At 61.3% G+C, this 57,671-nt stretch carries 26 protein-coding genes (2 of these 26 cut by a window edge); 10 read left to right on the top strand and 16 right to left on the bottom strand.

What is annotated here, in order from left to right; genetic code table 11:
• Both CLV45_RS18145 and CLV45_RS18140 read left to right on the top strand, forming a co-directional pair.
• A protein-coding gene (locus CLV45_RS18145) for an FdhF/YdeP family oxidoreductase (RefSeq protein ID WP_100337891.1) crosses the window boundary here: on the top strand, nucleotides 1-1,351 show its 3' portion. 1,214 nt of this gene lie to the left of the window's left edge; the window shows 1,351 of its 2,565 coding nt (coding positions 1,215-2,565); its start codon lies off the left edge, out of view; it ends in the stop codon at nucleotides 1,349-1,351.
• A gap of 636 nt (nucleotides 1,352-1,987) precedes the next feature.
• Nucleotides 1,988-2,539, top strand: a complete 552-nt coding sequence (locus CLV45_RS18140; protein WP_100337890.1) for a hypothetical protein — start codon at nucleotides 1,988-1,990, stop codon at nucleotides 2,537-2,539.
• A 205-nt stretch (nucleotides 2,540-2,744) separates the two neighbouring features.
• On the opposite strand, the gene tamL is transcribed toward CLV45_RS18140, so the two are convergent.
• The gene (gene tamL / locus CLV45_RS18135) at nucleotides 2,745-5,021 is read right to left on the bottom strand and encodes a translocation and assembly module lipoprotein TamL (RefSeq protein ID WP_245882924.1); all 2,277 of its coding nucleotides are present in this window, start codon (nucleotides 5,019-5,021) and stop codon (nucleotides 2,745-2,747) included.
• A 93-nt stretch (nucleotides 5,022-5,114) separates the two neighbouring features.
• Nucleotides 5,115-10,256: a translocation/assembly module TamB domain-containing protein gene (locus CLV45_RS18130; protein WP_100337888.1), complete on the bottom strand. Its 5,142-nt coding sequence runs from the start codon at nucleotides 10,254-10,256 to the stop codon at nucleotides 5,115-5,117.
• Nucleotides 10,257-10,636: 380 nt separating this feature from the next.
• Between CLV45_RS18130 and CLV45_RS18125 the strand changes: the two genes are divergently transcribed.
• The 4 genes from CLV45_RS18125 (at nucleotide 10,637) to CLV45_RS18110 (ending at nucleotide 25,229) form a co-directional block, all read left to right on the top strand.
• A complete protein-coding gene (locus CLV45_RS18125) occupies nucleotides 10,637-13,372 on the top strand; it encodes a 4-alpha-glucanotransferase (RefSeq protein ID WP_100337887.1) in 2,736 nt (911 codons plus the stop codon).
• Nucleotides 13,373-13,781: 409 nt separating this feature from the next.
• Complete coding sequence (locus tag CLV45_RS18120; protein WP_170061890.1) at nucleotides 13,782-19,643, top strand: T9SS type A sorting domain-containing protein; 5,862 nt, start codon at nucleotides 13,782-13,784, stop codon at nucleotides 19,641-19,643.
• Nucleotides 19,644-20,147: 504 nt separating this feature from the next.
• Nucleotides 20,148-24,119: a beta strand repeat-containing protein gene (locus CLV45_RS18115; protein WP_170061889.1), complete on the top strand. Its 3,972-nt coding sequence runs from the start codon at nucleotides 20,148-20,150 to the stop codon at nucleotides 24,117-24,119.
• Nucleotides 24,120-24,257: 138 nt separating this feature from the next.
• Nucleotides 24,258-25,229: an NAD(P)/FAD-dependent oxidoreductase gene (locus CLV45_RS18110; protein WP_100337884.1), complete on the top strand. Its 972-nt coding sequence runs from the start codon at nucleotides 24,258-24,260 to the stop codon at nucleotides 25,227-25,229.
• Nucleotides 25,230-25,323: 94 nt separating this feature from the next.
• Here CLV45_RS18110 and CLV45_RS18105 read toward each other — a convergent pair whose 3' ends face one another.
• The 3 genes from CLV45_RS18105 to CLV45_RS18095 all read right to left on the bottom strand — a co-directional run bounded on the left by CLV45_RS18105 (nucleotide 25,324) and on the right by CLV45_RS18095 (nucleotide 27,189).
• On the bottom strand, nucleotides 25,324-25,686 hold the full coding sequence (locus CLV45_RS18105; protein WP_100337883.1) for a hypothetical protein: 363 nt from the start codon (nucleotides 25,684-25,686) through the stop codon (nucleotides 25,324-25,326).
• A 49-nt stretch (nucleotides 25,687-25,735) separates the two neighbouring features.
• Nucleotides 25,736-26,035 (bottom strand): hypothetical protein, encoded by a 300-nt coding sequence (locus CLV45_RS18100; RefSeq protein WP_157807631.1) that lies wholly within the window; start codon nucleotides 26,033-26,035, stop codon nucleotides 25,736-25,738.
• Between the two features lie 455 nt (nucleotides 26,036-26,490).
• Nucleotides 26,491-27,189 carry a carboxypeptidase-like regulatory domain-containing protein gene (locus CLV45_RS18095; RefSeq protein WP_100337881.1) on the bottom strand — a complete coding sequence of 233 codons (699 nt, stop codon included), beginning with the start codon at nucleotides 27,187-27,189 and terminating at the stop codon, nucleotides 26,491-26,493.
• A gap of 493 nt (nucleotides 27,190-27,682) precedes the next feature.
• Between CLV45_RS18095 and CLV45_RS18090 the strand changes: the two genes are divergently transcribed.
• Nucleotides 27,683-30,190, top strand: a complete 2,508-nt coding sequence (locus CLV45_RS18090; protein WP_100337880.1) for a DUF5686 and carboxypeptidase-like regulatory domain-containing protein — start codon at nucleotides 27,683-27,685, stop codon at nucleotides 30,188-30,190.
• Nucleotides 30,191-30,268: 78 nt separating this feature from the next.
• On the opposite strand, the gene CLV45_RS18085 is transcribed toward CLV45_RS18090, so the two are convergent.
• The gene (locus CLV45_RS18085; RefSeq protein ID WP_245882911.1) at nucleotides 30,269-31,870 is read right to left on the bottom strand and encodes a family 43 glycosylhydrolase; all 1,602 of its coding nucleotides are present in this window, start codon (nucleotides 31,868-31,870) and stop codon (nucleotides 30,269-30,271) included.
• A 636-nt stretch (nucleotides 31,871-32,506) separates the two neighbouring features.
• On the opposite strand from CLV45_RS18085, the gene galK reads away from it, so the two are divergent.
• A complete protein-coding gene (galK, locus tag CLV45_RS18080; RefSeq protein ID WP_100337879.1) occupies nucleotides 32,507-33,664 on the top strand; it encodes a galactokinase in 1,158 nt (385 codons plus the stop codon).
• A gap of 77 nt (nucleotides 33,665-33,741) precedes the next feature.
• On the opposite strand, the gene CLV45_RS18075 is transcribed toward galK, so the two are convergent.
• The 10 genes from CLV45_RS18075 to CLV45_RS18030 form a co-directional block, all read right to left on the bottom strand.
• Nucleotides 33,742-35,046 (bottom strand): sugar MFS transporter, encoded by a 1,305-nt coding sequence (locus CLV45_RS18075; protein ID WP_100337878.1) that lies wholly within the window; start codon nucleotides 35,044-35,046, stop codon nucleotides 33,742-33,744.
• Between the two features lie 150 nt (nucleotides 35,047-35,196).
• Entirely contained in the window at nucleotides 35,197-36,615 is a 1,419-nt protein-coding gene (locus CLV45_RS18070) for a T9SS type A sorting domain-containing protein (protein WP_157807630.1), read from the bottom strand.
• Between the two features lie 171 nt (nucleotides 36,616-36,786).
• The gene (locus CLV45_RS18065; protein ID WP_100337876.1) at nucleotides 36,787-37,677 is read right to left on the bottom strand and encodes a glycoside hydrolase family 16 protein; all 891 of its coding nucleotides are present in this window, start codon (nucleotides 37,675-37,677) and stop codon (nucleotides 36,787-36,789) included.
• A 287-nt stretch (nucleotides 37,678-37,964) separates the two neighbouring features.
• Nucleotides 37,965-39,221, bottom strand: coding sequence for a PKD domain-containing protein (locus CLV45_RS18060; RefSeq protein WP_100337875.1), 1,257 nt, complete (start codon nucleotides 39,219-39,221; stop codon nucleotides 37,965-37,967).
• An 81-nt stretch (nucleotides 39,222-39,302) separates the two neighbouring features.
• Complete coding sequence (locus CLV45_RS18055) at nucleotides 39,303-40,781, bottom strand: RagB/SusD family nutrient uptake outer membrane protein (RefSeq protein WP_100337874.1); 1,479 nt, start codon at nucleotides 40,779-40,781, stop codon at nucleotides 39,303-39,305.
• Nucleotides 40,782-40,802: 21 nt separating this feature from the next.
• Nucleotides 40,803-43,988, bottom strand: coding sequence for a SusC/RagA family TonB-linked outer membrane protein (locus CLV45_RS18050; protein WP_100337873.1), 3,186 nt, complete (start codon nucleotides 43,986-43,988; stop codon nucleotides 40,803-40,805).
• 78 nt (nucleotides 43,989-44,066) lie between these two features.
• Entirely contained in the window at nucleotides 44,067-46,544 is a 2,478-nt protein-coding gene (locus tag CLV45_RS18045; RefSeq protein WP_157807629.1) for a glycoside hydrolase family 3 N-terminal domain-containing protein, read from the bottom strand.
• A gap of 288 nt (nucleotides 46,545-46,832) precedes the next feature.
• Nucleotides 46,833-48,758, bottom strand: a complete 1,926-nt coding sequence (locus tag CLV45_RS18040) for a 7TM diverse intracellular signaling domain-containing protein (protein WP_170061888.1) — start codon at nucleotides 48,756-48,758, stop codon at nucleotides 46,833-46,835.
• A gap of 223 nt (nucleotides 48,759-48,981) precedes the next feature.
• Complete coding sequence (locus CLV45_RS18035) at nucleotides 48,982-50,868, bottom strand: cellulase family glycosylhydrolase (protein WP_170061887.1); 1,887 nt, start codon at nucleotides 50,866-50,868, stop codon at nucleotides 48,982-48,984.
• A 148-nt stretch (nucleotides 50,869-51,016) separates the two neighbouring features.
• Nucleotides 51,017-55,303 (bottom strand): Ig-like domain-containing protein, encoded by a 4,287-nt coding sequence (locus CLV45_RS18030; protein ID WP_100337869.1) that lies wholly within the window; start codon nucleotides 55,301-55,303, stop codon nucleotides 51,017-51,019.
• A gap of 593 nt (nucleotides 55,304-55,896) precedes the next feature.
• Between CLV45_RS18030 and CLV45_RS18025 the strand changes: the two genes are divergently transcribed.
• Entirely contained in the window at nucleotides 55,897-56,574 is a 678-nt protein-coding gene (locus CLV45_RS18025) for a response regulator transcription factor (protein WP_100337868.1), read from the top strand.
• A gap of 269 nt (nucleotides 56,575-56,843) precedes the next feature.
• Nucleotides 56,844-57,671 carry the 5' portion of a sensor histidine kinase gene (locus tag CLV45_RS18020; protein WP_157807628.1) on the top strand. Its footprint extends 531 nt past the window's final position, so only the first 828 of its 1,359 coding nucleotides appear in the window; its start codon is at nucleotides 56,844-56,846; the stop codon falls past the right edge of the window.

Genomic DNA, 57,671 nt, shown 5'->3' with positions numbered 1-57,671 from the left:
TGAGCAGAACATCCGCAACACCACTTGGGAGGATATCGAGGAAGTAAGCGGCATTTCCCGGGCCCAGCTGCTGGAAGCGGCTAACATTATTGCCACCAAGCAGAAGATTATTACCTGCTGGGCGATGGGCGTTACCCAGCAGCGCCAGGGCGTGCAAACCATCCAGGAAATCGTGAACCTGCACCTGCTCAAGGGCGCCATCGGCAAGGCCGGGGCCGGTACCTGCCCGGTGCGGGGCCACTCCAACGTGCAGGGCGACCGGACGATGGGCGTCTGGGAGCAGCCCACCAAGGAGTTCCAGGACAAGCTGGGCCAGGAGTTCAACTTCCAGCCGCCCTACGAGCACGGCTACGACACGGTGGAGGCCATCAAGGCCATGTACAAGGGCAAAACCAAGGTCTTCTTCAGCCTCGGCGGCAACCTACTTTCCGCCGGCCCCGACACCGAAGTCATTGCCGAGGGCATGCGCCAGCAGAAGCTCACGGTATTCGTGGGCACCAAGCTCAACCGCGGCCACCTCACGACCGGCGAAACCAGCCTGCTGCTGCCCTGCTTCACCCACCTCGACGTGGACATGCAGAAGTCGGGCCACCAGATGACGAGCTGCGAAAATTCGATGGGCGTCGTGAGTCAGAACAAGGGCGTGCTCGTGCCCCTGGAAGGCCAGATGATGAGCGAGGTGGCCATCCTCTGCGGCGTGGCCATTGCCACGCTGGGCACCAAAATCGACATTGCCGACTGGGTGGCCATGACCGAGAACTACGACGTCATCCGGGACCATATCAGCCGCGTGATTCCCGGCTTCGAGAACTTCAACGAGAAGCTGCGCCGCCCCGGGGGGTTCTATCTGCCCAACGGCCCGCGCGAACGGAAATTCACCACCAAGAACGGCAAGGCCAACTTCTCGACCACCGACTTCGAGAAGTACCCCCTGGAGCCCGACCAGCTGGTACTGATGACCATCCGCAGCCACGACCAGTTCAACACCACCATTTACGAGTACAACGACCGGTACCGGGGCGTGTACGGCGAGCGGCGGGTGCTGTTTATGAACGTGCAGGACATGGCCACCCGCGGCATCAAGGCCAAGGACCTGATTGACATTACCAGCCACTTCAAGGGCGAAAAGCGCACCGTGGAGAAGTTCGTGGCCGTGCCCTACGATATTCCCAAAGGCAACGTGGCCGCCTACTTCCCCGAAGCCAACCCCCTGGTGCCGGTGGGCTCGGTAGCCAAAGTCAGCAACACGCCCACTTCCAAGTACGTGGTAGTAACCGTGGTGCCCACCCTGGCCCTCGACAGCACCAAAGAATACCTCGAAGCCCGCGTAGCCGCCACCCAGGAGGCGTAATACCTGCTCGGTACTTGCCAGGCGGCACGCATGTGTTATTGCGAGCATTCTGCGCATGAAGCAGAGACGAAGCAATCCGTCTTCTGCGAAGTAACACATGACCTTTTACCAGAAAGCCCTTAATCGTTGCCAACGGTTAAGGGCTTTTCCTTTTAGGGCCCCACGGCTTCCACGCTCACCTCCGCAGCTCTGGCCCGAGCCTTCTACGCCCCACCCTGCCCCTTCTACACGGTAGCGCGAGCCTCCGATGCCTTGCCGTTTGTCTTCCACACCATAGCGCGAGCCTTCAACACAACAGCGCGAGCCTCCGACACGTCAGCGCGAGCGTCCGACACGTCAGCGCGTGCATTTATCGCCCTTTTGAAAGCGCCAGAGCACATTTTGAATTTGACCAGTTTGCCCGCGGACGAGGTAGTGCGCGGCCAGAAAGGGTGGAACCAGGTGGCGGGGCTTGGGCGAAAGCCAGCTACAACCGCAAGAAGGGCTTTCCGGGGGAAGGGCGTGGCTACCTTCGCAGGAACCGGAATTAGCTGCGCTGTCCAGAGGGTGCTTCGGTCTGCCTCCTCGCAATGGCAGTCGTTATTTCACCCAATTGCCCTTCTCTTCGTAATCTTGTTTCCGCTACTTCCTGCCGCTATGTCCTCCGATTCGGAAATCTCCCTCTTCACCCACCACTTCGGCCGCCCCGAGCCTGCCGTGCCGCCCGGCGACTTCTTCGCCGATAAGTTTGACAAGAGCCTGTGGCGCATGATGTACGACGAAGTAGGCGCGGGCTGGTACCAGGACCGGTTTCTCTACCTCTTCGGCGCCGAGCTGCCCCAGCTGAACCCCCTTCTGGAGCTGTGGACCGGCCTGCTGGAGCCAGGCGTGGAGCGGGTCGTCATTGGCCGCAACGCCTACGGAGCCCTGCTGGTAGCCGAGCGCACCACCGAGGAAGGTACCGACGCCCCCATCGGCCTGCTCGACCCCGCCGCGGGCACCTACACCAAGCACGAGGGGCTGGATTTTGCCACCCTGATTACCGACTGGCTGCCGGAGCACCGCCTGCCCGCCTTCGTGGATGCGGCGGCCTACGCGGCATTTCGGCAGAGTGGCGGGCAGTTGCAGCCCCAGCAGGTACTGGCCGGCTCGGCCCCCGAAGACCTGCTGGCCTATCATCAGCGGATGGCCGCCCAGCACCGGGCGTAATTGCCCCAGGGCCACCGCCCGCAGAGCCCCAGCGGGGCGACATATCGGTAGCCAGCGTGAAATAGATGAACGAAGCCCCAGCGGGGCGACACCAGACGTTGAACGAAGGTGCCGCCCCACTGGGGCTTGGCTCTGTTTTGAGCCTGTTGCTTTACCGCCCTGCCGCCATGCTGGGGCTAACAACTAACAACTAACAACTAACAACTCAAAACGGGTAGCCGATGGCAATGTTGTAGGTGGGCGTGGTGCCGGGCTTTTCGCCGCTGGGCAGGCGCACGGGCATGGCCACGTCGAAGCGGATGACGAAGAACTGCACGTCGATGCGGATACCGGCGCCGGCGCCCACGGCCAGCTCGTTGAGGAAGGTCCCGGGGTTAAACTTGCCGCCCAGCCGGGTCGGGTCCTCGTTGACGAGCCAGATGTTGCCCGCATCCACGAACAGGGCGCCTTTCACGTAGGGAAACAAATCCTGGCGGTATTCGGCATTGGCCTCCAGGCGGATGTCGCCCACCTGGTCGTAGAAGGAAGTGTTGCTTTTCTCGGCCGTGGCGGGCCGGTAGGTGCCCGGCCCGACGCCCCGGGCCCGGAAGGCCCGCACGCTGTTGGGCCCCCCGATGCCGTACTGCTTCAGATAGGGCATTACGGTGGAGTTCAGGTACGGAATGCCCGCCCCAATCAGCACGCGGGTAGCTATTTTGTTGCCGCTGGTCGGGTTGGCAGTAGTGCGGAAGTAGTTGCGAAACTCCAGGTCCACCTTGGTGTACTGCGAAAATTCCTGGCCGGCCAGGGTGTACGCCTTGGTCTGGTCTTTGGGGTTAACGGTTTTGGTTTGGCCCGTCAGGTTGCTGAGCAGGTAAGCCAGGTTGCCCGACACTTCCAGCCCGCCGCTGAAGTACACCTGATTGCGGCGCTGCTCCAGGGCCTGCTGATTGTAAGTATAGCGGTAGCTGCTGCCCAGAATAAACTGCTGACGGAAGCTGTTTTCGAGAAAGGAGTTTGAATCGAGCAGCTTTTGAAACTGCTCGGACACCGAGCCCAACCGGATGTACTGCACGTCGACGGGCCGTAGCTCCTGCTCATTGGTCAGCTTGGTTTTCCAGGTGTAGCCGTAGTTCAGGTTGAATACGTCTTCCTGAAAGGCACCCACTCGCTGCACGTAGCGGTAGCCGGCTCCGAAGCTGGTGCGGGGCTGAAAGTCGGAATTGACCAGCCGGATGTTGAAGGGCGGCGTAATCAGGCGGGGCACCAGCAGCTGGGCATCAATGCCGAGCTCGTAGGAAGTAATGCCGATGGTGTTGGTTTCGGCCTGGGTCTGGTTTTCGAAGGTGCCCGTGAGGTTGACCAGCAGCTGCTCGGCGCCGCGCAGGGCCGAGCGGTTGCGGTACTGCACCTGGAAGCCCGGCCCGGTAAAGCCGTTCGATTTGCTGACCAGCAGCACCTCGGCCCGCAACGACTGCTTGGGCACCTGGGTCATGCGCACGAAGGAGTTCAGGAAGCCGTAGCCGGCCGAGTCGGCCTTGGCCCGGGCGGGCCGGAAGCGCATATCCACGAACTTGAACGTGCCCAGGCTCATCAGGCGGCTCAGCGTCTGGTCGGAGCGGCGGCGGCGGTAGAGGCTGTCGGGGTACAGGAATACGGCGTTGGTAATGGCCTTGGCCTTGAACACCTTCTCGTCGGGCACGTAGCGGTAGCCCTGGTACATGATGGGCCGGTCGCTCTGGGTGGTATCCGAGAGGTTGTAGCTAGTATTGAGAGTGATGTTGTTGAGGATGTAGGGCTTGGCCGCCCGGGGCGGGGTGCTGGCCTTCACCTTCAGGAACACATTCACCTGGTTGCCGATGGTACTGTCGACCTGAAACAGGAGGTAGTCGGGGGTAAAATAGTAGTAGCCCTGGTTTTTGAGCACCCCGTCGATGCGGGCCCGCTCGTTGATGAAGGTTTGCAGGTTGTAGGGGTCACCCACCTTCAGCAGGGAGGCCGACTCGGTGGCCCGGATGGCCCGGTCAATCAGCGTGTCGCGCTCGGGGAAATGAATTTCCTTGATGGTGTAGGGCTTGCCCACCGTGGCGGTGTAGTCCACGCTGGCGGTGCGGTCCTTGACCTGCACTTTGCTGCCTACGCTGGGCTTGAAGTAGCCGTTGTTATTGAGCCGGTTGACCATCAGGCTTTTCACCCGGTTGGTGTCGACTTCGCTCAGCAGCACGGGCTTTTCGCCGTACTTATTGGCCAGCCAGTGACCCAGGCCCTTGGTTTTGCCCTCACCCATGTGCCAGAAGTAGAGCTTGGGCCGCAGCCCCAGGATGGAGGCGTTGGGCTTGGGGGCAATAACGCTTTCCAGCTCGGTTTGCAGGGCCGCCTCATTGGGCACCTTGGCCTCCGACTTGATTTTGACCGTGCTGCCGGTGTAGAGCTTGGCGCCTTCGGGTAGGAATTTCGTGCCCGAGCAGCCGCTGGCCAGCAGCAGGCCGGCCACGGCCAGCACGCGCAAACAGGGAACAGAAACAACGGAAAGGCGACGAGCTACTGACACGGAACGAAACTAGGTGAAACGGCTTGGACTGCTTTGATGGAAAACTTAGCGGCGGGTGGTGGCTTTGGGCACCCTCGTGGAGTCGCGGCGGGTGGTGGCCACAGGGGCCTGGGTCGAGTCGGGGTCGGCTTTCCGCTCCCGGCGCTGCTGCCGCCGCTCCTGCTTCACTTCTTCCTTCACCACCTCGTCGATGCCCTTAAACAGGTCGGCCAGGTCGCGGTAGTCGCGCTGGAAGATGAGCGAGGCGCCGGTGCGCACGAATTGCCCGTCGATGTCGCCGTAGGCATTGTTGCGGAAGGCCCGCAGGCGAATCCGGCCGTTGGCCAGCACGTTGTATTCCACGCTCACGTCGCCGGCAAAGCTGCTGACGCCGGCCTGGTTCTGGCCGGTCGAGGCCTGGTTGCCGCCGCCCAGGGGCACGTCGGTACCGAGGCGCACCGTGAGCCGGTTGTTGAGCAGCTGCCGGCGCACGGCCACGTTCAGGTCGGTGCGGGTTTTCTCGGCCCCCGAGGAGTAGTCGGCGTAGGAGTTCACGCCCAGCTCCACGCCCAGATTCGACAGGTAGCTGCCGGTCAGGTTGTTGAGCTGCTGGGTGAGTACCTGGCTGGCCGAGCCCCGCAGCTGGTTGGCTACCAGGCTGCCGCTGCTCGACTTGAAGGGGTCCTGGGCCAGGAAGCGGTTCAGCACGAGCAAGGAAAATACCTGCTTGTTGAGCTCGGTGGTTTCGCTGGGTTGGCGCAGCTGGGCCAGGCGGGCCTCGATGGGGCCGCGCAACTCACTGCGGGCACTTTCCGGTAGCTTGATATCGAAGCCGATGATGGGCTTGAGCAGCTCCCCGGTTACGTTGAGGTACACCTGGAAAGGCAGCTGGTTGCGGCCTACCGCATTCAGGGTTTCGTCGGCCAAGCCCTGAGCCGAGAGCAGCTCGGCCGGTGGGGCCTTCACGTTGTAGATGGCCGCCACGTTGAGCTGGGCATTATAGGGGTCGCCGGTCCAGGAAATGGTGCTGCCCGGAGCAATGTCGAATTCGCGGGAAGCCAAGTCGTAGAGCGACATGGCGTACTTGCCCTCGGTCACGTCGAGGCGGCCATTGAGGGTGATGGTGCCGCTGGGGTCAATGGCGGTACGCAGGGTGCCGGCGGCCCGCACCTGCAGGTTGTCGCCCGAGGCCTGGTCGATGATGATGGTGAAGGGCGTGTTGTCGTTCACCGTCACGGTGGCCGTAATGTCGTAGCCGGCGGCGGTTTTCACCGTGTCCTGGGCTATCTGCCGGGCCAGGGCCGTGTCGATGGGCGCACTGAAATCCACGAACTGCACGATGCCCTCACTCGATACCTGCCCGGCTTCGTCGTTGGGCACGGCCACTTTTAGGTCGGATCCCTCAGCCACCACGGCCCGGGTCCGGATGACGGGCAGCATCATGTTGCCCGAAATCCGCGTGTCGGAATCCACCACCAGCTTGCCGTAGAACAGCGCATTGTCGCGCTGGGAGCTTTGCACGGCCAGGAACTTGTCGGTCGTCACGTTCAGGTTGAAGCGGTAGTCATCGATGTAGTTGCGGGTAAACACCGTGCCCGAAGCCACGGCCTTGTTGCCCACCGAGTCGAGCACCGTGAAGTTGTCGAAGGTCAGGCCCTGCTCACTGAAGTTCACCGTTTGGCTCGGCACGCGGTAGGGCGCCCCCAGCTGGCTCACGGTAAAGCCCGCGTCGGGCGTCGTAGTAATGGCCCCGCGGATAACGGGCTGACTCACCGTGCCGCTCACGGCCAGGTTGCCGGTAATACCACCCACCGACTCGCGCAGCTGTCCGGCCGAAAAGGCTTCGGCGGTTTTGATGTCGAGGCGGTTGACGGTCACGGCAAACTGAATCGGGCTGGGCGGGGTGGCCAGGTAGTAGCCCACGGCCCGCACGTCGGTGCCTGCGGCGTTGGTCAGGCGGGCGTCCACGTTGTAGCGGTCCGGCGTGGGGTTGGTGGCTTTGAGCACCACGTCCCCAATCAGGGCCTTGTTGTAGGCAAAGTTGGACAGGGTCAAATCGGCGGTAAAGGCCTGCCGGGGCTGGCCGATGCTCAGGGCTACGGCCTGCCCGTTGAGGGTGCCGGCCACCATGGAGTCGGGCATGCCGCCGGCTTTGGCCAGACCGTTCAGGTCGAAGTTGGTAATGGTGGCCTGCAACGGGTATTGGGCGCCGGGCAGGGTTTGCAAAGCCAGCACCTGGTTGCCCTGGCTCAGGCGCACGTTGCGGGCAAAGATGGCGCCGGTAGCCGTGGTGTAGCGCACCTCGTTGTCGGGCGCCACGGTCCACTTTTGGTTATCCAGCACCAGGTTGGGCCCGAAGCTGAAGGCGTAGGCATCACCCTGGTTGAACACCTGCAGCACGCCAGCCACGTTCAGCCGCTGCACGCTGTCGGACTCGGCGATGCGCAGGTTGGTGCCAATCTTATTGTTGGCAATGCTGCCACTCAGGCTGGGGTTGGGCAGGCGCAGGGAAGTATCCTGGCTGGCCTGCCGCAGCCGCAGGGCGTAGTCCAGCTTCTGCGGGTCCGACGACACGTTGAGCCGCAGCGAGTCCAGGCGGTAGGCGTCGTAGACGATGAGCGGAATCCGGCTGTTCACGGTCAGGTTGGCGGCCCGGCTGTCGTAGCTGCCGGTCAGCTTAAAGGGCGAAATCTGCTTGAGGCCCGGTACGAGCTGAGTGGCAATTTTCGGGTTCTTCAGGTTGGCGTCGAAGGTAAACTGCCGGTAGACCGAGGAGGGCGTGTAACGCACCCCGGGCAAATCAAAGTACCGGTCGATGTGGCGCTGCAGCTCCAGGGCCAGGTCGCCGAGGCGGGTATTGCCGCGCAGCGTCGCGTCGAGTACGTTGGAAGCAAAGTCCACCTCGGTACGGCCCGGGCGCTGCAAAATCCGGCCGCTGAGCGAGTCGAAGGCAAAAGGCTGCTTGTCCTTTATAATCACAATGCGCCGGCCCGAGAAGGTCCCGTTGAGCGAGTTGAGGTCCGAGCCGCTGATGTTGGCCGCCAAATCCCCCTGAATGCGCAGGTCGCCGCCGGTATAGAAGCCCAGGGCCGTCAGGTTGGCCCCGCGCAGGTTAAGCCGGTCGACAGTGTAGGTCGGGTTGTTGGCGTTGCGCAGGTTCACCGTCGCCAGCAGGTCCAGGTTCAGGTTGGGGTCCTGGCTGCTGCGGGCATCCACTTTGTAAAGCTGCCGGTCAATATCCACGTTGGCCGTAATGCCGCGGTAGTTGTAGCCGTTGTAGCGGGCACTCTGCACGTTGGCTACCAGCTTGCCCCGCATCTGGGCCGGGTCGAGGCCCCGGGCGGTAAGGCGGCCGTTGGCCGTAACCTTGCCGATGGTCGGGTCGCGCAGGAACTTGCCCACGTCGAGGCCCTGGGTGCTGAAGGTGGCGTTGATGGGCTCCTGACCCTTGGGCCCTTCGCCCATGTCGACCTTGGCCGTGGCATTGCCGAAGCTGGTAGTAGCCCGCAGGTTGGCATCGAACACCTGGGCCGTGGGTCGCCCTTTAAACGTGCCGGCCACCGTCATGCGGCCGGGCAGGCGGTACTCGGCCGGAATCGTGCCCTTGGGCAGCAGGCTCTTGATGTCGGCGTCGGAAGTCGTGAACTGGGCAATGTTCAAATCGGTGTAGAGGCGCCGGTCGGTTTCGGGCAGGCCCACAATCCGGCCGCTGGCCTTCACCACCGTGTTGCGGAAGCCGACGAATTCCAGGTTCTGAATCCGCATGTCGCCCACGCGCCCACTCACCCGCCCGCTCACCAGCACCGACTGATTAGCCCCCGTAGTAAAAGGAGCCGTGCCGGCCAAATCCGGGGCCAGGTAGAGGATGTCGCGGAAGCCGAGGCGCACGTTGCGCAGGTCGCCCTCAATGCCCAGGTTGGGCAGCTGCTTGGTGTCGGCCAGGGCGTCGAGGCTCTTGTAGCGCATGGCCAGCGTCTGGCGGATGCGGGTGTGGGGCGTAATCAGGTCCAGGTTGTCGAGGCGGGTCTGCACCGAGTCGAAGACGACGTCGGCCGTGGCGCTGTTTACCTGGAAGCCGCTCTGCTCCTTGCCGGCCAGGTTCACGATGCGGCCGGTAGTGCGGTTTTCGGAGTAAAACAGGTTCTCCGTGTTCAGCACCAGGTCCGTGAACTTGAGGTGGTTGTAGTCCATGCCCGGCACGCGGGTCCGTTGCTTGGGTTGGTTGAAGTTGTCGAAGGCCACGTCCACCCCGCTGATGTCGGACTTCTTCAGGGTCACAACCCAGCTGGTGGCCGAGCCCGTAGCTTTTTCCACCGACTCATTCAAGTCCCGCACGGCTTCGGCCGGGTTTACCACCCGCTGCTCCACCGGCACATTCTCGTTCTGGGCGTAGGCCAGGGAAGTATTGCGCAGCGTGAGCGTGTTCAAATCGATGCGCGACTTAATCAAGTCGATGTTGTCGGCCGTGGCCTGGGCTTCGCCGATGCGGGTGCTGATAAACTGGGCCGCCACGTTGTTGCGGTAGGTCAGGCTTACATTATTCAGCGCGGCGCTGTTCAGGCCGAAGGTCGTCGTGAGCGGCTCCGAGGGCGTATCCGGTGGCACCTTGCTTTGCACAATCCCGATGCTGGTGTTCTTCAGCGCGGCCGTGTTGATGCGGTAAATCGACTGGTCCACGTCCACCTCGTCCATCGTCACGGCCAAATCCCCCACCTTGGTCCGAATGTCGTTGCCGTCGACCTGGTCCTGGTAGGTCAGGAAGATGTTGGACAGGTGCAGGTCGCCGATGTTGTACTTGAAGCCGCCGGTGGAGTCGGCCGGAGCCGTGGTGGCGGTGTCGCCGGAGGTGAAGGCGGCCACGATAAAGTCGTAGTTCGACACGCTGTCGGGCTCGGTGCGCTTGATGTGCAGCGTGCCGTCGTTGAGCTCCAGCGACTTGACGTTAATCTGGGACTTGGTCAACGCCCACAGGTCCAGGTTCACGCCCAAATGGCCGACGGACAGCAGCGTATCGCGCTGCTGGTCTTCCAGATACACGTTGTCGAGGGAAATGGCATTGCGGAAGTCGGTACGAAACTTACCGATGCGCACTTCCGTGCCCAGTTTGTCGCGCAGGTAGCCTTCGGCCTTACGGGCCACGAAGTCCTGCGTCGCGGGAAATTGCAAAGCCACTACGGCCACAATCACCAGCAGCAGCACAAAGGCCACGAGTCCCAGTAATGCGTAAAGGGCGCGGCGAGCGTAAGTCGGGAGCGAGTTAATGGCGCAAAAAGTATAAAAGTGTCCACCTGTCCCAACGAAGAAAGTGGCCTGGAGGTTGGCTTTTACTCATCCGAAGCTCACGCTGACCAGCGCAAGGGCCGCCTTAAAACATAGGCTTTTGCGGATACAAAAAAATATCAGAAAGCCAGTCCCGAATCACCCAAACCCAATTCCCACCTAACTCATTTACAAACAACATCTTAAAACCCGACAGAAACCCCTCTAACTACGCAATTAACTACGCAACTAATCAATTGCCCGGCGGGAGTGAAAACTTACTCCTGCACTCTATTATCTTTCGCCTCGAATTCGATTTCCACCCTCCCATGATTCTTCGTTTTACCCTGCCCTTTTACACTACCTGGGGCCAGCGCCTGGTCGTGTGCGGCTCCGAGCCCAGCCTGGGCTCCTGGAACCTGGCCCAGGCCCTGAACCTGCACTATAGCCCGGCCTCCGGCCTCTGGAGCCAGGAAATCAGCTTGCCCGACGACCAGGCCGGCACGGTAGAGTACAAGTACATTCTGCTGGATGAGCGCACCGGCCACGAAGACTGGGAGTGGGGCGACAACCGCCGGGTGGACTACGACGGCCGGCAGTTCAGCCGCATTGTGCGGGAAGACTACTGGCGGGCCGCCGCCCAGCCCGAAAACGAGCTGCACACCGCCGCCTTCACCCAGGCCCTGATGCGCCGCCCGGCCCGGCCCGCGGCTAAGGCAGCTTCCGCCGCCCGCCTGGCCGACTCGGTGGTGCGCTTCCAGCTGGTGGCCCCGCGCGTGGATTCCGACCACCAGCTCTGCGTGCTCGGCTCCGACCCGGCCCTGGGTGCCTGGGACGCCCGCAAGGCCGTTATCCTGGCCGACGCCGACTACCCAACCTGGACCGCCGACGTGGCTCTGGAGCACCCCGAGCGGACCACGCAGTATAAGTATGGTGTCTGGGACCCGCGGGAAAAGAAGATTCTGCACCTGGAAACCGGCGACGACCGGGTTATTTCGCCCTCCGCCGACCGTAAAACCCTGCGGGTGCGCGCCGACGAGGGGTTCCGCTACCCCACCGGCCACTGGCGCGGAGCCGGCGTGGCCCTGCCGGTGTTTGCCCTGCGCAGCCGTCGTGGCCTGGGCGTGGGCGAGTTTCCCGACCTGAAGCTGCTCATCGACTGGGCCGCCAGTACCGGGCTGAAAATGGTGCAGATCCTGCCTATCAACGACACCACGGCCACCCACACCTGGGTTGATTCGTACCCCTACGCGGCCATTTCGGTGTTTGCCCTGCACCCGCAGTATCTGAACCTGGACGACGTGGCCGAGTTCAGCGAAGCGGCTGACCGGCTGGAGCTCGATAAGCTGCGCGACGAGTTCAACGCCCTGGACTTCGTGGACTACGAGCCGGTGATGAAGGCCAAGTGGAAGTTTATCAAGACTTTATACCAGCAGGAAAAAGCCCGATTCCTGGCCGACCCCGAGTTCCGGGCTTTCCGCGAGGAGCAAAAAAGCTGGCTGGTACCCTACGCGGCCTTCTCCGCGCTACGGGACCGGTACCGCACCGCCGACTTCTCGCAGTGGCCCGCCGCGTTTCAGACCCCGCAGAACCTGGATGAGCTGACCAGTGAAACCCAGGCTGATTTCGACGAGTTCGGCCTGCACTTCTTTACCCAGTTTCACCTCGACAAGCAGCTGCGCGAGGCCGTGGAGCATGCCCGCCAGAGCGGCGTAGTGATGAAGGGCGACCTGCCCATCGGCATCTACCGCCACTCGGCCGACGCCTGGACCCAGCCCGAGCTCTACCACATGGACCAGCAGGCCGGCGCCCCGCCGGACGACTTCTCGACCACGGGCCAGAACTGGCGCTTCCCGACCTACAACTGGGAGCGGATGGCCCAGGACGGCTACCGGTGGTGGAAGCAGCGCATGAGCCACCTGGCCCGTTACTTCGACGCGCTGCGCATCGACCATATTCTGGGCTTTTTCCGCATCTGGGAAATGCCCGGCCACTCGGTAGAAGGCCTGTTGGGCCACTTCTCCCCCGCTTTGCCCCTGCACCGCCACGAAATCGAGCAGCGCCTGGGCTGGTTCGACTACGGCCGCCTCTGTGAGCCCTACATCCGCTGGCACATCCTGACCGACATCTTCAAGGAGCAGGCCGAAGCCGTTAAAAACGAGTTCCTGGACGAAGTTGGCGCAGGTATTTTCCGCTTGAAGGAGCACGTGCGTACCCAGCGCCAGATTGAGGCGCTGTTCGACCAGAAAATTGCGGCCGACCCGCTCAACGCCGAGCACTACGGATGGCTGCGCACCAGTCTGTATAAGCTCGTGAACGAGGTGCTGTTCGTGCCCGCCGAGCAGGCCGACTTCTACCACCCGCGCATTACGCTGCCCAAAACCTACTCCTTCCGGGAGCTGGATGAGCCGACCCGCCACCGCCTCCACGACCTCTACAACGACTTTTTCTACCGCCGCCACGAGGAGTTCTGGCGCGACCAGGGCCTGGTGAAGTTGCCGGCCGTGCGCTACGCCACCAACATGCTCATCTGCGGCGAAGACCTCGGGATGGTGCCCGAGTCGGTGCCGGGCGTGATGAAGGCCCTGGGTATTCTGGGCCTCAACATCCAGCGCATGCCCTCCGACCCGCAAGTGGAGTTTGGCCACCCCAACGCGGCACCCTACCTGTCGGTGGTCAGCCCCGGCTCCCACGACATGAGCACGGTGCGGGGCTGGTGGGAAGAAGACCCCATCCGGACCCAGCGCTTCTTCGAAAACACCCTGGGCCACTGGGGCGAAGCCGCGCCGTATTATTGTGAGCCCTGGGTAGCCCGCGAAATAACGGTGCAGCACCTGCATTCCCCGGCCATGTGGGCCGTGTTTCCGCTCCAGGACTTATTGGCCATGGATGCCGACCTGCGCCGCAATAATCCGCTTGACGAGCAGATCAACGTGCCCAGCAACCCGACCCATTTCTGGAAGTACCGCCTGCACCTGAACCTGGAAGATCTGGTGCAGGAAGTGGGCTTCAACCACGAGGTGCAGCAGCTCGTCATCAACAGCCGCCGCCTGCAGGTGTACTAGCGCTTGGGGCTCGATCTGGCCCCACATTCCGGCTTTTTTACAAACGGTTTCATCGTCACGGTGAAACCGTTTTTTTATGTCCTGACCGGCCCGGCCGTACGGTACTGGGCCGCCCAGGTGGAACGCCACCGCTGGCTGCCGAAACTTCTCCGCTGGTTTTGGCGGAAATCATTCAGATAGAAATCCGGGCCTTCCAGCCAGTGCCACTTCCCTTCCGGACAATATCCAAGCTGGCCTGTACGAGGCGAGCTAGGTTTGCGCAAGAAAAAATACGTGCGTGTTTATTCCGAACTAAATCTGGTTTTGTCCCGCCTTCGTAAGCTTCGCTCAATCCTAAAAACTGGAAATAATGCTACCCCTGAAGGCACCCAGTCTTTTTCCCTTGTTACCTCACACTCTTCATAAATTTATGAAAACAACCTTACGATTAGTAGCCTTGCTGCTGATCATGGCAGGTTTCGGTGGTCCGGCGGCGTATGCCGCCACGGCTCCAACCCTGATTACGAACCCCATCACCAACGCTACCATCCCGCGTGGTAACGGCCTGACGGTGCTCGTAACGTCCGTGACAGCCACCCTTTTCAACGATGCCGACGGCAATACCAACCTGGCATCTTACCGCATTACGACCCTGCCCACCAGCGGGCAGCTCTACGCCTACAACGTGTCGAGCGGGGAAAGCGTGGCCATTACGTCTACGACTCAGACGTTTGTGCCTTTTGAGTATCCCAGCCTGGCCTACGACCCGGCCGCCACGGCCGCGGCCGCCACGTACTCGTTTCAGTACCAGGCTACGGACGAAGAGAACCTGACTTCGCCCATTGGCACCTACAACATTCCCGTTTCGACGGCTACCGGCGTGAACCAGCTGCCCCTGACCCGGGAAGTAACCAACGTGGTAATAGCCAAAGGCTTTGCCGCCACTACGCTGGAGCCCGGCCTGTTTGGCGTCGACCCCGACGGCAGCGTGCAGAGCTACATCATTACCAGCATCCCCAGCACGACTACGGTAGGCGTTTTGCGCATCGGTACCGCCGGCGCCCAGATTGCGGCCGGCAACACCATCACGGCTGCTCAGGCCGCTCAGCTGACCTTCGACCCGGTGGCTACCTATTTCGGCACGGCCATCATCCAGTACCAGGCCGTTGACAACACCGGCGCCTCCGACGCGTCGGCGGCCAACTACGCCATTCCGGTTTCCAACGCCGGCAGCCCGATGGGTTCAGCCCTGCTGTTCTACTCGCGCCCCAACCTGGAAGACTGGACCAGCACTTCCCGCAGCATTACGGTAAACGGTACCACGGTTTCGGTGAGCGGCTACACCGGCAGCGACCCGGAAACCAACCTGATTATCGAAGACAACCCGACTATGCCCGGCCGCGCCCTGACCTGGACGGCCGACTACGTCAACAACTCTCCCCAGGCTTCGCGCACGGCTTCCGTGTCGTTTGCCTTCAGCAAGCCGGTGAGCGGCTTCACCATGAGCCTGGGCGACATCGACTTGTCGGGCACGGCCTGGACCGACCAGGTAACGGTTATCGGCAAACGCGCTAACGGCACCACGGTAGTACTGGCCGCGACTGATATTGACCTGGGCACGGTGGTAACCTACACCGGCAACAACGTGCTGACCGGCAACGCCAGCTCCTCGACGGCCGACGACAACACGGTTATCACCTTCCCCGAGCCGATTGTCAGCCTGACTCTGACCTACGCCAACCTCACGACCATTGCCAACCCGGCCCAGCAGCTGATGACCATCGAGTCGTTTGCCTGGTACACCCCCGACGTGGTAACGACCCTGACCGGTCCGGCCCGCGCCAACCCCAACACGACCGTAGCCTACGTGGCCACAATAGCCAACAACGGCCCCTACGCCGCGGCCACCGTGACGCCTACCGTGCAGCTGATTGCCGGCCTGACGAACGTGACTATTAACGGCGCCGCCGCCGGCACGGCCTACAACTCGACCTCCGGCCTGCTGACCCTGCCCACGACGACCTCCTTGGCCAGCGGCACCAGCCTGACGTATAACATCGGCTACACCATCGGCACCACGACCGTGACTGGTATTGCCCGCAACGGCTCGACCTCTTCGGATGAGGTGCCGACCAACAACAACGGCTCGTTGAGCAATGCCCAGGTAACGACGACGGTAAACCAAGCGCCCGTTGTGCAGAACATTACGGCGCCCACTATGCCGAACACCAACCCTGCCACGGCCATTCCGGCCCTGATTGGCACGGACCCCGACGGCGACAACACCATTACCAGCTACGTGCTGACCAACATTCCGGCCACGACGGCCGGGGTGCTGACCTACACCCGCAACGGGACTACCGTAACCCTGGCCGCCGCTAACGGCTCGACCCTGGCCAACCGCACCCTGACGCCCGCCGAAATGGCGACCCTGCAGTTTGACCCGGCCGCTACATTTGTTGGCAACGCCACGTTCAACTACTCCGCTACCGACGACCTGGCCTTGACTTCGAACACGGCTACCTATACCATTCCGGTGGCTACGGCCCTGGGCGCCACCGATTTGTTTGTTAGCCAGCAGGTGCAGCTTGGCCCTTACAAAATCGGGGACTTGGTGACCTTCACCGTTATGGCCGGCAACACCGGCGCAGCCGCCACGGGCGTACAAGTGAAAGATGCCCTGCCCGCCGGCCTGAGCTTCGTAAGCGCCACTATTTCCCAGGGTAGCTACGACAATACCACCGGCGTCTGGACCATCGTATCGGGTGCTACTACCTTTGCCAGCGGCGCCTCGGCCACGCTCAATATCACGGCCCGGATTACCAAAAACGGTACGTTTACCAACACGTCGATTATCACGGCCTCGACGGCCGACACCAACCCATTCAACAACGAAGCCAGCCAGCAGGTGAACCCCGGCACGGCAGCTTACGTCCAGGACTTCGAAGGCCGCACGACGACCGACTACTGCGAGGTATACACGGGTATGTCGCTCAACACCTCGGCTAACGCGTTGTCGGACAACAACTCCCTGGTCAGCAACGCCGTGCTCAGCACTACGCCCGTCACTTACGCCACGCCCCTGCTGCGCTTCACGGGTTCGGGTTCGGTTTCGTTCCTGACCCGCGTATCGGCCACGACCAACACCTCGGCCTACCGCGTAGCCCTGCTCGACGCTAACAACAACCGCACGATTCTGACCGCCTTTACGGCTTTTGCTAACACGACGGCCACCACCATCACGGCCAACGTTACGCAGTCGGGCGTGTACCGGGTAGAAGTGTCCTTCGCCTCCGCCGCCAACGGCGCCACCAACGGCCTGGCTTACCTCGACGACGTGGTTATCAACAACGTGAGCATCGCCACCCAGGCCAACGACGGCTCGAACTGCGCTACCAACGTGCTGCCCGTAGCCAACGATGTAACGACCCGCATTGCCAACTCGGCCGGTGCTACCACCATTCCTTCGCTGTCGGGCTCCGATACGGCTCCCGGCGTGGTCGACTCCTACGTGTTCCAGACCGTCCTCGACCCGATAACCCAGGGCTCCTTGACTCTGAACGGGGTGCTGGTCAAAATCGGCCAGATCATCACCGTGGCCGAAGCGGCTACCCTGAAGTTTGCACCCGTAGCCGGCTACGTTGGCACGGCCAGCTTCCAGTATAGCGTGTACGACAACAGCGGGGAAATAAGCCTGCTGCCTGCTACCTACTCCATTTCCGTCGAGAATGCCACCACCATTGCTGGCCGCGTATTCGACGATGTTAACTACGGCGGGGGCGCTGGCCGCTCGTATATCGATGCCAACACCTCGGCCAAAGCGTCGGGCTTCGCCGACAACAGCATCCAGCGTGGCAACGCCATTGTGGAGCTCTACGACAAAGCCACCGATAAAATCATTGCCACCACGACTACCAGCGGCACCGAAGGCAGCTACAGCTTTGCCAACGTACTGGGCGGCAACTACGTGGTGCGCGTGGTTAACGCCTCGGTAACCTCGGTGCGTAACGCCACGGCCTCGGGCGTGCTGGCCGTACAAACCTACGTCAACGGCGACGTGAACCGCGTGGGTGGGGAAGATCCGCTCAAGACCGACGCGGGTCCGAACACCGGCACCCAGCTGCTGGCCGACCTGACCACGACCACCCAAACGCCCCAGTCGATTACGACCGTCGTGATTTCGACCGAGACCCTGACGCCAGCCACCAACGTGGATTTTGGCTTCAACTTCGACGTCATCAGCAACACCAACTCGGCTGGTCAGGGCTCCTTGGCCCAGTTTATTCTGAACAGCAACGCTCTGCCCAACAGCAACTTCACGGGCAATACCGGCGCGACGCTGGCCCAGGAAAGCAAAGTTACGGCCTCTCCGCTGACGGCCGGCCGCGAAACGAGCATCTTCATGATCAGCAACGGCACGACCGTCGGTAACGGCTTCCGCTCGGGCATCAACGGGGGCTTCGTGGGCAACACGGCCACGATTTCCCTGACCAGCGCCCTGCCCGACATCACGGCCTCGAACACGACCCTGGACGGTTTCCGTCAGTCGCTGGCAACCGGCAACAACGTGGCGGCCGTAACCACCGGGGCCAACGTAACCACCGGCGCGGAGGTGATTGTCAACTTCAACTCGCTTAAAGGCCTGCTCGTAACCGGCGGCAACACCACCATCAGCTCCCTGGAGTTCGATAACGCGAAGGGCACTAGCACGGCCACGACCGGCACCATCGCCGACGGGGCAGCCATCACCCTGAGTGGGGCCGGCGTAACGGGCTCGGTAGTGCGCGACGTGACGGCCAAGAGCAATGCCACGGCCGGCGTATTCCTGACCAGCGGCGCCACCGGCGTCACGGTAGCCAACAACGTGCTGCGCGACGCCCTGGCCACGGTAGCCGCCACGGGCATCACCGCCACCGATGGCGACGGTATCCGCCTCAACGGCGCGGTGACCAACACCATTACTGCCAACGTCATCTACAACAACGCGGGCTTCGGCCTCGAGCTGACCGGCGCCACCAGCAGCACCAACACCGTGAGCAGCAACACGATTGATGCCAACGGCGGCGGCGGCACGAGCAACAATGCCGGTATCAGCATTCAGGCGGGCAACAACAACCTGTTCCGCCAGAACATCATCAGCAACAGCGTAGCCGGCGACGGCATCGTAGCGCTGAATGGTACCTCGGGCAACCGCTTCAGCCAGAACTCCATGTTCATCAACGGCGACCTGGGCATTGACCTGACCAACGGCACCACGGCCACCGGCGACGGTACGACGCTGAACGCCAACGGCAAAACCAGCGCTTCGGGCGCCAACGGCCTGCTTAACTTCCCGGTCATCACGCAGGTCGCCCAGGATGGCACCAACTTGCGCATCACCGGCTATGCTCCCGCCAATGCCCTGGTCGAGTTCTTCGTAGCCGACGTAACAACTGCCGGCTTCGGGGAAGGCCGCACCTTCCTCGGCGCCCGCACCGAAGGCCTGAGCACTGAAGATGTGGACACGAAGTATAGCGACTACTCCGGCACCATCAACGGCGTCAATAGTGGCAGCGAAACCCTGGCCAACCGGTTTGCCTTCAGCATTCCGTTCTCCAGCCTGACGGCCGCCCAGATTTCGGCCCTGACCTCGGCCAACGCCCGGGTTACGGCTACGGCTACGGCCCTGGCTACGGTAAACGGCCTGGTCGTAGGCAATACCTCGGAGTACTCTGGTAATGCCGCGGTACTCGGCGGTGTACTACCCGTAGAGCTGACCAAGTTCACGGCTCAAGCCGTGCAAAACGACGGCCAGCTGAGCTGGGCCACGGCTTCGGAGAAAAACAACGACTACTTCGCCGTAGAGCGTTCCTTCGATGGGGCTACGTTTACGCAGGTCGGCAAAGTAGCCGGCAGCGGTACTTCCAGCCAGGCCCGCAGCTACACCTTCACCGATTCGGGTGTGGGCAGCAAGCACTCGGGCTCGGTCTACTACCGCCTGCAGCAAGTGGATACCAACGGCGCAACCAGCTACAGCGCTGTGCGGGTGGTAAGCTTCACGACTACGGCTAACGCCACGGTAAGCCTCTACCCCAACCCGGCTAGCGCCGCCGCCACGCTCGACCTGACGGCTCTGCCCGCTGGCTCCTACGCGGTAACGGTAATAGATTTGGCCGGCCGCATCCTGAGCACCCGCTCCTACGAGGCTGGGGCCCAGTACCAGCTCGACTTGCAAGCCCTGCCCCAGGGCCTGTACCAGGTGTCGGTGCGAGGACAGAACCTGAGCATCAGCAAACCGCTCAGCAAGAAATAAGACGTTCTTGCCGCTTGACCTAAAAAAGCCTCTTCCTCGGAAGAGGCTTTTTTATTTTCCCCTCCCCGCTTACTACATGAAAAGCCTAGCCAGCAGGAGCCTATAAATCCGGCTCGGCTAATATATCGTAGCTGGAGTGAAAGCCACGAACTGAGTCCGAAACCACGAGTTTGGACTCTTCGGCTCTACCTCGGCCATAACTCAGTCTCTAGTTCGGAAGCTCAAACAGCATAATACATCCTTTTTTATATTGTATTTTTTCAATAAAAAATCATTGTAAACCAGTGCGTAATACCGCCAGGTTTGGGGCCAAAAAAGCTGCTTTTCAGCGAGAAGCAACATTCGTTTGTCGAAAAAATATGATTAATTGAATTAGACAGACTAAGTTTGCATACTGGTTCGTGTGCGCATACTGCATTCACGCATTTTTTGAATTTTCTCTGCTCCTTTTATAAACATTCTATGACAACAATCTTACGCATAACAGCCTTGCTGTTATTCTGGTTGGCGTTAGCCCCTGCAACAGTCCAGGCTCAATCGGAAGGCCAAGCCTTCTCCTGCGACGGCACCTTTTACCAGGTTCGCCAGATTGGTACGGGTGCCAGCGCCTACTCGGCCCTGTACGTGGTAAACCGCTCGACGGCCGTTTACACCACCAACGCCTACACCTTCGGGGGCACCAGCACCACGGGTAGCCTGGGCGTGGTAGTTAACGCCTTGGCTTACAACCCCCAGGACAGCTACCTGTACGCCATTACCTACCCCGCCGACAACGGCACACCTAACGCGGCCACGGGTATCCATTTGTACCGCATCGGCCGGGGTGGCATCCAGGACCTGGGCCAGACCAACCTGCCCCTAGCCCAGTACAACTCGGGCACGATTGACAAGCAGGGTAACTTCTACCTGACCACGCGTAACAGCGCCGGCCTGTATCTGAACACCCTGTTTCGCCTGAAGCTGTCGGACTTCTCGACCGTGCTGACCTCGCACGATGAGCTGCCCCTGGTTACTAGCAACGGCACGACGGCCGCTACGGCCGACTTTACTGACATTGCCTACAGCCCCACTACCAACAGCATCTACGGCTCGAGCGAGCTGAATGACCTGCTCAAGATCGTCGTTACGACGGTAGGCGGCGTAGAGAAAGGCGTGTTGACTACCATTGCTAGCGGCAACACGACGGGTGAAATCGTGGGTTCGAACTTCTTCGACGTAGCCGGCAACCTGTATACCTACTCCAACAGCGGTGGTATTTACTCCGTTGACGTGAATGATGGCACTTCTACGCTGATCAGCACCGTGGACGCAGCTTCTAACAGCGACGGCGCCAGCTGCATCAACCCCAGTGAGCGGATTGACGTGGTAAAAGAGCTGACCGGCGTGACCTACAGCACCAACGGCGCTACCAACAACTCCCGCCAGGACTTCTACGACGTCTCGTTCGCCATCCGGGTAAAAAACACGGGTACGACGACGACGACCAACGTACAGGTTTCAGATTACCTGAACAACACGTTCGGCACTGCGGCTTACTCCATCCTGACGGCCCCGGTTGTGACCAACTACAGCATCAACAACGGCGCAGTACCCACCCTGGCAGTAAACACGGCCTTCAACGGCAGCGGTACCAATGCCGACCTGCTCACCGGTAACCAGCAACTGACCGCCGGCCAAAGCGCCCTGATCACATTCACGGTTCGCCTGACGTTCTCCGGACGGACGCCTGTTATCCCGACTACGCCATACAATAACTACGCGTACGCCTCTACGACCAGCGGTACGGCCGTCAACCAGGGCCACGTTCGTTTGAGTGACGGCTCTGTCATTCCTCCCGGCAACTTGCTGGCCCAAGACCAGTCGACGAACTCGGCCGGTCTGCCTACTACGGCCAATGGCGATACGCCTTCTCCCACCCCAATTCGTCTGACGACGGCCATCTTCGGTACCGTGTTTGAAGACGTGAACTACGGCGGCGGCGCAGGTCGTAGTCAGGGTACGAGCAATGGTCAAGGCATTCCCGATGTACGCGTAGAGCTGTATTCACCCACTGGCACGTTCATCCGCACCGTATTTACAGACGCCAGCGGCAACTACGAGTTTACCGTAGCCGGCGGCACCACTCCCCTGTCGGCCAACACGGCCTATCAGGTTCGCGTGGTTAACAGCACGGTGGGCAGCACCCGCCCCAACCTGTTCAACAACGTAATTGCCGGGGTTCAGACTTACATCAACGGGGCTACGAACCTGGTAGGCGGCGCCAACCCCAACCTAGTAGATGTGGGTACCAACAGCGGCGGCACCACGCTTCTGCTGCTGGAATCACAGTCGACGACAACGACGATTCAGTCGTTGACTACGGCTACCACTCCGGCTTCGGGCCCGCTCACCAACGTAGACTTCGGCTTCAACTTCGACGTCATTACCAACACCAATGACAGCGGCCCCGGCTCGTTCCGTCAGTTCGTTACCAACAGCAACGAACTAGGCAACACCGGCTTGGCCCAGGAAGGCCTCACGGCCGGGCTGGAAACCTCGATTTTCATGTTGAACAACGGCGTAGCCAATACCAATGGCCTGCGCTCCACGGTAACTGTGCCCGGCTACAACGCCACGACCAAGGCCTTTACCATCAACCTGACCACGGCTACCCAAATGTGGATGTACAGCAGCAACACCGTCATTGATGGTAAGCAGCAGTCGATCCGCACCGGCGACGTGGCCGCCACCGCCTCCTCTACTTCCCCCGAGGTTATTATCAACTTCGCCAACCAGCAGGGTATCTACGTAACGGGCGCCAATACGCGCATTGCCTCGATGGGCCTGAACAACGCGAAAGGCACCAGCACCACTACCGCCTCCCTGGATCCGCTCCAAGGAGCAGCCGTGACCTTCTCGGGAGCAGCCGCTACGGGTTCGGTCTTCACCGATAACACTACCTCGGGCAATGCCACGGCCGGTGTTCGGTTGCAAGGTGGGGCCACGGGTATTACCATCAGCAACAACGTGCTGAGCAACGGGGCTTCGACGGCCGGTTCCGGTACCGTAACGGCTACCGACGGCGGCGGCATCGTGCTGTCCACTGCTTCGACCAACTCGATTACCGGCAACACGATTCTGAGCAACGCCGGCTTCGGTATTGAATTCCAGAACACGGGCGCCAACGACGGCAACACCGTCACCGGCAACACCATCAGCACCAACGGCGGGGGCACGGCTACCACCAACCGCGCCGGTATTGCTATTCGCCGGGGCAACAACAACCTGTTCAGCACCAACACGCTCAGCTCGAACGTGGGCGACGCTATCCTGGCCTTCAACGGCACCTCGGGTAACCGCTTCAGCCGCAACAGCATGTTCAGCAACGGTACCGGCCGCGCCAGCGACGGAACTGCTAAAATCGGTATCGACCTGATGGCCAGCGGCGCTAGCTCCAACGGTGGCGATGACGTGAGCCTGAACGCCGATGGTAAATCCAGCACCTCGGGCGCCAACGGCCTGCTCAACTTCCCCGTTATTACCCAGGCCGCCCAGGATGGTACTAACCTGCGCATCACCGGTTACGCCCCGCTGGATGCCACCATCGAGTTCTTCGTGGCCGACATGACCACCAGCCCCTCCTTCGGGGAAGGCCGTTACTACCTGGCGACCCGCAAGGAAAACCTGACCGGGGAAGACTTCGACACCAAGAGCACGGCCTACTCGGGCACCATCAACGGCCAGAACTCGGGGTCAGAATCGGCTGCTCGTCGCTTTGCCTTCATCATTCCGCTCAGCAGCTTGGGTACCACGGAGCGGGCCGCCCTGGTTGCGGCCAGTGCCCGCATCACGGCTACGGCATCGTTCCCCACTACCGTCAACACCCTGCTTGTAGGCAACACGTCGGAGTTCTCCGGTAATGCCCCCGTGCTGGCTGGCGTACTGCCCGTAGAGCTGACCGCCTTCACGGCTCAGGCCGTGGGCCAGAGCGCCCAGCTGACCTGGACGACGGCTTCGGAAAAGGCGAACGACCACTTCGTCGTAGAGCGCGCCTATGGCGAGCAGGCCTTCACCCCGATTGCCACCGTGAAAGGCGCCGGCACCAGTGTGCAGGCTCACAGCTACAGCTTCACCGATGCCGGCATTGGCACCAAGAACCTGGGCACCATCTACTACCGCCTCAAGCAGGTTGACACCAACGGCTCGGAAGTACAGGCCGGCCCGGTCCGCACCCTGACCTTTGGCGGCGCCAAAGAAGCTACGGCTTCGGTGTACCCCAACCCCGCTGCCAACGACGCCCAGCTGGACCTGACCAGCCTGCCCGCCGGCAGCTACCAGGTTTCGATTGTGGATGCTACCGGCCGCACGCTGGCCACCCGCACCTACGAGGGTGGCACGCTGCACCCCTTCGCCGTGCGCAGCCTGACGTCGGGTTCGTATCTGGTGGTGATTCGCGGCAACAACGTGAAAATCACGCAGCGTCTGGTGAAGAACTAAGCTTCTCCAAACCGCATCTAAAAAAGCCTCCCTTGTCGGGGAGGCTTTTTTTGTGTCCTGGCCCGGGCGGTAAAAACCACTTCCGCACCAACCGCCGGGCCGGTTTTGGGGTATAGAGTAGCCGTTACTTCCGAACTCATGCCACAGTCCTCTGCCTCTTTGCCCCGGCGCCGTCCTAGCACCCAGCCCGCCACCGATTACGACGTAGTTATTATCGGGGCGGGTAGCGCGGGCCTGAGCGCGGCCCTAACCCTGGGCCGCTGCCTGCGCCGGGTGCTGGTTTGCGACGGGGGCACCCCGCGCAACGCGCCGTCGCCGGGCGTCCAGAGCTTTTTCACCCGCGACGGTATCCAGCCCGCCGAGCTGCTGCGCATCGGGCTGGAACAGCTCCGACCCTACACTACGGTGGAGGTGCGGCCGGCCCGGGTAACTGAGCTCACCCCTGGCCCCGGCTACTTCGAGTTGCAGGCCGAGGGGGAGTCGGGCCGCACGTTTGGCATCACGGCCCGCAAGGTGCTGCTGGCAACCGGCGTAGAGGATGAGCTACCGCCAGTGCCGGGCATGCGCGACCTGTGGGGCCGCGGGGTGCTGCACTGCCCCTACTGCCACGGCTGGGAAGTGCGCGGGCAAGCCCTGGCCGTGTACGGGCGGGGCAAAATCGTGACGGGCATGGCCCTGCTGGTGAGCCGCTGGGCCACCGACGTGGTAGTGTGCACCGACGGCCCCGGCCACCTGAGCGACAATGCCCGGCGACGCCTGCGTCAGCAGAAAATCCGGCTGAACGAAGAGCCCATCAGCCACCTGGAGGGCAAGCCCAACGGGGAGCTGCGCTACATCGTGTTTGAGAATGGGGAAAAGCTGGCCCGGCACGCGGTATTCGTGCACCCCCACCAGCACCAGCGCGCCGGCTTTGCCGAGCAGCTGGGCTGCCAGCTCACCAGCAAAGGCGCCATCCGGGTCAACAAGCACGCCCAGACCACCGTTCCCGGCCTCTATGCCGCCGGCGACATTACGCCGGGCCCGCAGAAGGCCCTGCTGGCTGCCGCCGAAGGCACCCAGGCCGCCATTGCCATTCACGAAACCCTGACCCGGGAAGAATGCCCCAAGTAAGCGGGGCGGCCATCTTGGGGCCACTTCCTCCCAAACAAAACAGCCCGCCGGTAGTATACCAGCGGGCTGTTTTGGCACGAGAAGTCGGATTGATTTAGCTCAACACGGATGAGTGGGCCTTCATAATCTGACGAGCCTGGGCCAGGTTCGTATCCCGGGCATTGACGGCCAGGTAAATGAACATTCCCCCGTCGCTCGAAAGCTTCAGCAGGTGCAGCTGGTCGGTGAGGGTGAGCAGGATGTCCTGAACTTTCTGGTTCAGCTTCAGGGCCTGGATAGCCTTGAGTTTTGCCTTCACTACCTCCGTGTTGTAAGCCGCGGCCGTTTCGATGTCGAAGTCGGCAATGTTGGCGTGCGAAGCCAGCGGCATGCCAGTTTCAGTTTCTACTACGGCTACGGCCAGCAGCGTAGGGAGTTCAGCCAGAATATCTTGAACCGTTTGTTTGGGATTTGCCATGTTGAGCAGGACGTGTGAGGTAAAGGGGTGTATTGAAGCGTTGAAAATGTTAAAAGCTGTGCCGGCGCATAATTTCCTTGGTAATGCCCAGGTTGGCATCGGCCAGGCGCACGGCCAGAAAGCAGTACCACTTGCCCCCGTTCAGGGGCCGCAGATGATGCATTTCGTCTTCCAGAATAACTGCCACGTCCGTTAGGGGGCCGGCTATCCAGGGTTGGGCGGCTACTGCTCCATCCAGGGTCTGCAGCAACTTGGCGTGGCGCAGGTTTATCTGATTGGGGTTGTAGGCGCTGTTGGTAGTGTAAAAGGCCAGGACCTTGCCCGAGTTCGAGTCTACAACGCAGCTCATCAGTAGCTCCGGCAGGTCTGCGAGCAGGCCTTCCAGGATTTGTTGAGCCCGCCTCCCGTTTTCATCGGTTACCCCTACGGTAATTTTCTTTAGCTGGAGTCGATTGAAAAACGGAATATTCATTGGGCAAAAAGCGAAGAATCGGGCCGGGGCGCTTGGTAGGCTGCCGGTAAAGGGGCCGGGGATGCTTCGGGTACGGGTAAGGGTTACTACGGTAGTGATGGCCGCCGCCAGTAAACTGAAGGGTGGCGGTAAAGCAATAAACTCGGGGACGATGAGTGGGGACTACAGCCCAAAAAACTCTTCAGCAAAACCGAACAACGGTTCTCTGAAGAGTTCTTTGCAACCTGTTGTGGAAGCTGATACAAACAAAAAGAAGGTTTGTTGCCAGCTCTTGCTTTGTCGCTCGTCCTGAACTAGGTCAGAAAGCTCACTATCAGCACCCTAGCCGACGATTAAAATTGCCACCAGTGGCGCTTGGCCGTCTTGGCCGCCACATCGGTGCGGGGCAGCAGGGTCACGTTCTGCACGCTGCGGCCCTTTACCTGCACTTCGTCTTCGGAGTAGCCACCGTAGCCAAACTGCAGCTGGGAGGTCTGGTTGGCGGGCACCAGCATCGAGTACGTACCCTGGGCATTGGTGGTCACACCCCGGCCGCTGGTTTTGTCCAGCACCGTGGCACCAATCAGCGGCCGACCGTTTTCGTCCAGAATCCGGCCGCTTACGACGGCCATCTTCTTGGCCGCGGCCGCTTCAGCCGTCACCGACAGCATTTCTTCACTGGCCGCGGCGATAGTGGCCGCCGGTACACCGACCCGGTCGTTGGTTGGCAGGTTGGTGCCGGCCAGCACGGCGCCGCTCAGCAGGGCACCCACCAGCACGATGGAGCCGGCGCGCCGCCGGAACCGAACCGGCTCGGTACGCATCAGGTGAAACTGGTGCTGCAGCCAGCCTACGGGCCGCACATTGTGACCCTTCTCGCGCAGGGCGTAAAAACGTTTTAGCGCTTCGTCACCTTCATTAGGATTTGCTTTCAGATACGCATCTACGAGGTCAGCATTCCGGCCCGACAAGTCGCCGCGCAAATATGCGTCGCGGTAAGTAGGCAGTAATTCTCCTGTAGCAGGATGAAATGGGTAAGCCGTTAAAGCCATTATTGTAGTAATAGAGTGTGAAGAAAAGAGGGGAAGGGCGGATACCGCAAGCCTTTGTACGGGAACGGCAGGCCAATATCTACTGTAAATAATCCTAATACCAATGATATTCGATAAAGGTTTTTATTTTATATATAAACCTCCCTTTACAGCCGTTAAAAATTCCTGTTCAGCTTCGGATTCTGGGATTACGGAGGAGCTTTTAGAGTTTGGGGAAATGATTTGTACAAGCTCGGCACTTAGCATGGGCAGGGACTTGCGCCAACCCCGAGGGCCGCTGAGTACACTTCTACGAGGTAGGGAAAGTTATACTGCTACCAGCCCGGAAAGGCGTATCTTCCGCAACGTGGGAACCAGCCCGCGCAGGCCCAGCAGAAAAGACGGTTAGCCGACGAATAATTGGATTCGGGGTATTTCCTGCTTGCACGTTATTGTGTAACTTTCGAAGCTGCCCATTCTCCCCGCATTGCCCGATCCGCTTCCCGAGTAGTTTATGAAGCACATTTACGCGCTGTTTGCCTTAGTTCTACTCGTGGCTTTCCCCTGCCGGGCGCAGCGCCTTGTAATTAGCGGGCGTATCACGGAGGCGGCTACGGGGCAGCCGGTACCCTTTGCCTCCCTGTTTGTGCCCGGCACCACCATCGGCATGACTTCCGACGCGGAGGGCCGCTACCAGCTGACGCTCACGCAGCCCATCGACACGCTGGCGGCGTCGGCGCTGGGGTTCAAAGCCCTGAAAAAGCCCGTGGGACAGCAAGCCCAGCAAACCCTAAACTTTGCCCTGGGCGCCGGAGCCGTTACGCTCAGCGAAGTAGTGGTACGGCCCACCGAAAATCCGGCCTACGTGATTCTGCGGCGGGTGCAGGCCCATAAAGAGCAGAACGACAAGCGCAGCTTGCAGGCCTTTGAGTACGACAGCTACAACCGGATTCAAACCAACATAACGGACCTGCCCGCCCGCCTCGCCAAGCGGCGCGTGGTGCGGGATATGCTGGCCCTAACCGACAGCATGAGCAAAGGCGACCCGGCGGCGGCAGCGGCCAAGTCCCTCCCAATTTTTGCCTCCGAGGTGCTGTCCCGGGTGTACGTGCAAACCCACCCCATCCGACGGCGGGAGGAGGTCAGCCGGCGGCAGCTGCGCGGTATCGGCCCACGCGACGGATCGGTGCTGTCCCAGATTCTGGGCTCCTCGTTTCAGGACTATAACTTCTACGCCAACCGCCTCAATATTTTGGGTAAGGACTTCGTCTCGCCCATTGCCGACGGTTGGCGCCTGACCTACGACTACGACCTGGAAGACTCGGTGATGGTGGGGCAGGACTGGTGCTACCAGCTGGCCGTAAAGCCCCGGCGCGCCCAGGACCTAGCTTTCGTGGGCACCATCTGGATTAGTGCCGACACCTACGCCCTGCGCAAGCTGCGCCTGAGCAAGAGCCCGGAGGCCAACATCAACTTCGTGAGTGAGCTAAGCCTGTACCAGGAGCTGACGCCAGCTGAGCAGGGCGCGGGGCTGCCCAGCCGGGTGCAGGTCGTCATTGGGGTGAAGCCCGCCGACAAGCAGGCCGGCGTGCTGGTGCACGTAACGACGGTTAACTCCCGTTTTGAGCGCAACCACGAGCGGGACGCGGCCTTTTATGACCGGCCCGTGGAAACGGCCGCCGACGCCAGCCAGGGCCCCAAGGATTACTTCGAAAAAAACCGCCCTGACTCATTGAGCACCGCTGACCACACCACCCTGGCCGTGCTCGACTCGGTGCGGGAGCTGCCCAGCGTGCGTTCGGTGCTGGATGTGGCCGAAGTCATCGTGAACGGCTACAAGCGGGTGGGCCGCCTCGAGCTGGGCCCCATCCTGTCGACCTACGGCTACAACGACATTGAGGGCAACCGCCTGCGCATCGGGTTCCGGACCACGCCCGAGCTGAGCCGCAACTGGCTGGTGCGCTCCTACCTGGCCTACGGCTTCCGCGACGGGCGCTTTAAGTACGGGGTGCGCGTCAACCGCATCATCGAGCGGCAGCACTGGACGGTGCTGGGCGCCGAGTACCGCCACGACCTGGACCAGGTGGCCTTGCTCGACAACGAGTTTGGGCAGGAAAACCCGCTTTTCGACGCGGCGGCCCGCATCGGCCGTATCCAGCGGGCCCGGCCGCTGATGCGCGATGTGCGGGGCCTGTCCCTGCAAACCGACATCGTGCGGGGCTTTACCCAGAAAATAACCGTGCGCCACCAGCGCTTCACCCCGCTCTACAACTTTGCCTACTACAACACCGAGCGGCACACGCCCGGCGCCCCCACCGCCGACAACATCACCCTCTCGGAGCTGATTCTGGAGTCGCGCTACGCCCACGACGAAGTGCTGGTAGAAACCGAAAACCGCCGCAAAGCCGTGGGACTGATGCGGTGGCCGGTATTTACCTTCCGCTACACGCTGGGCGCCAACCACCTCTTTGGCAGCGACTTCAAGTACCAGAAACTGGCCTTCATTACGACCCAGAGCTTGCAGGTGGGCATTTTCGGCCGGGCCGACTACCGCTTCGAGGCGGGCTACATTCCGAGCACGGTGCCTTATCCGCTGCTCAAAACCCACCTGGGCAACCAGTCGCCGTTCTACAACGGGGCCGCCTTCAACCTGATGCGCTACTTCGAGTTCGTCAGTGACCGGTACGTTTCGCTGCGGGTGGAAGACCACTTTGAGGGCCTGCTACTGAACAGCGTGCCGCTGCTACGCAAGCTCAACTGGCGGCTGCTGGCCACGGGCAACGTGCTATGCGGGGGCGTGAGCACCGCCAACCGCAACCTGATGCCGGCCCGCCACCCCCGCACCGGCGAGCCGCTGCCCTCCTTCCAGGCTCTGGACCACGGCCCCTACGCCGAGGTAGGCTACGGCGTGGAAAACATCTTCCGGGTGGCCCGGGTCGACTTTCTGCACCGCCTCACCTACCGCAACGCCCCCGATGCCCGCAACTTTGGGGTGAAGCTCAGCCTGCAGTTTAAGCTCTAACCCCAGGGCCACCGCCCGTAAAGCAAAAGCCCCGGCAACGCGACGTTGCCGGGGCTTTTTGCTTGCTAAAGGACTTTCCTAGCGCTTGTTGCGCAGCGAAAACTGGTTGAAGGCCACAGTGGAAGTAGCCGGGCCCTGGGCCAACAGCGCAATCCGGATGCCCCGGTCCCAGGGCGGCAGGTAGGTGCCGTTGATGGCGAAGCTCTCGGTGGGCATCGCCGTCCAGGTGAGGCCGTCGGGGCTGAAGCTGAAGCGGTAGCGCTGCCCGCCCCACACCTCCAGGCGCAACGACAGGGTTTTGCAGCTGGCTACGGCAATCTTGGTCAGGCACTCGCGCTGGCCGCCTTTCACGTGCCAGAGCTGCAGACTTTCGTCGCCGGCCATCAAAGCCAGGGTGTTGGCATGGTCGCCGATGGCGGCAATACCGGCGAAGGTACCGGGCGCGAGACTGGCGAAATCCAGAGTCGTCAGGGCCTTGTAGGTAGCGGCGAAGGTGCGCTGGGCCACCATGGCGCCGAGGCCGGAGGGCTGGGCCGTCAGGTGCAGCTGACCGTCGCTGAGGCCGGCTTCGGGCTGTTCGCCCACCGGCCACTGCCAGGTTTGGGCCAGCTGGCTGCCCGTGAAGTGGTCGGTGACGTTGAGCACGCTCAGGTCGGGCAGCGGGGCGGCCTGGGGGCTGCGGCCTTCGAATTCGGGCCAGCCTTCGGCGTTCCAGGTAAACTCGCTCAGGATGCCCTGGCGGCCGACGAACTCGTGGCTGTCGGTGTAGTAGGCGTGGTGGAGCAAAAACCAGCGGCCTTCGTACTCGGCTACGGTGCCGTGGCCGGGGCATTTCCAGGTTTTGTTCTTGTCCAGAATCGGGTTCTGGGGGCACTTCTCCCAGGGGCCGAGCAGGCTCTTAGCCCGGGCTACGCCGGTGGCGTAGTTGCAGCACTTGCCGCAGCAGCCGTTGCCGGCGTAGAACATGTAGAAGTACTCGCCGTTGCGCACGATGGCCGAGCCTTCTACCAGGCAGCCTTCCCACTTCTCGGTGTTGCGGAACAGCTCCACCTTTTTGCCAACCAGGGCCATGCGCTTTTCATTGATGCGCTGGGCCCAGATAGGCGTGGGCTTTTTCTTGCTGTTGCCGTCCTCTTTCCAGACCAGGTACAGGTCGCCGTGCTCGTCGCGCACGGGGAAGCCGTCGATGGAGCCCAGACGCTGGCCCACCAGTGGGCCATGGTCGGTGTAGGGGCCTTCAGGCTGGTCGGCGCTGGCTACGGCCACGCACAGCGGACCGTTTTTCTTACGGGCCGTGTAGTAAATGAAGGTTTTGCCGCCCTCGTAGAAAATTTCCGGGGCCCAGAAGTTGGCATCGCACCAGTCGGGCAGCTGACCCGGAAACACGTGCGTGACCAGCTCCCAGTCGACCAGGTTATCGGACTTAAACAGCGGAAATACGGGTCCCCACTCGGCCGACGTGGCGCTGGCCCAGTACGTATTGCCGATTTTGGCAATGGTCGGGTCCGGAAAGTCGCCGGGCAGGACGATGTTGGCGTAGTTGGTGGGCTCGGCCTCGACGGGCGGGGCCACGGTGGGGGTAGAATCGACCAACGACGCATCAACGGCGGCGTACTCAGTCGAGGAATCTACAGTGGGCACCAAGTCAAATGACGGTGCGCTTTCGAAGTCGAACGACACAATTAGGAGAAGAAAGAGTGGGAAACGAACAGAGGTTTTCGGGGGAGCGGTGCCAGCCACGGAACTAGCACCAAAACGCTACAAAACTCGCCGGTACTTTCGGGGTGCGCGCTTCGGAAGAGGTGACAAAGGGGGAATTTCAAAACCCAGCCTGGCGCAACAATCCGAAAGGTACTACTTTCCTTTTACTGGCAAGCAAACAAGTGTATTTTTTTGATACAACCTCCGAAGGCTTTTTTGGTTGAACACTTTCGCCAAGAAGAATTCAGACGGAAAGTCCACGCAACGCAAAAGCAGGGAAAACTGGTTCAATTCAAAGCATTATCTTGATTCGAACTCATACCGCAGGACCATTCATGCGCAGCACAATTCGGGCCATACTTACAAAATGACGCAGCAAAAATTTGTCATTAATATAACTTAACCTATAATACTCTGAAGCCAGCAAAGAATTTACCGCCGGCCGGGTACCGGGAAGCCAAGATGTTGTACACCGTTATTTGCGCAGCAGCGCGGCACTACTCTCCTACCCGGCCGGCGGCTAAAGTCGGCCGGGGTTCGTAAAATAGCCGACAACTTGGCGCCGGCCGCGGCGCCAACCTTTCCTTCGACCCATTTAGCCTTCCTTTCCCGCTTATGCTAGCCCACGACATTGCCGCTGCTTTCCGCCAGCACTTTCACGCCGAGCCGCTGCTGGTGCGGGCTCCCGGCCGCATCAACCTGATTGGGGAACACACTGATTACAACGCGGGCTACGTGCTGCCCGCGGCCATCGACAAGGAAATGTACTTCGCCGTGGCCCTCAACCAGCAGAACGTTATCCGCCTGCTCGCCTACGACCTGAACGAGCGGGTGGAAATAAGCACCGACGCCGTAGCGCCCCAGGACACGCAGTGGGCCAACTACCTGCTAGGCGTGGTGGCCCAGCTGCAGCACCGGGGCGTAGCCGTGCCCGGCTTCGACTGCGTCTTTGGGGGCACGGTGCCGGCCGGGGCGGGCTTGTCGTCGTCGGCGGCGGTGGAGTGCGGAATGCTGTTTGCCCTCAACCAGCTGCTCAGTACCGGCCTGGAGCCGATGCAGATAGCCCGGCTGGGGCAGGCCGCCGAGCACGAGTACGCCAAGGTAATGTGTGGGCTCATGGACCAGTTTGCCAGCGTGTTTGGCCGGGCCGGGCAGGTGGTACGCCTCGACTGCCGCTCCCTGGACTACGAGTATTTCCCCTTCGACACCACCGCCTGCCGCATTGTGCTCTGCAACTCGGGCGTGAAACACAGCCTGGCCAGCTCCGAGTACAACACCCGCCGCCAGGAGTGCGAGCGGGGCGTGGCCGTGCTCCAGCAGTATTACCCCGCCGTTCAGACCCTGCGCGACGTAACGCTGGAGCAGCTGCAGGCCCACGAGGCCGAGCTGGGGCCGGTGGTGTACCGCCGCTGCCGCTACGTGGTAGAGGAAAACCAGCGCGTGGAAACCACCTGCCGGCTGCTCAGCCAGGGCGACCTGGGCGGCGTGGGCCAGCAGATGTACGCTTCCCACGCCGGCCTGCGCGACGATTACGAGGTGAGCTGCAAGGAACTGGACGTACTGGTACAGATTGCCCAGACTTCGGCCGGCGTGTACGGCTCCCGCATGATGGGCGGCGGCTTTGGGGGCTGCACCATCAATTTGGTAGCCACCGAGCAGGTAGCCGGCTTCGTGGAGCACGCCAAAGCCCAGTACCAGCAGCAGCTGGGCTTGCCGCTCGACACCTACGAGGCCACCATCGTCGACGGCGTGGGGCTGTTGGCGGACAAGTAAACCAGCTCCCCAACCGAAAAAGCCGCCCGCCGAGCAAGTCTCGACGGGCGGCTTTTCTACGCGTTAGAGTATTCAGTCTAGGGCTGCGCTGGGGCCGTGGGCCGGCTGCCGCGCAGGCCGTACCACACGATATAGAGGTAGCAAAGCACGGGCAGGATAAAGGCCAGGCGCAGGGCGTGCACCCCGCCCCCGCCGCTCTGGCTGTCGGCAATGAGGCCGAACAGGGGCGGAATGATGGCCCCACCCACAATGGCGGCCGAGAGTAGGCCCGAGGCATCCTCGGTGTGGCGGCCCAGGCCAGCTACGGCCAGCGTGAAGATAACCGGGAACATGATGGAGTTCATCAAACCCACGGCCAGCAGGCTCCACATGGCTACTGGCCCGCTGGTATTAATCGAAATCAGGACCAGCAGCACCGCTCCCACGGCCGCTACGGCCAGCACCCGGCCAGGTTTGACGGCCCGCAACAGGAAGATGCCCGCAAAGCGCCCTATCATGGCGGCGCCCCAGTAGAAGGCCACCTGCTCGCCGGCGCTGCGGGCGGCCATACCCATTACTTCGGGCTGGCTCAGGTAGCTCACAATGTGGGAACCAATGGCCACCTCGGCGCCTACGTAGGCAAAGATGCCCACCAGGCCCAGCAGCAGATGGCGGAACTGAAACACGCTCTGGGTGGAGCCGGCCGGGGCAGGCTCGTGGGTAATGGTCGGCAGCTTTAGAAACGCCAGCAGCAGGCTGATAAGCACCAGTACCGCCCCAATACCCAGATACAGGTATTGTACCGAGGTAATGTCCAGAGCGGCCGTCTGGGCGGCCGTAAGTTTGGTCAAGTCGGGCAGGTGGGACAAAATCAGGCGGGCCCCCAGGATGGGCGCAATGGTGGTGGCCAGGGAGTTGAAAGCCTGGGTGAGCGTAAGGCGGGACGAGGCCGTAGCGGGCGGCCCCAGAATGGCCACGTAGGGGTTGCCGGCCACCTGCAGCGTCACGACGCCGGTAGCCAGCACGAACAAGGCGCCCAGAAACAGGCCGAAGGTGCGACTCTCGGCGGCCGGGAAAAACAGGAAGCAGCCCAGGGCCGCCACCAGAAAGCCGACCAGCATGCCCCGCTTGTAGCCCAGGTATTTCACGACCAACCCGGCCGGAACGCCCATGACCAGGTAGGCCCCGAAAAAGCAGAAGTTTACCAGGTTGACCTTGGCGTAGCTCAGCGTGAAGAGGCCCTTGAGGTAGGGAATCAGAATGTCGTTGAGACAGGTAATGAAGCCCATCATAAAGAACAGCACCGTCAGCGAGGCCAGGGCCGAGGTATAACGCGGGGCATCGGGGCTGGCGCCGGCAGCAGCTGCCGACGGGCCGACGGAGGAAGGAGCAACAAGAGCCATAGAAAGGAGCTATAGAGTTCGAAAAGCCAATAGTAAGGATTTGAGACGCAAAAAGAGGCCGGTCCGCTCTCCTAACCATTGCGGAACCGGCCTCTTGGCCACGGCGCTTGTCTGCATGAGCAAGCGGGCGTGGTGCTTGCGTAAAAGAGCTTAGTGGACGATGCTAAACGCCCGGCTCACGGCCCGGTCGCCGACTTCCAGGCGGTAGTGGTAGAGGCCGGCGGCCAATGAGGTCGTGGTTAGCTGCACGCTATGGTCGCCGCCGGTTTGGGACTGGTTGTCGAGCAGGGTAGCTACGCGGCGGCCCTGGGCGTCGTACACGGCCAGCGTGACCGTAGCGGGCTTGGCCAGCGAGAAGCTGATGCTGGTTTGCTCAGCGGCCGGGTTGGGCCAGCAGGGCGCCAGCTCCGCGCCCAGGGGGCGGGCCGCCGTGGTGGCCGAAGTAGTTTGCAGCGTGGGGCCGTACCAGTCGTCGAGGTAGTAGCGGCCTTTGGTGGTCGTGTTGGGCGCAATCAGCAGCACCAATTCATTCACCGAGGTCGAGGAAATGGTGGCGTCGGGCCGGTTGCTGTTGGTGAAAACCAGGGTTTCCCAGGCGTTGGTAGCCGTGGTAGTAGCCACGTACTCCGAGTGGCGGCCCAGCGGGTAGTTGGTGGCCCCGGCCTTGGTCGAGTCCTGCATCGTAATCTGGAACTGAATGCCGGGCCCGGGGCTGAACACCTTCATGGTCATCTGCTTGGCATTGGTTAGATAGGCCGATACGTCGGCCGGGCGGCGCTTGGGGCGCACCACCAGCACGTCGTACTGCAGGTTGCTGCGGGTGTAGCGGCCCACCCGGGCACTGTTGTTGGCTGCCGACGACGCGTTATTGAGCGTGTCGCCGTTGAAGCCGCCGTTGCTCTTTTTGAGCACGTAGTTCAGCAGGCGGGTATTCTCGAAGTTCTCGTAGAGCTGATCCACTACCGGGGCGGCTGTTACCAGCTCGGGGCCCATGATGTCGTCGAGGTAGTAGGTGGCGCCGCTGTTGGTGCCGGGCTCAATGAGCAGCACCAGCTGGTCGGCGTCGGTGGGCGTTACGGTGGGGTCGAAAGTGCCGGCCCCGCCCGCGGTGTAGGTGAAGGTCAGGGTTTCCCAGGCGTTAGCCACAGTGGTCGTGGCGTTGAAGGTGCCGCCCAGGTTGCCGTTGGGGTAGCCCGTGCCCGCCTTGGTCTTGTTCTGCACCACAATCTGCACGGCCTTGCCCGCGGCTGGACTGTATATTTTCAGGCTGATTTTTTTGGTGCCAGCTAGGTAAGCCGAGGCGTCGGCCAGGCGCGGGGCCAGCGGATTGATGACGATGACGTCGAACTGCTCGGCCGTGTTGCGCACGTAGCGGCCCACCGTGGAGCTGCTATTGACCGTGTTGGCGGCGGGGTTGGCGGCCGTCTGGGTAAACACGCCGCTGGTGTAGGAGTACGACACCCGGCGGGTGGTTTCGAAGTTTTCGTAGAGCACCTGCCCCACCGCCGCCCGACCCAGCGGGAGCAGCAGACCAGCCAATACTAGTGCTTTCGTAAAGCGTTGCTTCATAATTCGTGCGGTAAAAGTGGTGGGAAAGTACATGCGGTGGCCGGGGCCGGCCAGCTGGCCCCGCCGGTTTTAGCGGCAGGGCACAGCAAGGGCTACTCATCTTTCGCCTTTGCGAAAAACAAGCTGATTATCAATCAACTACTAAATTAGCTTCGTCAGTGAACCCGCAGCCTACTTGTACTGGTAGTAGCGCACGTAGTCGATCTGCATCTGCTGGGGAAAAACCGTGTTAGCGGCCGGGTCGCCGTCGAAGTCACCGCCCACGGCCACATTCAGAATCATGAAGAACGGGTTGTTGAAGGGCCACGAGTGGGGACTCGTGTCGCCGGGGGTGAGGGTGTAGTAGGGCTGGGCGGCCCCATCGAAGTAAAAGCGAAGCATGTCTTTGCTGCGCACCACGCTGAAGACGTGAAAGTCGTCGGTAATGTCGGCATCGACTGGCTGGGTTTTGCCTTTATACTCCCGGGTACCCGCGCTGTTGGCAAAATGCATGGTCGTCAGGAATTCCCGGGGCTGGCTGCCGCGCAGCTCCATGATGTCAATTTCCCCGCACTTGGGCCAGTTGTTCTGGTCAATGTCGTTGCCCAGCATCCAAATGGCCGGCCAGATTCCCTTGCCCTTGGGCAGCTTGGCGCGCACGTCGATGCGGCCGTACTGGAAGCTTTGCTTGCCCTTGGTAACGAGGCGGGCCGAGGTGTAGGCGTTGTTGCCCGACTGCTGCTTGCGGGCCTCAATGAAGAGCTTGCCGCCGCTGAAGTAGGTGTTGTCCGCCGAGTTGGTGTAGTTCTGCAGCTCCTTGTTGCCCCAGCCGCCGCCGCCGAGCTCATACACCCACTTCGACTGGTCCAGGGAGCCGCCGTCGAACTCGTCGCCCCACACCAGGGTGGTGTACTGGCCGTAGTCCTTGGCTTCCTCGTTCACGACCGGCGTAGGTGGGGGCGGGTTCACGGGGCCGGGTACATTCTTGGTTTTGGTTTCGGTGCAGCTTAGCAGGCTCAGACTCAGCAGGGCACTGAAGCCCAACCGGGCGCTACGCTGGACAAACGGGGAGGGAAATTTCATGAGCTAATGAAAAAACTACCGCCGGGCGAAGGCACCGCGTCGGTTATTGGGCAATCATCTTTAAAAGTAACTCCTGGGCTATTGGCGGGCTATTACCGGCCCGCCGCACAAAAACCAGGCGATTTGTAGAAGTCGGGCTCCTAGCCAGCCAGTACAACGGCAGAGCCGATACAAGGCAGAAACCCAAGCTCGGGACCGGTGACCCAGCCCCGAGCCAGTAATACTGCAGCCGACAAGGCTGCGTTTGCTTCAGGAATCAAGTACGTAGAGAAGTAAAAGCCACTCCCCTACTTAGCAACCATCTTAATCGTAAATACCGTTCCACCGTTGGCGCCGCTACCGGCCCGCAGGGTCATCTTCTTGTCGGTGATTTCCAGGATGCGGTATACCTGCTCGGTTGGGGAGGCGTCGGTGGCGGCAATGAAGGCGCCGGGCCGCGAGAGGACAAACTGGGCCAGGCCGGCCCCGGCAGCCGGGCTGAAGAGGAAGGGCGAGGTGCCCGTCAGTGGCGCGCTGCAGCTGTAGCCAGCGGCCGCCGAGAAGGTTTCGGCCTTGGCATCGTAGCTATACACATTGGCCGCCGAGAAAGTAAACTCATCGTCCGACTGGCAGGTGGGCAGCTCACCGGGCTTCACCCCGGCAAAGTACGCCAGCGGGTTGGCTTCGGTGCCTACCGTAATGGGCGCATCAGCCTCATTGTCGAGCTTCCAGGTTTTCGACGTGCCCCCGGTCAGCAGCAGCTTAATGGGCGCCGTGGCGTCGTAGGGCATCATGGTGATGACCGTGCGGGTACCGTCGGGGTTGGTGCCGCGCAGGCGCAGCTTGGTGCTGGTGGCCTCCAGGATGTCGTAGGTTTTGTTGACCACCGAGTCGGCTGGGCCGATAAAGGTCTTGTTGCCCTTCAGGATAATCTGCGGATTGCCGTTGTTGGGCCGAAACACGAAGCTGCTCGAGCTGTTCAGCGACTTGCCGCAGGTGTTGTTCTGGAAGGTCTGCCCGGCGCTTTCGTAGTTGAGCGTAAAGCCGTTGCTAAACGAAAACTGGTCGTCGAGCTGGCAGGAATTCAAGGTAGTAGAAGCCGAAAGCTGGTTGCCGCTGGCGTCCTGCTTGACGATGGCGCCCGGCAGGTTCGACAACGACCAGACCCGGATACCACCGCTGGCGCAGCCCACTAGGTTGCTGAACGTGGCATTGGTGCAGGCATCGGGGATGGTAACGGTTTGCTTGGTCGAAATACTGGTGCCCCCGCGGCCGGCCGTTATCATCTCTATCTGGTAGCCCCCGGGGCGGGTGTAGGTGTGCTGCACTTTCTCACCCGAGCCAATGGTGTTGTCGCCAAAGTTCCACTGGTAGAGGAAGCCGTCCTGGGCCGTGCTGGTAAAGCTGACCACCGTGGGAAACTCGGTAGCGTTGGCTTGGAACGTAAAGTTAGACTGGGGCACGGCGCCCTCAAGCGCATAATCTTTGGCGTCTTTCTCGCAGGAGGCCAGCAGCAACGGAGCAGCCAGCAAGCCCAGGGACGCCAAACGGAAGATATTTTTCATGGGAATGCAGAGGAAATGTTCGGTGGGAGGCAAAGCGCCCGGCGGCCCGCGGCAGTTACCGGCAGGCCACCGGGCAACTAATTAATAGCCCTGGTTCTGGCTCAGGCCCGGGTTCACGTCGCGCTCCGACTGTGGAATCGGCAGCAGCACGTTGTAGGGCTTCACGCCTTTGGCCTTGAGCTGGGGCGAGGTGAGCAGCTCCCCGGTGCGCTTCATGTCAAACCACCGGTCCATTTCGAAGGCCAGCTCGTACTTGCGCTCCTTCCACACGGCCCGCTTGAAGTCGTCGGCGCTGATGCCGGCGGCAATATCATGGCCGGCGGCGTTGGCGAAGGCGCGGCGCCGCACCTTGTTAATGGCCTCCAGACCTTCCGGCGTGGGCCCTACGGCCTCGGCCAGAATCAGGTACACCTCGGCCAGGCGCATCACCGGAATGTTGAGCTCCGAGTCCCAGATGTTGGTGTTGACTTTGCCTATAAACCACTTTTTCACGCCGTAGCCGTTAGGCGAGCCGGGCAGTTCATTGGGCTGCACACGGCCGTCGGGGTATTTGTCGCCGGGCATCCAGATGGTCACGGCGCGACGGGTGTCGCCGGCCTCGTAGCCCGCCACGAAGTCGGGCTCGGGAATGTTGAAGCCGTAGCCGCCCTGGGGCACGATACCCTGGCCGCGGGGGCCCATAAACTCGTTGCCGCTCCAGCCCAGGCCATCCTGGGTCCACTGGTTGCGGCCCGCAATGTACTGCACCTCGAACATCGACTCCTTGCCGTTCTCGTTGGCCACCTTGAAGTTGTCACCGTAGTTGTCCCACAGCGACTTGCCGCTGGAGCTGATGACGCTCCGGGCCTGGGTAGCCGCGTCCGGCAGCTTGCCTTCGGTCAGGTACACCTTGGCCAGCAGCGCCGCCGCCGACCACTTAGTGGCCCGGCCGATGTCGTCGCCGGAGTAGGAGGCGGGCAGCTTGGTAATGGCATCTTTCAGGTCGGCCTCAATCTGAGCGTACACCTGGCTGGCGGGCGTGCGGGCAATGTTGACTTCGGCCGTCGTTTTGGGCGGCTTGGTTAGCAGCGGTACGTCGCCGAAGGCCCGCACCAGGTCGAAGTAGTACTTGGCCCGCAGAAACTCGGCCTCGCCCAGGCTGCGCGTCTGGACGGCGGGGTCGATGCTCATGCCGGGCACTTTTTCCAGCACGATGTTAGCCCGGCCAATGCCCACGTAGCAGCTACCCCACAGGCGGGTAGTCAGGGTGTTGGTCGTGGGAATGTTGAAGTTGTCGAGCTGCTGCTGCTCCAGGCCGTCGCCGCCACCACCGCCGCCGGTGGTCGACAGGTCCGAGCCGATGTCGCCGATTCCCCAGAGGGCGGAGTTGTACTGCCCGGCCTTGCCCAACTCGCTGTAAATAGCGTTGGTGGCCTGAATGGCGTCGGTGGTGGTTTTATAGAAGTTGGCGTCGGTTACCTGGTCGGTCGGGGTTTCTTCCAGAAACTTCTCCCCGCAACTGGTGAGCAGGCCCAGGCTCAAAAGCAGGGCGCCGCCGGAATACTTAGTGAAGGTTGACATAATCGGAGGGTGGTTAGGAGATTAGAAGCCGATGTTGAGGCCGGCCAGGAATACGCGCGACTGAGGGTACACGCCCAGGTCGACGCCACGGGAACCTACTTCGGGGTCGTAGCCGCTGTACTTGGTCAGGGTCAGCAAGTTCTGGCCGCTCACGTACACGCGCAGCTGCTTGGCCGCAATGCGGCTCATGATGCTCTGGGGCAGCGTGTAGCCCAGGGTCAGGGTTTTGATGCGCATGTAGGAGCCGTCTTCCACGTAGTAGCTGCTCACGCGCAGGTTGCCGTTCGGGTCGCCGGCTACGGCGCGGGGCACGTCGTTGCTGGTGCCGGGGCCGGTCCAGCGGCCCAGTACCCGGCGGCTGCCGTTGCTGTTGCCATACAGGGCGCTTTCCAGGATGTAGCGGTTCTGGTTGTAGATGTCGTTGCCCTGCGAGCCTTGCAGGAACATGTTGAAATCAAAACCCTGCCAGCTCAGCGTGTTATTCAGGCCGTAAGTGAAGTCGGGGTTGGGGTTGCCGATAAAGGTCCGGTCGCTGGCGTTGATGACGCCGTCGTTGTTGAGGTCCTTGAAGCGGATGTCGCCGGGGGCCGTGCTCTTGGCCGGGTTGTCGCCGGCCGTCTGGGTGGCGTGGTTTTTCACTTCTTCCTGGGTTTGGAAGATGCCATCGGCCACCAGGCCGTAGAAGGCGCCGAAAGCCTGGTTCTGGTCGTAGCGCACAATCACGCCGCTGAGTACGCTCAGGCCGTCGTAGGGCTTGCCCTCGCCCAGCGACTCGAGCTTGGTCTTGTAGGCCGACACGTTTAGGGTCGTGGTCCAGTTCAGGGCCGAGCCGCTGCCGCGCAGGTTGTGCGAGGTGAACGAGAAGTCGACGCCGCGGTTGTAGGCCGAAGCCGCGTTGCGGTTAACGGGCTCATACGTACCCGATACCAACGACACCGGCACGGGCGCAATCAGGTTGGGCGAGCTGCGGTTGTAGAGGTCCACGGTAGCCTCGAAGCGGTTGTCGAGGAAGCCGAAATCCAAGCCAATGTTCGTCTGGTTGTTGGTTTCCCAGCGCAGGTCGTAGTTGGGCAGGCGGGTAGGAGCGGCGCCGGTCTGAATGGTGCCGTTGGGCCCGAAGGGATACTGAATGCCCGAGTTGATGGCAAACAGGTAGGCAAAGCGGCCGGCGTTGTTGGGGTTACCCACTTTGCCGTAGCCGGCGCGCAGCTTCAGGTTGCTGATGGCGCGGTTGTCTTTCAAAAACTCTTCTTCCGAAATGCGCCAGCCAGCCGACACGCCCGGGAAGAAGCCAAATTTTTTGCCGGGCTCGAAGTTGCTCACCCCGTCGTAGCGCATAATGGCCTGGAAGAGGTACTTACCGGCAAACTCATAGTTGAGACGACCGAAGTAGCTGGCCAGTTTCTGCCGGGGCTGAATGTTGCCGGAGTTGGAAATCTGGGTGTTTACCGGCCCCGAGTTAATCGTCTGCAGGTCGTTGCGCAGGTAGCCGGTGCGGTAAGCTCCCACGTCCTGCTGGTCAATAATCTGCCCCGACTGCCCCAGCAACACCGTCACTTGGTGGCGGTCGGCAAAGAGGTGGTCGTAGGTCAGCGTGTTTTCAATCAGGTAGCTCTGATTGTAGTTCGAGGTGGCCGAGCCGCCGGCCGTGGCCTGCCCGTAGCGCGTGGAGTAGGTTTCGTCACCTACTTTCAGCTCGGGTACCCCGGGCCGGAAGGCGTTGTAGTTGTCAAAAATCAAGTCGGCGCCCACGTTGGTCCGCCAGCGTAATCCTTTTAGCGGCTCTAGTTCGGCGAAGAAAGTCGTCAGGCCGCGGTTGCGGGAAAACTTCTGGTTGGCGAGGGTCGCCGAAGCCAGGGGATTTTCCTCCACAAAGTTGTCCTGGGCGCCGCGGGGCTCATAGTAGTAGCCATCGGGGCGGTACAACGGGATGATGGATGGAATGCGGATGGCCTGTTGAATCGTGCCGTATTCGCCGTTGCGGGAGCCTTCCGTGCCACCGCCCGAGGGAATCTGCCGGTCGTTCAGGTGAGTGAGCGAGATATTGCTGCCCAGCTTCAGAATCTTGTTCATCTGCAGGTCGCCGTTGGCCCGCAGCGTGTAGCGCTCGAAGTGGGAGCCAACTACGGTACCATCCTGCTGGAAGTAGCTACCCGACACGGCAAAGCGGGCCTTGTCGCTGCCGCCGGTAGCCGAGAGGGCATAATTCTGAATGGCCGCCCGGCGGAATACCTCGTCCTGCCAGTCGGTGCCCTCGCCCAGGGCGTCGGGGTTGCGCAGCCGGTCCACCACGATTCGCTCGCCACCGGCAATGCGGTTTTCGTTGTTGATGATGGCGTATTCCTTAGCCGAAAGCAGATCCAGCTTGCGCCACACCTGCTGCACGCCGCGGTAGGCGTCCAGGTTGATAGTTGACACGCCGGCCTTGCCCCGCTTAGTGGTAATGATAACCACGCCGTTGGCGGCCCGCACCCCGTAAATGGCCGTGGCCGAGGCGTCCTTCAGGATGTCAATGGTTTCAATGTCGTTGGGGCTGATGGCATTCAGCTGGTTCTCCCCTCCTTCGGGCAGCGGAAAGCCGTCGACGACGTAGAGCGGGTTGTTATTGCCGGCCGAGGTAATGCCCCGCACCCGGATAGAGGTACCCGCTGCACCGCCCGGCGCACCGCCGTTGGATGTAACTGTAACCCCAGCCGCCCGGCCCTGCAGGGCTTGGGTAGCATCGGCCACCGGCTGGGTGGCAATTTCACGGGCCGAAACCGACGACACGGCGCCCGTTACGCTGGTCCGCTCCTGGGTACCGTAGCCCACTACGACTACTTCATTCAGGGCTTTCAGGTCGTCGTTGAGCGTCACGGCCAGATTGCCGCTGTTGCTGCTGGTCACGGCCACTTCCTGGCGCAGATAGCCTACGTAGCTGAACACCAGCGTGCTGTTTTCCGGCACGTTCAGCACAAAGGTGCCATCCGAGTTAGTGGAAGTACCGATGGTAGTGCCTTTCACCAGCACGGTTACGCCCGGTAGGGGCTCCCCCGAGCTCTGGGTCACCCGGCCCGATACCTGAATATCGGCCAGCGTGGGGCGCCCGGCAATGGGCAGCGGCAGGGCGGGAGAACCGGCCAGGGCCGGGGCAGCCAGCGTAGGCAGCCCTAGCGAAGCCAGAAGCAAAGCCCGCCGCAGGAAATGCGGGTAATTATTTGCATTCATGAGGGTAGGAATTGGAAGTGGAGAGCAAAAACAACTAAAGCACCCGGGCCAAACATGCGCCGGCCGGGGCCGACAATTTTAGGGTTGGGAACCACTGCCCTTCTGCCCGAGCGGGGCAGTGGTAGCAGCGGCCGGAGCAGCGTAGCGGAAGCGCCGGGTCTGGTCGCCCACGCGCAGGGTGAAGTAGCCTTCTTCCAGCTGGGACTGGCCCTGGGCATTGGGGTAGCTTAGGTGGCGCTGGGGTTGAATTTCAAAGACCATTTCGCGGGTTTCACCGGGCTGAAACGCCTGCTTCTCGAAATGCTTGAGCAGGCGCACGGGCCGGGTAATGCGGCCTACCTCATCGGTCAGGAACCAGAGCACAGCCTCTTTGCCGGCGCGCTTACCAGTATTGGTTACCTGCACCGTAGCCCGCACCGCGCCGTTGCCGGTCAGCACCGAGTCGCTGAGCTGCAGGTTGCGGTAGCGAAACGAGGTGTAGCTCAAGCCTTCGCCGTACTCAGTGAGCATGGCGGGCTTAAACTTGGGCCCGCGGTTTTCGAAACCGGCCCCGAAGTCGCTCAGGTCGAGCGAGTTTTCATTGTTGTCGTGGTGGTAGGGCGAAATGTGGCCGGCAAACTGCGGATACGTAAAGGAGAGCTTGGCGCTGGGGTTCACCTTACCGCTGATGATTTCGGCAATGGCCTGCCCACCGCCGAAGCCCGGCAGCCCGCCCCACAGAATGGCCGACGACTTTTCGGCCACGGTCCGGATGATACTGGGCCGGCCGCCGATGATGACGAGCACCGTGGGTTTGCCGGCGGCCTGAGCCGCGCGCACCAGTTGCTGCTGGTCGTCGGGCAGGGTCAGGTCGCTGGTATTGCCCAGGCCTTCGGTGTAGGGCCGCTCCCCGATGGCCAGCACTACGGCGTCGGCTTTGCGGGCGGCGGCCCCGATGCTGGTCAGGCTCAGCCTGCCGGCCGCGTCGCGGTAGGGCAGGGTTTCAACCTGGGCGCCAGGAAATTCCTTTTTAAGGGCGGCGTAAATAGTCAGTACTTCTTTCGGATACTCGGCTTCGGGGCGGCCTTGCCAAGCCAGGGTCCAGCCGCCGGCCAGGTTGGCGCGGGAGTCGGCCGAGGGGCCCACTACCAGCAGGCGTTTCACGGCAGCCGGGGCCAGCGGCAGGGTCTGGTTGTCGTTCTTGAGTAGCACCACCGATTCGCGGGCGGCTTCCACGGCCTGCAGCTTCAGCGCCGGGTCGCCCACGCGGTTGAGGCGGTCGGTGCGCGGCATGGGATGTTCGAACAAGCCCAGCTCGTCCTTGAGCTGCAGTACCCGCCCCGCCGAAAGGTTGATACGCTCTTCCGAAAGCCGACCTTCCTGCACCAGCTCCTTCACGTAGCGGCAGAAATTAGTGGTGTAGGGCGTCATGGCCATATCCACACCGGCGTCGATGGCCATAAAGGTGGCTTCCTTTTCGTTGGCAGCCGTTTTCTGCACCCGCACCAACCGGATAATGTCTTCCCAGTCGGTCACGGCCACGCCTTTAAAGCCCATCTGGGTGCGCAGCAGGTCGGTCAGAATGGCCTTGGAAGCGTGCACCGGCTCCCCGTTGATCAGGCCGCTGTTGATCATGACCGTTTTCAGGCCGGCATCCATGGCAGCCTGAAATGAGGGCCGGAAAAACTCCTGAATCCGTTGCTCCGAAATCATGGCGTTGGTCCGGTCCCAGCCGTTGCGCGGGTCGGAATAGCCCAGGAAGTGCTTGCCGCAGGCCGCTACTTTGTAGGGAGCTATTTCGGTATTCTCCTGTAGCTCCTTCACGAAGGCGGCGCCCATGGTGGCAGCCACCAGTGGGTCTTCACCGTAGGTTTCGTACACCCGCGGCCAGTAGGTATTCACGCCCAGGTCAAGTACTGGCGCAAATACCCAGTGGTGGCCCAGGTCGGCCGATTCCAGCACCGTAGCGCGGGCCGTTTGCCGGGCAAACTCCGGGTTGAAGCTGGCACCCAGGTTCAGGTTATGCGGAAAGATAGCCGTGCCCGCCACATAGCTGGCCCCGTGCATATGGTCAATGCCGTAGATAATAGGAATGTGCAGGCGGGACTCGCGCAGGGCAATGCGCTGCAGGGCTGCCGAATATTTTACCCACTGCGCCGCCGGCACGGCCTCGCCATTCAAAAAGGAGCCCACATGGTAGTCCCGAATCAGGGGAACCAGCTTGGCCGAGTCCAGGGTAATGTCGCGCTGCACCCCGGTAGTATTAATAACCGTGTTGGTGAGCTGGGTCATCTGCCCAATTTTCTCTTCCAGCGTCATCTGGGCTAGCAGCGCCGTTACCCGCTCACTCACCACAGGACGAGGCAGGGCACTGCTAGCCGCAGGTGCTGACGGAAGAGTAGCGGCGGAAGTAGCCGGAATCGTTTGCACCGCGGCACGCTGGCAGCTGCTCCAGGTACACAGCGTCGTACCCAGCAGCAACGTGTAAGCAACACGGACTGTTAGCGCGTCTAGTACGGATGAGTAGCCCTTGACAACTCCAACGGGAGCCTCCGAGGTGGGGTGGGAAGTAGTCATTTCGATGGGGGGAATACCCAAAGATATCTTTACTTGTTCGGCAAATGCAATAGCAAAAACCCTTAATACGCCCTATAAACAGGGTTTTTTCACCTACTTCACATCGTGATTATACACTTACCGCACACGCTTTAAGACACAATTGCGGCCAATTACGACCTGAGCCCTGTTTTATCGCAAAATGGCACTTGCGGCTAAAAAACAATGAGAAAAGAGGCCTTGAAGGGCCATTTTTCTAAAATATTTTTGCTGGCCAAGTAAATTTGTGCTGCAAACGTTTGCAGCTTCTCAGGATCGTTCGGTTTCCGCTACTGTTTGTTCCTCATCTACCGTAGTACTAGCGTCGAGCAATATGTGGGTCCAGCCCTCATTCTCATCGTAGTCAGCAGCTTGCCGACGGCGGCGCATGGCTTCCAAAACTTTCTGGCTAAAACTCCAGCAAGTACCCTGCCGCAGCTCTAGTACCCGGGAGAGCTCCTGGGAGGAGTAGTTGCCCTTGTGAGTGTAAATCAGAAAGACAGCGTAGAAAGCCTTGATGATAGAGAACTTACACTTTTGCAGCATTGTGTAGGCCGTAGCCGACTCTACGTAGCGGCACTTGGTGCAGCGGCGAGCATGGGCTTCGCGGGCGTCGCAGTACTTTTCATGCCCACACTTACGGCAGCGGTAACCATGAGCCCATTTCAGGTCGGCGAGGTAGCGCAGACAGGCGTCTTTGTCGGGGTAAATCTGGCTGAACTCGCCGAAGTCCACCTCTTTGGATAGCACCCGGGCCGTCTGGGCTTCCTGCAGATCACGCTGCAAGTCGGCGTTAAGCTTCTCAATAGCAGCTGATTGCAAAGCCAACAAACCATTAGCCTGGAGTAGCTCCCGGTTTTGAGCCACAATGGTTTCACTTTGCCGGCGCAGCTCCTCGGTGCGACGGGCCACCTGCTCTTCCAACTCAGAGTTGAGTTGATCCTTAAGGGTCTGGTTCTGGTTGAGCTGCTCCACTAACCGGTCTTGGGCTAAGTGTTTCTTACGCAGCTGCTTCACCAGCTTCTCCTGGGCCCGAATAGTGGCATCCTTGATGCTCTTGATTTTCTCGCCCAGCGCGTACGACAGCACGGCCACTTCGAAGACGAAGGCCACATTCATGCTATACACGGTAAAGGCATTGTTGAAGAAGTCGACGCCCAGCTTGCGAGTTATCAGGAATAGGAGGCTGACCACCACGCCGGCCTGGGCCAGCAAAAAGATGCGGGCCGGCCGGAAGCCCTGCCGATACACCTGAATAGCAGCGTAATACAACATGCCATAGGGCAGCAGGTAGAGCCAGAAACTGAAGCCCGACTGAATAAAGATGGTATCGAGCAGCAACAGGCCGGCGCTGAGCAATACTACCAGGCGCACGACCGGGTCGAAGCGGGGCAGGCGCTGGGGCGCATCGAGGAAGTGGCGGGCGTAATAGCCAAAGGTGAGCAGGAGCAGAATCGGGGCGCCGGCGTTGACAATCTGGTTGAGCCAGGGCAGCGTGGGCCAGATATACTCGAATCCCAGGCCGTCTTCCGAGAGGAAAAGCAGGCTGCAGCTAAGCACGTAGGCTACGTAGCGCAGGTAGGTTTGCTCACCTATAAACAAGAAAATGAACAAGTTATACACCACCATAATCAGCAGCACTCCATAGAAGCCGCCGAGCATGCCGTACTCACTCTGAAAGTGGGACGACAGCATGGCCTCGTTGCGCAACCGGCCCAGAAAGCTGGTTTTGGAGCTCGATTTCAGCCGCAGGTAATACGTGTGCGTTTGGTTGGGCTGCAGGTGGAGGCTGAACAGGAAGTTCTTGTAGGCGTAGGGCCGAGTGGAAAAGGGAAAGTCGGCGCCGGTACGCACGCCGGCGTACTGCCCGGTGACATTAGCCCCGTAAAACGTCAGGTCGTTGATGTGGGAATCGAACATCTCCAGGTACCAGTGATGCTCGTCGTAATCATCGGTATGCACGCTGATGCGCAGCCAGTAGGCCGACTCGGTGTTTTCGATGTTGCCGGCCTGTTTGCCGCCCGAGGTTACGTCGCCCGACTGAAACCGACGGTTCCATTTCGGGCTCAGCACGTCCTGCAGGGTGAGTCGGCCCGAAGGGTCTTCGAGCACGCTGTAGTATACTGGCTTGACGTAGAGCTCGTTAATCCCGGCGTGGATACGCAGAGTATCTTCGTGGGGTGCCGCCCGGGCCATGCCACAGCAGAAAAGGAATAGGCACAGGCAGCCCAAAATTCGCCAGTAGGAAAGACCGGCAGCCTGAAGTCGGGGGAATTTGCGGATGTAGGGCCTCATGTAGCTCCCAATTTAAGGAAACCAACGCAGGGCTGCCAGTAGTACCTCCGCCGGCGGCGACCTTCGGGCTGCTACGGGCGGGCCGAGGCCCCGAAAAGCGGCGGCGCTACTGGCGGGGCGCGGACTATTGCCCGCCCTGGGTGGTTGGGGTGGTGGATGGGTTGAATTGCAACCAGCTCAGACTGGCACCCGGCTGCTCCACGTAGAGCTGCAGGGTATGCCGACCGGCCGGCAGAGTAGTAGTCGGGACGGAAATAGTGGTCCAGGGAGCAGTAGGCGGCGTTTGGGGCACAGCCAGGGTACCAATGGCGGTGTCGTCGAGCTTGACGGTGAGGCGGGCCGGGGCGCTGGTGTCGTTTTTTACCCGGGCCTGCAGCGTGTAAGTTCCCGCTTTAGTCACCGTCACGGTGTAGTTGACCCACTCCCCGGCAGCCATGTCACTGATGGCGAATCCGTTGGAAGGCTTATCGGGGTTGACCTGAATGTCGATACCGTCGTTGCGGTACACGCTGCCGTTGTTGGTAGGCGCCTCCTTGCGGTAGTCGATTCGCTCGGCGTAAGCATCCTGGTAGGCAATGCCGTTGCGGCCCATGTCGTAGTCGGTGGCGTGGATGGTGCCGGGAATGCTGAGCGCGGCGTAGGGCGTGCGGGCCGTGGCCGGACCGGTGAGGGCGGCAATAACGTCACGGTTGGGCAGGCACTCCTTGAACTGGATATTGCGCAGCAGGGCCGTACGGCCTTCCGGGGTGAGGATGCTGCCGTAGGCGCGCACCCGCAGCAGGCTGGTCACGCCTTCTACCCGCTTCAGGTTCCAGTGGCACCAGCCGATATTCTGGGCGTTGAGGCCCTGCACGGCACCGGCAAACCACTCGTTGGAGTTTTCCCCGGTTTCACCGACCCACACCGGCACCTGCCATTTTGTGCGGAAAGCCACCAGGTTGTTAATCAGGTTGATCTGGTTCGGATTGGGGTCGGTGGCGGCGGGGTCGTTGGGGCACCAGTAGCGGTGGGCGTTGTAGACGATGTTGCGGCGGTCCGAAATCTGGAGCTTGTCGGGGGTGAGGTTGGTGTACTCGTTGCCGTAGCCGTTGCCTTCGAGCAAGACCAAATGCTGGTCGTTCTGGCGGCGTACGGCGGTGATGAGGCGGCTGTACAGCGCGCTTATTTCGGCATTATCGTTGGATAACCCATTCTCGGCGTTGACTTTATGCGGCTCGTTGATAAAGTCGTACATGGCCACGCGCGGGTCGTTCTGGTAGCGGGCCGAAAGCTTTTCCCAGAGCCGCACGGTGATATCCTGGTAGATCAGGCGGCCCTTGGCGTCCTTGCGCTTCCACAGGTCCAGAGGCAGGAAATTGTCGTTGATATTCCGGTCGAAGCCCTGGCCGCCGGGAGCCGCGTGCAAATCCAGGATGACGTACATATTGCGGGCTGCGCACCAGCTCAGCACCTCGTCGATGACGCGGAAACCGTCGAGGTTCTGGGCATCGGTGAAGAGCTGGTTCTGGTCGTACCACTGGGTCAGGCTCTGCACGTAAGCATCGAGGGCCTTGGAATCCCGGGGGCGGCGACTCACCTTGTTGCGTTCCAGACGCTGGGCCCGGGTCAGAAACAGGTCGTAGTGAAACGGCAGCCGCACGCAGTTGAAGCCCTGAGCGGCCACGAAGTCGATGTCGGCCTTGGTCACGAATTTGGCCCGGTAGTCGGCGTAAAAATCCTCCAGCTCCTTATCCGACATCGTGCGCAGCAAACCACCCCGGATGCGGGCCTGGGAGTCGAGGGTGTCGGTTTTGAGGATGTAGCTTTCCTGGAGCAGCCAGCCGCCCACGTTGAAGCCCCGCAGCACCACTTCCTTGCCGCCGGCATCGACCACCTTGCCACCCTGGGCACGCAGCATCGTCAGTTTCTGGGCCTGGGCGCCGCTGGCGGAGAAGAGTAGAACGAGCAGGGCCAGGGAAGGCCAGGAGCCGCGCAGCCGCCGGGAAAGACGCTGCCAATCAAAAGTTTTCATAGAAAAAAAGTGGGTTAACCAAATGCCGGAAATAGAAACGGGACGGGAATATCCCGCCCCGTTTCGGTGAAGCCCACCCAGGGTCTTCACCTCTCCCATTTACTATTGTGAAGCAGTGCCAGCGGTAGTCATCGGGCCGGGCAGGTGCTTAGTTCTTCATGATTTTCTGTACCTCTACCCCACTGCCGTTCTGCACGGTCAGGAAGTACACCCCATTGGGCAGGGTGGCCAGGTCCAAGTTAGCCGTGACCGTTCCGGCTGGCGTGGCCAGGTTCCGGACGGTGGCGCCGCGCATATCGGTTACGGTCAGCTGGTGGGCCGAAGCGCCGCGCAGCTCCACAGTCAGTTGGCTGGTCACCGGGTTGGGGTAAGCCGCGCCCACGACGCTGCCCTTCACGGCCGTGGCGGCCAGTGTGGCCTGGGCCGTGGTGCAGGTGCTGCCCACGGTGTAGCTGTGGGGTGTGGCGCTGGAGTTACGCTCGGTGGTGCTGGTACCCACGCGGTAGGTGAAGTAGAACGAGAGGGCCGCACCGGCCGCCTGGGCCTGGGAGAAGACGAAGTCGGAACCCGAGGCCGTCATCTGGTAGCCCGCGTAGCCACCGGTGCCCACTTTCACATACAGCAGGGCCATGGTGCTGCCCGCAATGGGCGTCAGGGGCACAAACTTCCAGCTCACGGTGCCGTTGGTGGTGCTCACCTCGTAGCGGTAGTCGCCGTTGGCTACCGTGCCGCCGCAGACGGTGCTGGTGCTGGCCGGCGTGCCGTACACTTCCAGTTCGTAGAGTGAATAGCCGTACGTAGTGCCGCGGGCCGTACCGTAGATGCGGACGTAGCGCCCCGCCCCGCTCAGGCCGGTGTGGTCGTTGGTCAGCGTCGTGTTGCCGGTCACGGTCTTGAGGGTGGTCCAGCTGGCGGCGTCGTTGGAAACCTGCACCAGGTAGTCTTTGCCGTAAGCCGCTTCCCAGGTCAGTTTCACCTGGCTCACGTTGTAACGGGCCCCGAGGTCGACGTAAATCCACTGCGGGTCGGCCCAGGCGCTGGCCCAGCGGGTGGAGGCGTTGCCATCCACGGCCAGGTTGCCACCAAACTCCGGAGCTTCGGTCGAGGAAGTCGTGGTTTGCTTGTTCAGCGCCAGGTTGGTGCCGGTTTGCGCCGCCGTAACGGTGATGCTCACGGCACTCGACGTCGTGACGGCGCCGCCGTTGTCGGTAGCTTTAACCGTGAGGCTGTAGGTGCCGGCCGCTACGCCCGTCCAGCTGAAGCTGTAGGGGCTCGTGGTATCGGTGCCGAGCAGGGTTGTGCCGTTGTAGAAGTCTACTTTGGTGATAGTGCCGTCGGTGTCAGCCGCGTTGGCCGTGATGGTTACGCTGGCCGGAGCCGAGAAGCTGCTGCCGCTAGCCGGAGCCGTAATGCTGGCCGTGGGCGCCGTGTTACCGGCCGCGTTGACCGTGATGCTCACCGCCGAGGAAGTCGTGGTAGCGCCGGCGTTGTCGGTGGCTTTGGCGGTAATCGAGTAGGTGCCAGCCGTGACGCCCGTCCAAGAGTAGCTGTAGGGGCTGCTGGTGTCGGTGTTGAGCAGCGTGGTGCCGTTGTAGAACTCCACCTTGGTAATCGTCCCGTCGGAGTCGGCGGCGTTGGCGCTGAGAGTCACGCTGGCCGGAGCCGTAAACGTGGCGCCGCTGGCCGGCGAGGTCAGGCTGACGGTGGGCGCGGCGTTGGTCGGCGTCGTCCCGGTCTTGACCAGGCTGCGGATGTTGTCGATGTGGTAGGTGGCGCTGGTCGTCGAGTTGGGCGCAAACAGAAACACGAGCTTGTCCACGTCCACGTCGGCGGTGCCCAGGTCCGGAGCGCTGGCGAAGGTGAAGGTCAGCGTGTGCCAGGCGTTGGTTTGCTTCACGGCAGCCTGGTAAATGCTGTGGCGGCCGGTGGGGTAGTTGCCGGTGTTCGACTGCGCCACATTCTCCAGCTGGCAGGAAACAACCGTGCCGACGGGTGCCGTGGTGTACAGGTCAATGGCAAAGGCTTTGTCGCCCTTCTTGTAGGCGCTACCGTCCTTGATGGCACTGGTGCGGAAGGCCAGCACGTCGTAGGTAGCCGTGGCGTTGCGGGCGTAGCGGCCCACTTTAGCCGAAGTATTCGGCGCCACAACGGCGGGGTTGGCCACGGTGGGCGAGTAGGTGCCGTCGGCGCTGAGGAAGGTCAGATTGTGCGTGGCCTCGTAGTCCTCGAACATGGTGCCGGCCGTGTAGGTCGGGGCCGCCGCGTACTTGGCCACCCGGATATTGTCGACGTAATAAGTGGCGCCGGTCATCGAGTTGTTGGCAAATAGGAAGGCCAGCTGGTCGATGCTCACATTGGCCGTGCCGGCGTCGGGCGAGGAAGTATAGGAGAAGGCCAGGGTTTCCCAGGCGTTCTGCTTGGTCGTGCGGGCCTCGTAGCTGCTGTTGCGGCCGGCCGGGTACGAATTGGCGGCCGCAGCTTTGTTCTGCAGGTTCAAAACCACCGGCGTGCCCACCGGAGCCGTGGTATACACGTCCACCAGAATCTGGTTGGTTTGGTCCTTGAACAGGCTGGCGTCTTCAATGACGCTGCCCGGCGTGCCGGCCGTAAAGAACAGCACATCATACTGTTGGGTCGAATTGCGCACGTATCGGGCTACTTTAGCCGAGGTGTTGGGGGCCGTGGCGCTGGGGTTGGCCAGGTTGGGCGTGTAGGTGCCGTTGGTCAGCGTGGCGTCGAAGGTCAGGCGGCTGGTGCCGTCGTAGTTTTCCAGCACGTCGGTAGCCACCACCGTCGGGTCGGGCTTCTTCTTGACCAGGATGTTGTCGAGGTAGAACGTGGCGCCCGAGTTGATGCCCGGCTGGAACAGGAATACCACGTTGTCGATGTCGTAGACGCTGGTGCCCGCGTCGATAACCTTTTCAAAATCAAACTCCAGGGTCTCCCAGGCGTTCTGCCGGCTGGTCGTGGCGAAGTAAGAGCTTTGCCGGCCCGTGGGGTAATTGGTAGCCAATACGGTGCGGCTGTTTTCAAACTGCATCGTGATTTTGCTGCCCACCGGGGCGGTAGAATACACGTCCATGTACACCTTGCGGCGGCCGGCGGCAAAGTCAGAGGCGTTGCTCACGGTTAGGCCCCGCACGTAGAGCACGTCGTACTGCTCGGCGGCGTTGCGCACGTATTTGCCGACCTTGGCTGAGGTGTTGGGCGCCACAGCGGCGGGGTTGGTCGTGGCCTGGGTCAGCACCCCGGTCATAGTGCCGTAAGTCAGGGCGCGGTTGGTTTCGTAATCCTCGTACACCCGGTCGAGCTGCAGCGGGGTGCTAACGGTTACCGTCTTAGTGTAAGCAGTAGTCGTGCAGCCGTTTACCGTCACGGTGGCCGTAACCGTGCCGCCCGTGCTACCCCAGTTTACCTGGATGGAGTTGGTACCCTGCCCGCTGGTAATACTCGCCCCGCTGTGCACCGACCAGCTGTAGGCGGCGCCGGCAATAGGGTCGAGGCGGTAGGTCTTACCTTGCTCGCCCTGGTACACCTGCCCGTCGCCGTACACGGCGTAGTTGGAAGGTCCGGTATACACCCGCACGTAGTCGACTTGGGTGGTAACGGGGAAATCGGTGGGCGTGGGGGCGGTGTTGCCGGTAAACGGCGTGCCGGGGCCGCCCACGGCCGTGTTCAGAATCAGGTAGTAATTGTTGGTGTTGAAGGGCCAGGCGTTGCCAAAAGTCGTTTCGGGCGAGGCCGTGTGGTAGAGGTTGCCGTCCACGAACCACTTGATCTGGTCGGGGCCCCACTCGATGGTATACACGTGAAAGTCAGCCGATAAGTCTACCGTGCCGCTGTATTCGCGGCCGGTGTAGTGCCAGCCACCGGCGTCGTAGTGAATGGTGCCCGCCACCGACTTGGGGTTCTTGTGCTTGGCCTCCATGATATCAATCTCGCCGGTGTAGGGCCAGTTGCCGGGGTCGGCCAGCATCCAGAAAGCGGGCCAGCTGCCCTGGGCCGAGGGCAGCTTCATCCGGGCTTCAATCTTGCCGAACTTAAAGGTTTGCAAAGCCCCGCTGGCCGTTTTGGACTGCAGCTTGGCCGAGGTATAGTTGTAGGTGCGGCCGCCTTCCACCGAGTTTTCGTAGCGGGTCGCAATATTCAGGTAGCCACCCGTAACGGTGGCGTTGGCGGCCCGGTACACTTGCAGCTCGGCGTTGCCGAAGTTGCAGTTGCCCACGTTGCAGCCGTCGCCTTCGTACACCTGCCACTTGCTTAGGTCGCCGGGCGTGTTAAACTCATCGGCCCACACGAGCTGGTTGCACTGGGCCCAGCCGGCGGCCGGAGCCCCGAGCAGGCAAAGTGCGGCCAGTACCAGCCGGCGGGCACTTCGAACCCATAATACCGGCGCACTTTGCAGCGCGCCCGGAGCGTAGAACTGAATTCTCATATTGCTTAAGCTGGATTGGTGGGGAATCAGCAAAGAGGCTGAGGCACGCGGGTGCCGCAGCAGCAATAGGTGGGATGAGACGCGGGTAGAAAGCGGAACGGAGACGAATAGTGAGCCAGTAAGGCCCGGAGCGGAAGTGCAAAAACTGGCAGCAGCCGGCCTGGTCGGTCTACTACCTACAAGGCAGGCCAATGCGCAAGCAGACAACCCGAAGCAAGGCCCACAAACGTTTGCAGGAGCTCAAATATTCAGACGTTGTTTGGCAAATGCAAGCTTAAAAACCCGCTTCCTAGCGCAGAAAAACGGTTTTGCAATCTACTACACAACTTCGCTATACACATACTACACACGCAAACCCCTGCCTTACTCCTCTGGGCTGGGTTCCTCCTTCAGGCAGGTCCACAGATAAAAAACAATGAAAAAAGTGCGGGGTCAGCCTAATTTTTATGCAATTATTTTTAGCTCTTTCCTCCTTGCGTGTCCCAGCGCGTCTGATTAGGTCGAGCGGCGGCCCGGTTCATCCCGGCCTCACGAATTTGTAGTTCCTTTAGAGTTCCAATCCGCTGACTCCACCTTGCAAGTATCTTAACCCCATGAAAATCCTACTCGTGGAAGATGAGCCCAAAGTTTCGGCCTTTATCCGGCGCGGCTTAGAAGAGGAAAACTACGAGGTGGAAGTGGCCTACGATGGGCGCTTCGGCCGGCAGCTGGCCCTGACGCACTCCTACGAGCTCATCATCCTGGACGTCATTCTGCCTTATTTCAGCGGCTTGGAAGTACTGCAGGCCGTCCGGGCGCAAGACCAGCAGGTGCCCGTGCTGATGCTCACGGCCCTGGGCACCACTACCGACAAGCTGCAGGGCTTCGATGGTGGCGCCGACGACTACCTGGTCAAGCCCTTTGACTTCCCGGAGCTGCTGGCCCGGGTGCGGGCCCTGACCCGGCGCCGGGGCCAGGAAACCAAGGGCGCCACCCTTACCCTGGCGAACCTCACCCTCGACACGGCCGCCAAAACGGTGACCCGCGGCGGCCAGCCCATCAAGCTCACGGCCCGGGAATTCGGTCTGCTCGAACTCTTTATGCGCCACAAAGGCCGGGTGCTCAGCCGGGCCGAAATTGCCGAAAACTCCTGGGAGGATTCCTTCGACTCCGGCTCCAACGTCATCGACGTGTACGTGAACTACCTGCGCAACAAAATTGACAAAGGCTTCGAGCCCAAGCTCATCCACACCGTCGTCGGTATGGGCTACGTGATGCGCGAAGAGAGTTGATGCAGAGAATGGGAGAAATGTGGATGATGTAAAGAATGTAAAAAATGAATTGTCACTGCGAGCAGAGTAAAGTAATCCGGCCTCTGCGCAGGCCGGATTACTTTACCCTTGTACCACAAGCTCTTACTTGGCTGGAACGTAAGGCGTCGAGGAAGAGAGTTTGCATCGGCTGCGCCTCGCAAGGACACAATCAGCACATTCAACCGTATTTCCCCATTCTGCACATTTATCCCATTCCCCACATTAGCAACGCATTAACACCTTAGCAATTGACTATCCGTAACCGCCTGACTTGGCTTTTCCTGGGGCTTGTGGCCGTGATTCTGCTGGCGGCCATGTCGGTGGTCTACATCCTGCAGGCCGATTACGCCCACGAAGAGTTTCACCAGCGCCTGCGCGACCGGGCCGAGGTGACGGGCTACGTGTTTTTGGAGCAGGATGAGCTGCGGGCCGATGCCTTCCGGGAGTTTCAGCGCCGCTACCTGCGCACGCTCGTGGGGGAGGTGCTCCAGATTTACGACGCCCGGCTCCAGCCCCGCTTTATTGAGCAGGACCGCCGCATCAACATCTCCGACCATATCCTGGCCCGCATCCTGACCGAGAAGGAGGTGTACTTTGACATCGGCACCCGGCAGGCCGTGGGCATCTTTTACCGCGACAACCAGGGCGAATACATCATTGTGGCTGCCGCCGAGAACCTGTCGGGCCGCAAGCGGCTGGAGCACTTGGCCACGATTCTGGCCTGCATCTTCGTGGGCAGCCTGGTGGTGATTTACGTGGCCGGGCGGGTGTTTGCCGGGCGCGCCCTCACGCCCATTGCCGCCGTCAACGACCAAGTGGACCGGATTACGGCCCAGGATCTGCACCTGCGGGTGGATGAGCAGGGACTGAGCCGAAGCGAGCAGGATGAAATAACCCGTCTGGCCCGCACCTTTAATAGAATGCTGGAGCGGCTGGAGGAAGGCTTTGAGGGGCAGCGCACCTTTGTCAGCAATGCCTCCCACGAGTTGCGGACCCCGCTCACGGCTACCATCGGCGAAATCCAGGTGCTACTGAACCGGGAACGGGAGCCAGCCGCCTACCGCGAGGCGCTGGCC

Origin of the sequence: Hymenobacter chitinivorans DSM 11115 (genome assembly GCF_002797555.1) — a bacterium.
Classification (GTDB): Bacteria; Bacteroidota; Bacteroidia; order Cytophagales; family Hymenobacteraceae; genus Hymenobacter; species Hymenobacter chitinivorans.
The sequence above is the reverse complement of the archived record's forward strand: the minus strand, read 5'-3'. Positions and strand labels throughout refer to the sequence as shown.

Excerpts from the sequence above, each read along its gene's own strand:
- CLV45_RS18125 (WP_100337887.1), top strand. The coding sequence starts at position 10,637 with ATGATTCTTCGTTTTACCCTGCCCTTTTACACTACCTGGGGCCAGCGC.
- CLV45_RS18030 (WP_100337869.1), bottom strand. The coding sequence starts at position 55,303 with ATGAGAATTCAGTTCTACGCTCCGGGCGCGCTGCAAAGTGCGCCGGTA.
- CLV45_RS18110 (WP_100337884.1), top strand. The coding sequence starts at position 24,258 with ATGCCACAGTCCTCTGCCTCTTTGCCCCGGCGCCGTCCTAGCACCCAG.
- CLV45_RS18095 (WP_100337881.1), bottom strand. The coding sequence starts at position 27,189 with ATGGCTTTAACGGCTTACCCATTTCATCCTGCTACAGGAGAATTACTG.
- CLV45_RS18025 (WP_100337868.1), top strand. The coding sequence starts at position 55,897 with ATGAAAATCCTACTCGTGGAAGATGAGCCCAAAGTTTCGGCCTTTATC.
- CLV45_RS18090 (WP_100337880.1), top strand. The coding sequence starts at position 27,683 with ATGAAGCACATTTACGCGCTGTTTGCCTTAGTTCTACTCGTGGCTTTC.
- CLV45_RS18060 (WP_100337875.1), bottom strand. The coding sequence starts at position 39,221 with ATGAAAAATATCTTCCGTTTGGCGTCCCTGGGCTTGCTGGCTGCTCCG.
- CLV45_RS18070 (WP_157807630.1), bottom strand. The coding sequence starts at position 36,615 with ATGAAGCAACGCTTTACGAAAGCACTAGTATTGGCTGGTCTGCTGCTC.
- CLV45_RS18105 (WP_100337883.1), bottom strand. The coding sequence starts at position 25,686 with ATGGCAAATCCCAAACAAACGGTTCAAGATATTCTGGCTGAACTCCCT.
- CLV45_RS18100 (WP_157807631.1), bottom strand. The coding sequence starts at position 26,035 with ATGAGCTGCGTTGTAGACTCGAACTCGGGCAAGGTCCTGGCCTTTTAC.
- CLV45_RS18045 (WP_157807629.1), bottom strand. The coding sequence starts at position 46,544 with ATGACTACTTCCCACCCCACCTCGGAGGCTCCCGTTGGAGTTGTCAAG.
- CLV45_RS18075 (WP_100337878.1), bottom strand. The coding sequence starts at position 35,046 with ATGGCTCTTGTTGCTCCTTCCTCCGTCGGCCCGTCGGCAGCTGCTGCC.
- CLV45_RS18120 (WP_170061890.1), top strand. The coding sequence starts at position 13,782 with ATGAAAACAACCTTACGATTAGTAGCCTTGCTGCTGATCATGGCAGGT.
- CLV45_RS18050 (WP_100337873.1), bottom strand. The coding sequence starts at position 43,988 with ATGAATGCAAATAATTACCCGCATTTCCTGCGGCGGGCTTTGCTTCTG.
- CLV45_RS18055 (WP_100337874.1), bottom strand. The coding sequence starts at position 40,781 with ATGTCAACCTTCACTAAGTATTCCGGCGGCGCCCTGCTTTTGAGCCTG.
- CLV45_RS18140 (WP_100337890.1), top strand. The coding sequence starts at position 1,988 with ATGTCCTCCGATTCGGAAATCTCCCTCTTCACCCACCACTTCGGCCGC.
- galK (WP_100337879.1), top strand. The coding sequence starts at position 32,507 with ATGCTAGCCCACGACATTGCCGCTGCTTTCCGCCAGCACTTTCACGCC.
- CLV45_RS18035 (WP_170061887.1), bottom strand. The coding sequence starts at position 50,868 with ATGAAAACTTTTGATTGGCAGCGTCTTTCCCGGCGGCTGCGCGGCTCC.
- CLV45_RS18065 (WP_100337876.1), bottom strand. The coding sequence starts at position 37,677 with ATGAAATTTCCCTCCCCGTTTGTCCAGCGTAGCGCCCGGTTGGGCTTC.
- CLV45_RS18040 (WP_170061888.1), bottom strand. The coding sequence starts at position 48,758 with ATGGCCCGGGCGGCACCCCACGAAGATACTCTGCGTATCCACGCCGGG.